Origin of the sequence: Bacteroides ihuae (assembly GCF_900104585.1) — a bacterium.
Lineage (GTDB): Bacteria > Bacteroidota > Bacteroidia > Bacteroidales > Bacteroidaceae > Bacteroides > Bacteroides ihuae.
The window spans coordinates 1095759-1153429 of record NZ_FNVX01000004.1 but is presented as its reverse complement, the minus strand read 5'-3'; the positions used below and the strand labels follow the sequence as shown (position 1 = coordinate 1153429).

Sequence of the window (57671 nt, the reverse complement as noted above, 5' to 3'; positions counted from 1 at the left end):
CCTAACGAAGACAAACAACCAGTGGTTGATTTTGATACAATGGAAGATTTCGAGTTTTTGTTCGACATTGCATTGGCACCGGAATTTAAAGCGGAACTATCTGCTAAAGATGAGGTTGATTACTACACTGTTGATGTGACTGCTGAAATGGTTGACAAACAACTGAAAGCATATACTCAACGTAGTGGTCGATATGATCAGGTTGATGTTTATCAAGAAAATGATATGTTGAAAGGGCTGATAGCTGAACTCGATGAGAATGGTAACACCAAAGAAGGTGGCATTCAGGTTGAAGGTGCTGTGTTGATGCCTTCTTACATTAAGAATGATGTTCAGAAAGCCATCTTTGCTGATGCAAAGGTAAATGACGTTTTGGTGTTTAACCCTAATACTGCTTACGACGGACATGATACAGAGATAGCTTCACTCTTGAAGATAGAAAAGGAAGCTGTTGCAAATGTGAAAGCTGATTTCAGCTTCCAAGTAGCAGAAATCACTCGCTTCGTAGAAGGAGAGTTGAATCAGGAGATATTCGATCAGGTCTTGGGTAAGGATGTTGTTACGACTGAAGAAGAATTCACTGCAAAAGTAAAAGAGAGCATTGCGGCTCAATTTATTGCTGATAGTGATTATAAATTCCTGATTGACGTTCGTAAAGGCTTACTAGACAAATTGGGTAAAATAGAATTTCCTACCGCTTTGCTTAAACGCATTATGTTGCTAAACAATGCTGATAAAGGAGAAGGCTTTGTGGATGAAAACTACGATACTAGCATAGAGGAGTTGACTTGGCATTTGGCAAAGGAACAGCTGGTGAAAGAATTTGATATTAAGGTAGAGCAAGCTGATGTTCTTCAAATGGCTAAAGATGCTACCAAGGCTCAGTTCGCTCAATATGGTATGCTTACCGTTCCTGATGATTTGCTTGATAATTATGCTCAAGAAATGTTGAAGAAGAAAGACAGTATTGATGGTTTAGTGAACCGTGTGGTAGACTCTAAACTTTCTGTTGCGTTGAAAAATAAAGTGACATTGAAAAACAAAGTCGTTTCTTTAGAAGAATTTAGCGGGCTATTTAAATAAATATTCCGAGATATCGGATATAAAGAATACAGAGATACAAGGTCACGGAGTTTTTTTATTAATTATAACTCTGTCCTTTTGTGTCTCTGTGTTCTTTTTTGTTTCTTTGTATTCACATTGTACTAACAATATAATACGGATAACTATGGATGATTTCAGAAAATATGCAACCAAGCACTTAGGAATAAATAGTTTGGTGTTAGATGACGTTATAAAATCGCAAGCAGGATACTTAAATCCTTATATTCTTGAAGAGAGACAATTGAATGTAACTCAACTGGATGTGTTCTCTCGTTTAATGATGGATCGTATCATTTTTCTCGGTACTCAAGTGGATGATTATACGGCTAACACGCTTCAAGCCCAGTTACTGTATCTGGATTCGGTAGATCCGGGGAAAGACATCTCTATTTATATAAATTCTCCTGGTGGTTCAGTGACTGCTGGTCTTGGAATTTATGATACCATGCAATTTATCACAAGCGATGTGGCCACAATCTGTACTGGCATGGCTGCCTCTATGGCTGCGGTTTTGTTAGTGGCTGGAGCAGACAAAAAACGTTCAGCACTTACACACTCTCGAGTGATGATTCACCAACCGATGGGAGGGGCGCAAGGACAGGCTTCAGACATCGAAATTACTGCTCGTGAAATAATGAAGTTGAAAAAGGAACTTTATACGATTATTGCGAATCATGCACATGTGGATTTTGATAAAGTATGGGCAGATTCAGATCGTGATTATTGGATGACAGCAGTTGAGGCCAAAGACTATGGTATGATAGACGAAGTGTTGGTTAGAAAACCTGTTATCGAATAAATATGGATGAATCAAAAATAACAAAAAACGGCAAGAAAAACAGATGTAGCTTTTGTGGGCGTTTGGAAAGTGAAGTAAACTTTCTTATTACGGGCATGAATGGATATATTTGCGATAGTTGTACCACTCAAGCTTATGAGATAACGAAGGAAGCGTTGGATGCTTCTACTTCGGTAGGTGGTAAAAAACTGAATATGAAGGAGCTGCCCAAACCTCTTGAAATAAAAGCTTTTCTTGATCAATATATTATTGGGCAAAATGATGCCAAGCGTTTTCTTTCTGTATCGGTGTACAACCATTATAAACGTTTGTTGCAGAAAGACAGCAAAGATGATGTGGAGATAGAAAAATCAAACATCATTATGGTAGGAAGCACCGGAACAGGAAAGACGTTGTTGGCCCGTACAATCGCTAAATTGCTACATGTACCTTTCACTATTGTTGATGCTACGGTACTGACCGAAGCCGGATATGTAGGTGAAGATATTGAGAGTATTCTTACCCGTCTGCTTCAAGTAGCCGACTACAATGTGGGTGAGGCTGAACAAGGGATTGTCTTTATTGACGAAATAGATAAAATAGCCCGTAAGGGAGATAATCCCTCTATTACTCGTGATGTAAGTGGCGAAGGTGTGCAACAGGGCTTACTGAAATTATTGGAAGGATCTGTCGTTAATGTGCCACCCCAAGGTGGGCGCAAGCATCCCGACCAAAAGATGATTGCCGTGAATACTAAGAATATTCTTTTTATTTGTGGTGGCGCATTTGATGGTATAGAGAAGAAAATAGCTCAGAGACTGAATACACACGTTGTTGGATACGGAGCCTCTCAAAAGAATGCTTCTATCAATAAGGGTAATATGATGCAATATATTGCGCCTCAAGATCTGAAATCATTTGGTTTAATTCCTGAGATTATAGGGCGTTTGCCTGTTCTTACTTATTTGGAACCTCTTGATCGGTCAGCACTTCGTGCTATCCTAACTGAACCGAAGAATTCTATTGTAAAGCAATATGTAAAGTTATTCGAGATGGATGGTGTGAATCTTACGTTTCAGACCGACGTTTTTGAATATATCGTAGATAAGGCTGTAGAATACAAACTTGGAGCCCGTGGATTGCGCTCTATTGTAGAGACAATTATGATGGATGTGATGTTTGAGATACCATCTCAGGACCAAAAGGAATATGAAGTAACGCTGAGCTATGCAAAAGCGCAACTTGATAAATCCAATATGGTAAGACTGCAAACCGCATAAAACAGGTCATGGCGCAAGAAGTGGATGGCTGTTTTGGTTTTCCCTTGAAAATATTAGCTTGGATTTACTTGATTTTTAATAAGTTGTTATAACTTTGTTTGTCACTCCTCAATAGGAGCGATAGTCTGAGTTTGGAATAAAAACAAAACAATCTAATGGAATGGCAGGGAAGATTAATTTAACGGACCAACTGAAGAAGTATTTTGGATTTGATAAATTCAAAGGAAATCAAGAAGCTATCATTCAGAATTTGCTTGATGGTAACGATACCTTTGTACTCATGCCCACCGGCGGAGGCAAATCACTATGCTATCAGTTACCTTCGCTAACAATGAAAGGTACTGCTATTGTCATTTCTCCATTGATTGCCTTAATGAAGAACCAAGTAGATGCAATGCGAAGTTTCAGCGAAGAAGACGGCATTGCTCATTTCATTAACTCTTCATTAAATAAATCGGCCATTGACCAGGTAAAGTCTGATATCCTCTCAGGAAAAACGAAATTGCTTTATGTTGCTCCCGAATCTTTAACCAAAGATGAAAATGTGGCATTTCTGCGTAAGGTGGAAATTTCTTTTTACGCGGTAGATGAAGCTCATTGTATTTCTGAATGGGGGCATGATTTTCGTCCGGAATATCGTCGTATTCGTCCTATTATTAATGAGATAGGGAAGGCGCCGGTTATTGCATTGACGGCAACTGCCACACCTAAAGTCTTGCATGATATTAAAAAAAACTTGGGGATGGTAGATGCGAAAGTCTTTAAATCTTCATTTAATCGCCCCAATTTATATTATGAAGTTCGTCCTAAAACTGTTAATATAGACAGGGAGATTATCAAATTCATCAAGAATAATAATGAGAAGTCGGGCATCATTTATTGCCTGAGTCGGAAAAAAGTGGAGGAGCTTGCTCAGATTCTTCAAGCAAATGGAATCAATGCAAGAGCTTATCATGCCGGAATGGACTCTGCAACAAGAACGCAGAACCAAGATGATTTTCTAATGGAGAAGATAGACGTAATAGTGGCTACTATTGCATTTGGAATGGGTATAGATAAGCCGGATGTGCGTTATGTTATTCATTACGATATACCTAAAAGCCTGGAAGGTTATTACCAAGAAACCGGACGTGCCGGCAGAGATGGTGGTGAGGGACAATGCATAACCTTTTATACGAATAAAGACTTGCAGAAGCTTGAAAAATTCATGCAAGGAAAACCTGTGGCAGAACAGGAAATAGGCAAGCAGCTTCTGCTGGAGACGGCTGCATATGCTGAATCTTCCGTATGCCGCCGTAAGTCGTTATTACACTACTTCGGCGAAGAATATATGGAAGAAAATTGTGGAAATTGTGACAACTGTTTAAACCCGAAAAAGCAAGTGGAGGCTCAAGATTCGTTATGTGCTGTGATTGAAGCGATTATCGCTGTTAAAGAAAACTTTAAAGCAGACTATATTATTGATATATTGCAAGGTAAAGAAACTTCTGAAGTGCAAGCGCATCTTCATGAAGACCTTGAGGTTTTTGGCTCAGGAATGGGCGAAGAAGATAAGACATGGAATGCTGTTATTAGGCAAGCGCTTATTGCCGGTTATCTGAGTAAAGATGTCGAAAACTACGGAACCTTAAAGGTTACCGAAGCTGGGCATAAGTTCCTAAAACATCCTAAGTCATTCAAAATTACTGAAGATAATGATTTTGATGAAATTGAAGAGGAAGCACCCACAAGAGGCGGAGGATCTTGTGCTGTCGATCCGGCGTTGTATTCAATGTTGAAAGACTTAAGGAAAAAAGTATCTAAAAGATTGGGCGTTCCGCCTTATGTTATTTTTCAAGACCCCTCTCTTGAAGCTATGGCTACTATTTATCCGGTTACGCAGGACGAATTGCAAAATATACCTGGTGTAGGTGCAGGAAAGGCCAAACGCTATGGCGAAGATTTCTGTGTATTGATAAAGAAGCACTGTGAAGAGAATGAAATAGAACGTCCAGAAGATCTTCGGGTGCGTACGGTTGCTAATAAATCAAAGCTGAAAGTTTCAATCATTCAGTCTATTGATCGCAAAGTGGCCTTGGATGATATTGCTCTCTCAAAAGGTATTGAGTTTAGCGATTTGCTAGATGAGGTGGAAGCAATTGTTTATTCGGGGACAAAGTTGAATATTGATTATTTCTTAGATGAAATCATGGATGAAGATCACATGCTTGATATTTATGACTATTTTAAAGAATCGACTACCGATAAAATAGAAGATGCTATTGGAGAACTTGGTGATGACTATACGGAAGAAGAGGTGCGCTTAGTACGGATTAAATTCTTTTCGGAAATGGCAAACTAAATAAAAAAAACAGAGGGAAGCCGGCGATTTGCAGAGAGATGTGGTAATATTCATGTCATTGCAAATGGTCGGCTTTTTCTTTTTTATGGCTCAGAGCGAAAAAACAAGTAGATTAAGATAATAGACTTGAATAAAAACCGTATATTTGCACGCAATAAATTTTAAACGCATAGCCCTATGTCATTTATTGCTGATAAGATTGTTATGGATGGATTGACTTATGATGATGTCTTGTTAATTCCATCTTATTCTGAAGTTTTACCTCGCACTGTCGATCTTTCGACAAAGTTCTCACGAAACATTGAGTTAAAAGTACCATTTGTTACGGCCGCTATGGATACCGTTACCGAAGCTAAAATGGCTATTTCGATAGCACGTGAAGGAGGTATCGGAGTTATTCATAAAAATATGTCCATCAAAGATCAAGCGAAACAAGTTGCTATTGTGAAGCGTGCTGAAAATGGAATGATTTATGACCCGGTAACTATCAAGCAAGGTTCTACGGTTTACGATGCTCTGGCCCTTATGGCGGAGTATAAAATTGGTGGTATCCCAGTGGTGGATGATGATCGCTTCCTAGTTGGTATTGTCACGAACAGAGATCTTCGATTCGAGAGAGATATGCACAAGCATATTGACGAAGTAATGACGAAGGAGAATTTGGTGACGACAAATCAGTCTACAGATCTTGAGTCTGCTGCACAGATTCTCCAGCGATATAAAATCGAAAAACTTCCTGTTGTTGATAAAGAAGGGCGATTGATAGGCCTAGTTACTTATAAGGATATCACCAAAGCAAAGGATAAGCCTATGGCTTGCAAAGATTCTAAAGGTCGATTGCGGGTTGCGGCAGGTGTTGGCGTCACTTCTGATACTTTTGAACGTATGCAAGCATTGGTAGATGCAGGAGCTGATGCTATTGTTATTGATACGGCTCATGGGCATTCGAAGGGCGTTGTTGATGTCTTGATTGAGTCTAAGAAACGCTTCCCAAATATTGATATTGTTGTAGGTAATATTGCAACTGGTGATGCTGCAAAGATGTTAGCTGAAGCAGGAGCTGATGGTGTGAAAGTAGGTATCGGACCGGGATCAATTTGTACGACTCGTGTTGTTGCAGGAGTGGGTGTTCCTCAGCTTTCTGCTGTTTATGAAGTAGCTAAAGCATTAAGGGGAACTGGAGTCCCTCTAATAGCTGATGGTGGACTGCGTTACTCTGGAGATGTGGTGAAAGCACTTGCTGCCGGAGGATGCTCTGTAATGATAGGCTCTTTGGTTGCTGGTACAGAAGAAAGCCCAGGAGAAACAATTATATTTAATGGAAGAAAGTTCAAATCTTATAGAGGAATGGGCTCGCTTGAAGCGATGGAGAATGGTTCTAAAGATCGTTACTTTCAGGGTGGAGAAACTGATGTGAAGAAGCTTGTTCCCGAAGGAATTGCTGCTCGTGTGCCCTACAAAGGCACCCTTTATGAAGTTATCTATCAACTTACAGGTGGCTTACGTGCTGGTATGGGGTATTGTGGTGCAGCAGATATAGATAAACTTCATGAAGCAAAATTCACTCGCATAACCAATGCCGGTGTCATGGAAAGTCATCCACACGATGTTACAATAACAAGTGAATCTCCCAATTATAGCCGTCCGGAATAAAGACAACATTAAATAATTTTTTAGAAGGTGCAGATGCATAAAGTTTATAGATAATAAAACTTTTTGTTTTTGTGCCTTCTTTTTATTTTTTGGTTTTATTCCTTTATCTTTGTTTCTTTACTCGTGCATAAATAAACCATTGTATGAAAATATTTTTCCTGTCATTTGCCTTAAGTGTCTTAAGCATGTATGTCATGGGCCAGCAAGATCCTGTGTTAATGCGGATTAATAATAAAGAAATCACTCGTTCTGAATTCGAGTATAGCTATAATAAAAATAGCGCTTTTAAAGGAAATGAACACAAAAAATTACAAGAATATGTAGACCTTTTTGTTGATTTTAAGCTAAAAGTAATTGCGGCCGAAACGGCAAAGATTGACACCACTCGTGCTTTTCGAGATGAATTAGCCAGTTATCGTCGTCAGTTGGCTAAATCCTATCTTACTGATGAAGTCGCGGAGGATGAATATGCGAATGAGGTTTACGAAAAGATGAAGAGAAACTCCCGTGCAGGACAGGTTTTGGTAGTGCAAATATTCAAATATCTTCCTCAAAACGCATCTGCTCAAGAACTTAGAGATGCACAACTTTTAATGGATTCTATCTATAATGTTTTGGCGAAAAATCCTCAGGACGATTTTGCAAAATATGTGAATCGATATTCTGATGAAAAGAAACGATTTTGGGTAGGATGGTTGCAAATGTCAGAGGAGTTTGAAAAAGTGGTTTTTTCTATGGAGAAGAATCAACTATCTAAACCTTTCTTTACTCCTAAAGGATTGCATATTGTTAAAGTGTTAGAGACGAGGGATATTCCACCTTTTAAAGACGTACGCAATGAAATACTCAGACGTCTTACTCGCCAATCTGGAGCAGATAAAGGAGCTGAGGCTTTAGTTGAAAAGTTAAAAACGGAATATAACTATGTCTCAAAAGATGAGAATGTTCAGGAATTATGCACTTATGGGAAAACGGATAAAGTTCTTTTTACTATTAATGGACGTGTTTATACGGGTGCTGATTTTGAACGCTTCTCTGAAGGACATCCTCAAGAAATAAGAAAGCAATTGAAGCGTTTTATGACTAAGTCCATGCTTGATTATGAAAATGAACGGTTAGAGATTAAGTATCCTGATTTTCGGTATTTGATGCAAGAATATAGAGATGGGATTTTACTATTTGAGATTAGCAATCGGGAGATATGGGAACCGGCTTCTAATGATGAACCGGGTTTAAAAGCCTTTTTTAAAACACATAAAGAAAACTATTTCTGGAAAAAGCCTCGTTATAGGGGAGTGGTAGTGCATTCGGTAAACAAGAAAATAGCTAAAAAAGCCAAGAAGCTAGTGAGAAAAATTCCTTATGAGCAGTGGCCCGATATAATTCTAAAAACTTTTAATAAAGAGTCAATACCTGAAGTGAAACTGGAACAAGGTCTTTTTGTTGAAGGAAGTAATAAATATGTCGATAAAATTATTTTTAAAAAAGGAGATTTTGTATCTTTGGAAGCTTTCCCGTATACTATCGTTATTGGGGAGAAAGTGAAAGGCCCAGATAGCTATAATGATGTTAGGGAGCTTTTGCAGATTGATTATCAAGAATACCTTGAATTTTTGTGGATGGAGCATTTGCGTGCGAAAAGTAAGGTTGAAATAAACCAAGAGGTTTTAAAAACAGTTAATAATCACTGAAACAAGCAATTATTGCATTATCTTCGTATATTAATATCAGCTTACGATGAGGGTTATTATCTCTTTACTAATCTTTGTTTCTCTCTTCGGATCTTGCGCACGTAAGAACGATCACATAGGGAAGACACCTTTGGTAGAGGTAGACGGCCACTTTTTATACAAAGAAGAATTACGCACAGCTGTCCCTGAGGGGTTGTCTAAAGATGATAGTCTACTCTTTGCCGAACATTATATTCGTAATTGGGCGGAGGATATTTTGTTGTATAATAAAGCAAAGAGCAATGTTCCAGATAATGGTGAGATTGATAAATTAGTGGAAAACTACCGAAAAGCATTGATAATGCATACCTATGAACAGGAACTCATTAATCAGAAACTAACGGAGGAACTTTCTGAACAAGAAATAACCGATTACTATGAGAAGAATCGGAATCTATTTGTTCTAGAACATCCGCTTATCAAGGGATTGTTCATAAAAGTACCATTAACGGCTCCGCGAGTGAATAAAGTGCGTAAGTGGTATAAGATGAAAACGAGTGAGGCTATAGATTATCTAGAAAAATATAGTTTGCAGAATGCTGTTAGCTATGAATATTTTTATGATAAATGGGTGTCGGTATCTGATATTTTGGATAAGATCCCACTTAAAGGTTTGACTCCGGAGAATTATTTGCAAATAAATCGTCAGGTTGAGTTGAAAGACACTGCGTATTATTATTTTCTAAACGTGAGCGAGTATCGTAAATCAGGAGAGCAGGAACCTTATGAACTCGCTAAGTTTGAAATAAAAGATATGCTCATTAATATGAAACGAGTTGAATTTATGAGAAATGTTAAAGACGATCTGTATCAACGAGCAATGAGTAATAAAAAAATTATAAATTATTAAATACAAAGAATGAAGAAGTTTGTGAACTTTCGGTTTGTTGTTTTATTCGCCTTGACGCTCGTTGCAGGTTCAACAGCGTATGGACAAGACAATGTGATTGACGAGGTCGTCTGGGTTGTAGGTGATGAGGCAATTCTCAAATCTGACGTAGAGGAGGCACGGATGAACGCTCAGTATGAGGGACGAAAATTTGATGGAGATCCTTATTGCGTCATTCCTGAGGAGCTAGCTATACAGAAACTCTATCTACATCAGGCAATACTTGATAGTATAGATGTCTCAGAGTCCGAAGTGATTCAGCGTGTTGAAATGATGACCAATCAATATATTCAAATGATGGGTTCAAAAGAGAAGATGGAAGAATATTTTAATAAAACGTCCACTCAAATACGCCAAACGATGCGTGAAAATGTGCGCGATGGGTTGACGGTGCAGAAAATGCAGCAGAAACTAGTTGGCGAAATCAAAGTGATTCCGGCGGAGGTTCGCCGCTATTTTAAAAATATTCCTCAAGATAGTATTCCTTACATACCAACTCAGGTAGAAGTGCAGATCATTACTTTGCAACCTAAGATTCCAATAACTGAAATTGAGGATGTGAAAAAGAGGTTGCGTGAATACACTGATCGCATAAATAAGGGCGAAATGGACTTTTCGACGTTAGCTTTACTCTATTCAGAGGATAAAGGTTCAGCTATGCGTGGTGGCGAAATTGGATTTAAGGGTCGTGGGGAGCTTGTTCCGGAATACGCAAATGTTGCTTTTAATCTTCAGGATACCAAGAAGGTTTCTAAAATAGTTGAGTCTGAATTTGGTTTTCATATTATTCAACTCATTGAAAAACGTGGCGATCGTATTAATACTCGCCATATTTTAATTAAGCCTAAAGTTGCTATAAAAGATCTCTCTTTCGCTACTCTAAAGTTAGATTCAATAGCAGATGACATACGTAAAGAAAAGTTTTCTTTTGATGAGGCTGCTTCTGTTATTTCACAGGATAAAGAGACTCGCAACAATCATGGTTTGATGCCTAATCCAAGTACTAATACTTCTAAGTTTGAAATGCAGCAATTGCCACAAGAAATTGCTAAAGTTGTAAATAAACTGAATGTAGGTGAGATCTCTAAAGCATTTACTCTGGTTAATGAGAAGGATGGGAAAGAGGTTTGTGCCATTGTGAGGTTAAAAACAAGAATCAATGGCCATAAGGCTACAATCACCGATGACTATCAGAGATTGAAGGATATAGTTATAGAAAATCGTAGGGAAGAAATGCTTCATAAGTGGATCTTGGAGAAACAAAAACATACCTATGTGAGGATTAACGATAGTTGGAAAAATTGTTCTTTTAAATATCCGGGTTGGATAAAAGACTGATTGCCAGATAATAGATTAATTTTGGTATGATGATAATGGATAAAAAATATCATTTCCATATCAGGCATAGATTTCTCCTTGCGGGTTTTCTGTGCCTGTTTGGCGTATGTCTCATAGCCCAAGTGAAGCCTGTCCATAAAAAGACAAAGGTGGTTTCGGAAGTAGGCAAAGCAGAAACAAATAGAGGCGCTGTTGGTGCAAAAAAGGATAAAAAACTTGAGAAAAATAAAACAAGGGTTGATCTTTTGCATGCAGATGAGGCACAAGCAGATAAAATGTTACGGCCTGATGTTCAAGTACTTATTGGTTCTGTAAAATTACGCCATGATAGTATGTATATGTATTGTGACAGTGCTCTAATTTATGAGAAAACAAATTCAGTAGAAGCTTTTAATAATGTGCGTATGGAACAAGGGGACACCTTGTTTATTTATGGCGATTATCTTTTTTATGATGGAGTTGCACAGTTGGCTATGCTCCGTAATAATGTGAAGATGATTAATCGTAAGACAACACTTACAACGGACAGCTTGAATTATGACCGCCTCTACAATCTGGGTTATTACTTTGAAGGTGGAACGCTTACTGATGAAGAGAATGTACTTACATCCGATTGGGGAGAATACAGTCCGGCTACCAAATTAGCTGTTTTTAATCATGAAGTAAAGCTAGCTAATCCTCGTTTCACTCTGACTTCGGATACGCTTAAATATAGTACTGAGTCAAAGATTGCAAGGATACTAGGCCCTTCAAACATTATTAATGAAAAAAACCATATTTATTCTGAGAGAGGAATCTATAATACATTAAAAGATCAGGCTGAATTATTAGATCGTTCTGTATTGACTAATGAAGGTAAAAAGTTGGTTGGTGATAGTCTGTTTTATGATCGAAAGGCTGGATATGGAGAAGCCTTTGATAATGTGGTAATGAATGATACCATAAACAAAAATATGTTGACCGGTGATTATTGTTTTTATGATGAACTGAAATCAAATGCTTGGGCTACTAAGAAGGCGGTTGCTATTGATTATTCGCAAGGAGATAGTCTTTTTATGCATGCTGATACATTGAGAATGAATACATATTATTTGAATACGGACTCGATGTATCGTGAGTTAAGAGCTTATCATAAGACACGTATATACCGTAGCGATGTACAGGGCGTTTGTGATTCATTGGTTTTCTCGTCTAAAGATTCTTGCTTGACAATGTATCATGATCCTATCTTATGGAATGAGAAACAACAGTTGTTGGGTGAAGAGATTAAGGTATACATGAATGACAGTACAATTGATTGGGCACATATTGTAAATCAGGCTTTAACTGTGGAAATGAAAGACTCACTTCACTATAATCAAGTGTCTGGTAAAGAGATTAAGGCTTATTTTCAGAAAGGAGAGATGCGCAAAATAGATGTAATAGGTAATGTTTTAGTGATTTTCTATCCTCAGGAAGAGGATAGCACCATGATTGGAATGAACACTTCTGAAACGAGCTTATTAAATCTTTATCTAAAAGAACGTAAAATGGATAAAATGGTGATGAGTCCCAAGTCGAACGGAACCCTTTATCCGATGGATCAAATTCCGGTTGATAAAATGAAGTTACCGACTTTTGTTTGGTTTGATTACATTAGGCCACGAAATAAGCAAGATATCTTTGAATGGCGAGGCAAAAAAACAGGAGAAACATTACGTAAAACTAGTCGAAAACCAGTAACTTCGCCAAAGCGAGAATTGTTTAAATCAAATTAAATATGGGAATGTTCGGTGTTAGGAAGCCTCGTCGCTTCAATCATCAGTATATTTATGCTGATGAACGAAAGGAAAAGCTTAGTAAAATGGAAGAGAATGCTAAGCGAGATCTGGGACTATTACCTAAAAAAGAATTCTCTCCCGAGGATATTAGAGGTAAGTTTTTTGAAGGAACGACGCACCTTAAACGACGTAAAGAGAGTGAACGAAAGCCTTTACATATAGGTGTTGTGCTTATTATAATAGCTTTATTGCTTTATATTTGGCATTATCTCCAGTCAGGCAGTTGGACATTCTGATAATTTATGTGTAAATAGAGAAGTTTTTGGTTTATTTAATAGATCTTTTCGCCTCTTTTCAGAAGGCGTACAGAGTGAAATTCAGGCTTTATGAGTGATATTATTCATCTTTTACCCGATTCGGTAGCTAATCAAATTGCTGCTGGTGAGGTAATACAGCGTCCTGCATCTGTAATTAAAGAGTTAGTTGAGAATGCTATTGATGCAGATGCTCGCAATATTCATGTTTTAGTAACTGACGCAGGTAAAACTTCGATTCAAGTTGTTGATGATGGTAAAGGCATGTCTGAGACGGACGCTCGCCTTTCATTTGAAAGGCATGCTACATCAAAAATACGTGAAGCTTCAGATTTGTTTGCTTTGCGGACAATGGGCTTTCGGGGTGAAGCTCTGGCATCTATTGCTGCAGTAGCTCAAGTAGAACTGAAGACACGTCGTGAATTTGATGATGTAGGAGTGAAGATAATGATAGCTGGCTCTAAAGTTGAGAGTCAGGAGGTTATATCTTGTCCTCAGGGTAGTAATTTCTCAATTAAGAATCTATTTTTTAATATCCCAGCCCGTCGAAAATTCTTAAAAGCCAATTCTACAGAACTTAGCAATATCTTAACTGAGTTTGAACGTATAGCGTTAGTACATGCTGATGTATCTTTTTCTTTACATAGCAATGACGCTGAACTGTTTAATCTTCAAGCAGCTCCTTTACGGCAACGTATTCTTGCTGTTTTTGGCAAAAAACTGAATCAGCAATTACTTACGGTTGAGGTTGGCACTACAATGGTCAAGATATCAGGCTTTGTTGCCAGACCTGAGACTGCAAGGAAGAAAGGAGCTCATCAGTATTTCTTTGTAAATGGTCGCTATATGCGGCATCCTTATTTTCATAAGGCTGTAACTGATGCTTACGAGCAATTGATTCCTGTGGGCGAACAAGTTTCGTATTTTCTGTATTTTGATGTTGATCCGGCTAATATAGATGTGAATATTCATCCAACAAAGACTGAGATTAAATTTGAAAATGAACAAGCCATTTGGCAAATATTGTCAGCTACTGTAAAGGAATCGCTTGGCAAATTTAATGCTGTACCTTCCATCGATTTTGATACGGAAGGAATGCCTGATATTCCTGTTTTTGAACAAAATCGGCCAATGGAGCCTCCTAAGGTTCATTATAATACGGACTTTAATCCTTTTAAGCCTTCTTCTGCGGGATACTCACGACCAAGTGTGAACTGGGAAGGGCTGTATGGAGGGCTTGAAAAAGCAAGCAAGGTAAATGACGTGGCTCCTGATTCGGAAGAGATTTCATCTGATTTTTCTACACTTAATAGGGATCAGGCAGGAAATGTTTCTCCGACATCTTTTTATGCAAACGAATTTATTCTAGAAAGAAGTGCGCACCATATGCAGTTCAAAGGGCGATTCATTCTGACTTCAGTAAAGTCTGGTTTGATGATCATAGATCAGCATCGAGCACATATACGAGTTTTATATGATAGGTATATTTCTCAGATAGTCCAAAGACAAGGTATGTCGCAAGGAGTCCTTTTTCCGGAAATATTACAAATACCTAGGTCTGAAGCGGCTGTTCTGGAAAGTATCATAGAAGATCTTTCTGCCGTAGGCTTCGATTTGAGTAATTTGGGAGGAGGTAGTTATGCCATTAATGGCGTTCCTTCAGGAATTGAAGGCTTGGATCCTGTTCAATTGGTGAAAAGTATGCTGCGTACGGCTATGGAAAAAGGTAATGATGTGAAAGAGGAGGTGCAAAATATACTTGCATTGACTTTGGCTCGCGCTGCTGCGATTGTTTATGGTCAAGTTTTGAATAATGAAGAAATGGTGAATCTTGTTGATAATCTTTTCGCTTGTTCAACTCCTAATTATACTCCTGATGGCTCTGTTATATTGAGTACTATAAAAGGAGAGGAAATCGAAAAACTATTTAAATAGCATCGTCTGTTTTTTTTCTTCTAGGCTGTGACTGAAAATAGAATGGTATAGAGGAGCATTCGATAACTCTTCATACTAAACCATAAATAAGAATGAATGCGGCATCGTTTATATCTCTTTAATTTTTTTTGCTTGTGTATGTTGCTTCTATTTGAAGTTTCTTGTGGAAACAAAGGCTCTTTACTCAATCAGGCCGAACTTCTTATTGAAGAACATCCAGATAGTGTTTTAAATATGTTGCGTCAAATTAAGAATCCTCATCAAAATTTGTCGAAGCGAAATTATGCTCTTTATTCTTTGCTTATGACGCAAGCGATGGATAAGTGCTATCTGGATTTGAGTGAAGATACTCTTATGGATATTGCTGTGCGCTATTTTACTGAAACGACTGATTCTATTCATGCTGCAAAAGCTTGTCTTTATGCCGGTAAGGTTTCACAGCAGCTTAGAAATCCGGAGCAGGCTATCGAACTCTATCTCGAGGCTAAAGACTATTTTGGTAATAGTGCTGATTATAAATACCAATTTATGGTACGTAATGGCCTGGGGACAGTATATTCCAATCAATGGCTTTATAAAGATCAACTAGAAGCTTATCGCGAGGCTTGCCATTATGCCTCTTTGAAAAATGATAGTCTCTATCTCTGTGTAGCATTCGAAAACATGGGCTTTGCTTTTTCGGGGCTTCAAAAGGAGGATAGTGCGATCTTTTATCAATATAAGGCTTTACAAATGGCTAAGGCTTGCTATCCGACAGGGGCTTCTGGCATTTACCATCATATTAGTAGCATCTATAAACGTAAACAGGCTTATTCTAAAGCAATTCAATATGCGGATAGTGCATTGTTATCTGCTGCCGATAGTTCAAGTCTATATTTTACTAAAGGGGATATCTATAATAAAATGCATCTGTATGATTCTGCTTTTTGCTATTTAAGTAAAAGTCTTCTAAGTGATAATATCTATACGAAGGCTAGCACTTGTGATGCATTGGCTGAGGTATATGAAGGTGTAAAAAAACCGGATTCTGCTTATTTGTATATGCGCTTATATAACGCCTATAGGGACAGCATTGAAAATCAAACACATACCACAGCGATAATGGAGCTGGAAAATCTCTATCATCATAGTAAATTGAAAGAAGAGAATTATTTGCTTAAAGAGAGTGCTATTAGTAAGAGCCGCTTTATTTATTTTATTTTATTTATAGTAAGCATCTTGCTTTTTTTTATAGGCATATTATATGTTTTTTTTTATAACCGTAAGCAGCGACAAATACATGGTGCCCAACAATTGGTGCGTCAAAAAGAGATAGAAAAATTACAAGCAGAAACAGAGTTTATTTCTTTAGAGAAGAAGCTTCTTGAGCTTCGTGAAGCTTTTTATCGACAAATGAATAGCATTGTTGTACCTAAGCTTCATTCTTTGATGTATCCTGATAAATCAGACCATAAATCTCGTATAAAAATTACTGAAGAAGAATGGGGCTTTCTCGTAGAAAATACGAATATTGCTTTCTCTGATTTTACTTTGCGCTTATTAAAAGTATATCCTTTGTTAGATATTGAAGATATAAGATTGTGTTGCCTCATAAAAATGCAGCTTAGATTATCTGATATTGCTGATATTTATTGTGTGGAGAAGGCAACTATAAACAAACGTCGTGAACGCATTCGAAAAAATAAAATGGACATTAATGATGGTCGAACGCTTAATGATATTTTGAGAAATTTCTAAATGTCCGTGATTCTTTCTTGTGGTAATCAGTTATAGCGTTTATAATCAGTTTGTTAAGTATGTGATTATTGTCCGTGATTAATTTTGCTTTATATCTTTCTATGCCTTACTTTTGTTCCCTGTAAACAATTTATTTGTTAAAATTCTATGCTGATGAAAAAGAATATCTTAATCTTACTTAGTATTATCTGTTTAAATGCTAATGCTGCTTCTATGCCGGAGACATCTAGAGACATAAAACTTCAAGTTGAGAGGTCAAATACTCCTATATTACGGAGTGGTATTTTATCTATTCCAGTTGAAGCATCTATTGACGGGACTATTGTCTCAGTATCTTTTCTGTCTGACTTGAACGCTACAGTTCGAATTACAAGTATTGAGACTGGGAAGATTGTATATGAATATGCATATTCTGCCATAGCTCTTTCTGTTCTTCCTATTTCTTTGGATTGTGAAGATTTAGGAGATTACAAGATTGAGATTTGTTATGAAGACACCGTCGTTTACGGTGAATTTGTTTTGTGTTAATTGGGTTTAACTGGTGGTAAAGGTCTTCGACGTGATGTCGAAGACCTTTTTGTGTAAGTAGTAGGTCAGTTAGGCTAGAAGCGAAAGCCAATTATCTCACGAACTTCTTTTAGAGTTTTAGTAGCACTTTCACGTGCTTTATCGGCACCTGATTTAGCTATCTTATCCAGTAAGTCGGTATTGGATGAATATTCTTTAATACGTTCCCGGATTGGCGCATTGAATGCTGCTATGTCTAAGGCTATTTGTTTTTTTAAATCTCCGTAGCGAATGGAGCAGTCATTCCATTTTTCATTAAAGTAGGCATAGGTATCTTTAGTTGAAACAAGATCAAGAAAGGTGAAGAGGTTCTTTATAACTTCAGGCTTTTCGCTGTTTGGAGCAATAGGGCCGGAGTCTGTTACGGCTTTCATCACTTTCTTTCGGATCGTTTCAGTATCATCCATGAGATAGATGCAATTACCTTCAGATTTTCCCATTTTTCCAGATCCGTCTAGTCCTGGAACTTTTAATGCTTTTGCAGCCAATGAAAAAGATGCCGGTTCTGGGAAAATCTCTGTTTCATAGACCGTATTAAAACGGCGAGCAAATTTGCGTGTCATTTCCATGTTTTGCTCTTGGTCTTTTCCTACAGGTACCTTTACTCCACGGTGAATTAAAATGTCGGCAGCCATTAATGTTGGATAGGTCAGCAGGCCTGCATTTACATTATCTGGCTGCTTGCGAGCCTTTTCTTTAAAGGTTGTGCAGCGTTCCATTTCTCCTAAATAGGCATTCATATTCAGGTAAAGATAGAGTTCAAGAACTTCTTTTACATCGCTTTGTATATAAATGGTTGCTTTTTCTGGATCGATGCCACATGCTAGATATTCTGCAAGAATTGTTTGCGTACTTTTTATAATATTTTCCGGTTTTGGGCGAGTCGTTAATGAATGCCAATCGGCTATAAAAAAGTAACAATTATATTCATTTTGCATTTGCAAAAAACTCTTTACTGCTCCAAAGTAGTTACCCAAATGCAGATTACCTGTTGGGCGAATTCCACTGACAACTGTTTCCATAAATTATAGTATATATTTTCCGTGCAAAATTACATAAAAAGATTGAGATGTATTTCTTAATAATATGAAATACTTTTATTTTTGCTAGGGTGGATTTGTTCTGTTGTTTAATTCTAGAAAGGTGATTTTGCGTCAATCAGTTCACTCATTTTGGACATTTTTGTCCGATAATGTTTTTTAGAAAGAATATAAGTGTATTTTTGTATAGCTAATAATGTAATATAGAGTAGAGTATGTTGATTCTTCTTTCTTGTGCTAAGACGATGAATAATTCTTCTAAGGTGTATGTTCCTTCCCGAACAGTTCCGTTATATCTAAAAGAAGCATCCGAGATTGCATTGCAAATGTGTCAGTTTTCAGTTGAAGACTTGGAACGCTTGTTGCATGTTAATGCGAGAATTGCAATAGAGAATTATAAACGTTACCAATCCTTCCATTCTCCGGAAATAACTGAATGTCCGGCTTTGTTGGCTTATACTGGCATTGTGTTTAAACGTTTAAATCCAAATGATTTTACTGATAGCGACTTTTTGTATGCGCAAGAGCATTTGCGTTTTACTTCATTTTGTTATGGTCTGCTTCGGCCATTAGATGTTATCCATTTGTATAGATTGGAAGGGGATGTTAAGTTGCCTAATTTTAGTAGACAAACTCTCTTTGCATATTGGAAACTTCGTTTGACGGACTTATTTATTAATGAAGTTAAAGCGAACGGAGGAATACTTGTTTATTTGGCTAGTGATGAAATGAAAGGGCTTTTCGATTGGCCTAGAGTTTTGAAAGAAGTTAAAGTCATTGTGCCCGAATTCCATCTGTGGAAGAACGGGAAACTATCGACCATCGTAGTTTATACAAAAATGGCTCGTGGAGAAATGGCACGTTTCATCTTGAAAAATAGGATAGATGTTCCTGAGAAGCTGAAATCTTTTGCTTGGGAAGGCTTTGAATATAGTGAGGATCTGTCTGACGATAGCCGATTTGTATATAGTCTGGGGTAGTGAAATCATTCTTGTTGATGCCTGTAGGCATAAGATGAGTGTTAATACTCTTTTTCATAAAGTATATGCATATTACTTTTTTTATATAGATCGCTAATAATTAAGGTTTTTTTGTGAGTCGATATTTAGAATAGAAAAATAATAAGAAATAGTTTTGGTGGTTTCGGGAAAAGCTGTATCTTTGCATCGCTTTTGAAACGGAAGTGCATCGGGCGTTTAGCTCAGCTGGTTCAGAGCATCTGCCTTACAAGCAGAGGGTCGGCGGTTCGAACCCGTCAACGCCCACAAAGAGGCCACTTTCGTTTATCCTAATAAATCGGGCGTTTAGCTCAGCTGGTTCAGAGCATCTGCCTTACAAGCAGAGGGTCGGCGGTTCGAACCCGTCAACGCCCACGTTATTAATTGGCCATATTAGGCTGATCTTCAGAGCTTTATAGGGACTTGAGTTTATGCAGTTTGCGTAGACTTAAGTTTTTTTTTGTTCTAAGTGGTCTTGTTTTAAGGCATATTTATGCGAATAAGGAATAGCCTCTTATAACTATCTTATAACTTTTCTCGATCAAGCTGCCCCTAACACTGAAGATCAGATTATGGCAACTTTTAAAGCAACAATTTTTACAGGTGGCAAGCATATTAAGCAAGATGGCACTACTAATATTAAAATCCGTATTTATCACAATGGAGTACCTCAGTATATAGCTACTCAATATTATATAAACCCTGAATACATGGGGAGTGACGGTACTATACTTCCGGTAACTGATAGCTGTGAAGAACTTAACTTTGAGCTAGGTAATCTTATACAGCGCTTTAGAGGCTCTTGTATCAAATTAGGAACTGATCGAACCCGTAAAATGAGCTGTAAGGAGTTAAAAGAGCAAATAGAAAAAACGGCAAACCCAGATTCAGAAGATATTGATTTTGTGGCGTTTGCGAGAGGAATTATTTCAAAAACGGTTAAAAGAAAGACGGCAAATTGGTATGAATCTTCTCTGAACGCTTTAATTAATTTTCTTGGAAAAGAGAAAATTGACGCAAGAGATATAAAAAATAAGACATTGGAGGGGATGATGGAGTATCTGTATGCCAAGAAGATAGGGAAGAATACGGATCGCACCACTGAACCTGGTACAATCAACAATTATCTGCGTGGTATTCGTTCCCTATATAACAAGGCAAAAAAGGAATATAATAATGAAGACTACGATATTATAAAGATGCCAAATGATCCATTCTCCAGAATAACCATCCCAGACTACACCCGTAAACGAAAGAATCTAAGCGTAGAGGATATAATTAAAATACGGGATTCCAACTTTGATCGCGAACGGACCAATATGTCGCGCGATGTCTTTATGATGTTGTTCTATCTGATGGGCATGAATATGAATGATTTCTTTTCCTTGGCCAAGGAATCATACGGAAGGGTTGTGTATGAGCGTAGCAAAGTTACGACCGTGGATAATAAGAGTCGGTTCCCTTTGTCTATAAGAATAGAGCCTGAACTAAGAAAGTTGGTTGATAAGTATAGCAATGGAACATTTCTCTCTTATTTCCGCATGAGATACTCTGATCCGAATAACTTTCTTAAGGCGGTGAATAGAGAATTGAAGGAAATATCCCAAGAGCTTAATCTTGGGGTTCCTCTATCTACTAACTGGGCACGGCATTCATGGGCGAGTATAGCACGTAACAAAGCCCGGATTGCAAAAGCTGACGTAGACTTCTGTCTTGGGCATGTGAACAATGATTATAAAATGGCGGATATTTATATTGATATTGATTATTCCGTCTGTGATCGTGCTAATAGGGCAACTTTAGACCTGCTGAAAAGCACATCAGAAAAAAAAGAAGAAAAAAAAGAGCTTTTTTGTTTGCAGGAATAAAAAGACTCTTTATATTTGCAGCCATAAGGGACTTGAGCTGACTTCGTAATGAAGCCAGCCTTTTTTATTTGTATACTACTTAATCGCATATTTCTATGCTATGTGCCTAACAAATTCGGTTATGGCACTACAATATTTAAAAAAAGTAAATGAGCAGCAAAGGCTTGAAAACCTGAGCTCCAAGCAAGCATACAAGGAGTTCTCCGGTATGTTTGAAAAGATGGCGTATCAATATAGCTCCTCCGAGGTCTTTCTTGATTTCATAAACTACGCCCTTCTTATGTTCAAATGGTGGGAGAAAGAGAAAGGTTTCTCAAACCTCGAAAAAAAGTATGGCGATAGATACGCCATGTTTCAAGAACTATTCACTCTTTATTCCATTGCCGCAGATAATGATGGCGTAGGAATGCATGATGCGCTTGGCGATCTCTTCATGGATTTGGTTAGTCATGGAAATAACGGTCAGTATTTCACTCCGGAAGAAATTTGTGATATGACAGCCGATATGATTATCCAAGATTCAAAGGCCAAAGGAAATATTTTGGATCCTGCGTGTGGCAGTGGCCGGCTACTTCTATCTGCCGCCAAAAAGAATAGAGAATTTCGTTTATACGGTTGCGATATTGATCAGACTTGCTGCAAGATGGCCGTTCTCAATCTTCTTTCTAATTCCCTACAAGGAGAGATAGCTTGTATGGACTCGTTAAGAATGGAATATAACTATTCTTGGAGAGTTGGGTATAAGCATATCGTTGGCCTTCCTTGCCCCCTCCCTATCTATGAACATATTACTGACAAAGAGAAATCTACTCTTTGGAAACTCCACATTAACTCATTTGCGCAGAATAATGCTGAACCGCCTAAAGCAGTTCCGGCAGAAATCGTTGTGTCTACTCCTCAGATAGCAATACCGGTACCAACTACAAGAAGCCGGGCTAGAAATAAATCAAACGAATTGCAATTAGAACTATTTTAAAATCAAAGTCATGAAAATTACAGTATCAAAATCAGAGCTTTTCACTAAGCTATCCGCAATTGGTAAAATTATCAATTCCAAAAATTTTCTTCCAGCTTATGATAATTTTATGTTCGTCGTTGACGAAGACGGAATTCTTAAAGTTACTGCCGGAGAAGAAGGCGGCCGATTATCTACAAACATTGAATGTGAAACTGACTGTGCGTGTCTATCCATGTTGATTGATGCAAAAACGATCTTGGAAGGCCTTAGGGAGATTCCGGAACAACCAATTTCAATCGAGATCGTTGCCATGGAAACAAATTACGCCATCAGCGTACATTATTCGAATGGACGCTTTGAACTGGTCGGAAAAAAAGCAGATGAATATCCGACAATGGAAGTTAAGAATCCCGAACCTTGTTTCTCTCTTGACGCAGAAAGCTTTTTAAATGGAATACGTCAGGTGCAAATCTGTTGTGCGAATGATGAGTTGCGCCCTATCATGAATGGAGTGTTCATCGAAAAAACTTCTGATAGAATCACTTATGTAGCGACTGATGGCCACAGTCTGGGAATGATTGATTCAGCGTACGATTCAAAAGAACGTTCATCCTTTATCTTGCATGCCCGTATGTCTAAGATTCTATCTAAGATAATACCAGCGACCGCGAGCTCGGTTATCATAACTGTAGGATCCGGTAGTGTAAATATTGAGTTTGGAGGTTATACTATGATTTGCCGGTTGGTAGAAGGACGTTTTCCTAATTACCGTGCCGTCATCCCTTCGGACAATGATAAGATAGCCCGGTTTGAAAAAAACGAAATGATTTCAGCTTTAAAGAGGGTATCTGTTTTTAGCAGCTTATGCACTTCTCTCATTGTTCTGAAATTCGATAAAGACAATGTTGTAACTATCACCGGACGTGATATCGATTTTTCCACGTCAGCAGAAGAAAAAGTATCTGTCTCCTATTCAGGATCTCCTATCGAAATCGGGTTTAAGAGTTCTATTCTAATTGATCTATTATCCAATATTCCATCCGATGAGGTGATAATGAGCATGAAACATCCGACAAAGGCTACTATCATTAATCGTACTGATAAAAATGATCTCACCTATCTAATCATGCCATTAGTCATCAATAATTAATATGCGGAGGAAAGTATATGAAAACAAGTGACGCATTTAAAAAGACAATCCGAGAATACTTGGAACAAAGAGCAAAGGAAGATGAACTGTTTGCCGTTTCCTATGCTAAGGAAAACAAGAGCGTTGACGAATGCTGCAACTTCATTCTGCAGCAGGTACAGAAAAGCGGCTGTAATGGGTTCAATGATGATGAAATATTCGGCATGGCCGTTCATTACTATGACGAGGACAGCATCAAGGATGTTAAGCCTATCAACTGTAATGTAGTGGTGAATCACTCCATAGAGCTAACGGAAGAAGAGAAGAAGGCAGCTCGCGAAGCTGCAATCAAGAAGCTGCAGGATGAACAATATTCTTCTCTCAAGAAGAAGCCGGCTAAGAAGAAAGAAGATAATAGTGTGCAACAAACAAGTTTATTCTGATTATGAAACCGAAAACTAAGTTACAGAAACAGGTAGCCGAGTTGAGTACTAAGCTACCTGCGCTTACAGATAAACAAAGAAAATGGGCGATTGAGCATTGCTTTGAAAAGGAAGGATACCTCCGCAAAAAATCTGTTTGGTGTACTGAATGCGGTCATACATGGGAACCATTTGGGGGGTCGCTATTATTGCAATTGACAGGCATTGTTTGTCCCCACTGTGGAAAACAACTTAAAATAGAAAGCGGGCTTAAACGAAAGAGTGATATAAACGAGTATTATACTATTATTACCTGTTTTAAAGGCTTCCAAGTACTCCGGCATTTTGTTGCTCGTAAGACATGCAGAGTTGGCTATCCAGCTAATTATGAGGTTAACGAGGCTGTACAGAATTGGATTACATCGGAAGGGAAAGAAACACTTATGTACCGTTCTACAAAAATGAGCTTCATGTACATTGATTTATGGGATTGGGGATCACCATTGGAAATCAGGACACGATCTGCGAATAGAATGAAGTATGACATCTTTGCGCAATACATATATCCAGTACGCCGATATATTCCTAGCTTGACGAGGAATGGATTCAAAGGACGCTTCCATGGTATTTCTCCATTAAGCTTGTTTAAAATGTTACTTTCAAATAGCAAGGCTGAAACTTTAATCAAGTCTAGACAATACTCGCTATTAAAGTACTTACGTAATCATGGAGATATTAACTGCTGGCCATCAGTGAGAATCTGTCTTCGCAACAACTACATTGTGAAAGATGCTTCAATGTGGATTGACTATATCCTAATGCTTACTAATCTAGGTAAGGATGTACGTAATGCTAAATACGCCTGCCCTAGTGATCTAAGAACTGCACACGATAAGGCCCTTAAAAAGGTTCAGGATATTAAAGCTTTGAGACAAATAGAAGAGAACCGAAAAGATGCTGCAAAATATGAGGATCAATATCGCAAAATGAAGGCTAAATTTTTAGACCTTGAATTTACTGATGGATTGATAAAAATTGCAGTATTACATAGTGTGCAAGAGTTCTTAGAAGAGGGAGCTACAATGCGCCATTGTGTATTCGGTGCCCAATATTACACCAAGGAAGAGGCTCTTATCCTTTCCGCTCGTATTGGTGACAAGCGTATAGAGACAGTAGAGGTCAATCTAAAAACTCTGGATGTGGTCCAGTCCCGTGGCGTTTGCAATAAGAGTACGGAATACCATGACCGGATAGTTGGGTTAGTAAAAAAGAACATAAATCTCATTCGTCAGAAAATGACAGCATAATATACGATGACCTATATAGATTACATGAACCAATTTTGGAAAACATCTCAGAGTGTAGAATTTTCCTCGAACGAAGCATATTTGTACTTTTTCCTTTTACAGGAGTGCAATATTCGGGGTTGGGAGAATCCGTTTGAATGTGCCAACCGTAAAATCATCCTCTCAATCGGTGTCTCAGAACCGACTATGATTGATTGCAGGAATCGATTACAGCAGAAAGGTTTATTGTTCTTTGAAAAGGGAAAACGTAATGCCAAATCGCCCACTTATTACTTAAATGATTTAAGTAAAACCTTAAGTAATCCCTTTAGTAAAACTTTAAGTAACAACTTAAGTAAAACCTTAAACATTAATAAGACTAAAGACAAGAAGACTCTCTCTCCCACGCGTGCGCGAGAGGGTCATGGCATTGGAGAGTTATTTCCTGATGAGAATGTATTTGAAAAATCGCTAGAGGAATGTTTCGATGAGCTAAGAGCAAATCAAAGCTGGAAAGAAACCTTTTGCATGAACATTCGGATACGAGATAAAACTTTTATGCCGGCTGATTTTGACCAGTACTTGCAGAGCTTCTTCCGTAAGCTTGCTAATGAGGGCGAGACTAAAAAAGCGCCCAAAGACGCTATGAGCCACTTTGCTCGATGGCTGGATATTGAACTTAAAAACAAAAAAGATGGAAAAACAAATCAAAAAGGATCCGATACAGCTAGTGGGGAACCTGTTAAAGTCCGCTCGATCAGCATCCCATGAGGAATACACTCCGGAGCAGCTGAAAAAGATACGCCAAGATCAGACGGATAAGTTCCTGTTGGCTTGTCAGAAGGAATGTCCCTCTTTCTCGGTCAGCGACATGAACCGGAACCTGATAAATGAAATATTCCTGTATGCCAACGGACGAAGTCAGGTTTTTGATTCCGCTAAAGGTCTTTGGCTGTACGGCCCTGTGGGTACCGGGAAATCAACGATTATTCAGATTCTGCGTACTTATGATTTCCTTTCAAAGCTAGACGATATCGGGTGGAAATCGTCCGGAGGTTTTGGGATTGTATCCGCTTCCATGGTGTCTAACCAATTCGCTCGTAAGGGGCTTGATGGCATTGATCGGTATGCCTACAACAATGGCAAACCTGAAACATGGGCTTTCGATGAAGTTGGCCGAGAACCAAGGCCAACGAAGTATTTCGGAACGGAAATGAACGTGATGCAGTTCGTCTTTCAGACTCGATATGAGTTCAGGTGCAAATGCTTGACGCATGTAACCACTAACATGTCTCCGGAAGATATTACGCCCAAATACGGTGATTATATCGCCGACAGGGTGAATGAGATGTTTAATGTTGTCGAGATAAAGGGAGAAAGCAGAAGATAAAACAAAGGCGGCCTGTACACCACTACAAACCGCCCGTTATAAGCCATAAAGCCTATTCAAACACACCACAAATATAAGAAAAACTTTATGACTTATGGTAAGTGCTGCAGTAAATAATTACATAGGGAAAAGATATGATCGATGGTTGGATTACGCATCGTACCATTGCGGAATCGTAGGTATTCCGGATGAGGCTAACGATGTGCTGAATGAGGTTTTGTACTCGCTCCTGCAGAAGAGTGACAAGCTGCTTGAACGATTGCTCTCAACGAAGAAGAACGGTTATACAGAGCTTGATTTCTTTGTGCTGAGAATGATTAAGCTTAATGCTACTTCGCCCACGTCTCCATATCAGAGCAAGTACAAGCGTATTCCTTCGGATGATAACGTGGACTATACAGCGATTGAGATTGAGGATGCTCAGGAAGATGATACTGATACTTCGGGAATAGTTTTGGAAAGGATGCATCAGCTTCGAGATGTATTTGAAAGCCTTGATCTATCCCCTCTTGCAAAGCGAGTGTTTGAATTCCATTTCTTTCAGGATAGTAACTTTTCCGACTGGGATGGTGAGGAAACTCAAAAACAATTGTATGAGATATACAATAAAGTGCAATCCTTGATCAAAAGAAAGTTATCAGGGGAGTTTATCTTTTGATAATGGTGTATATGGTGCAGCAGATAGTGCAATTAGTAGTATTTGTTGATGACTTGATTGTTAATATGAATATAGTATTTTTGATAAAAAAGTTAATGATACACTTATTTGATGTAAAAGAGATGCAAATAAGAACACTATATATAATTTATATGTTATATTTGCAACCCTTATTAGATATAAAAAGATTATGGCAAAAGTAATATCACGCGAAAGCATTAATAATGCAAATGGTAGAACCATAAGAGGTGAGTCCAGGAATGTAAATATGGATAGTAAAAATGTATCTATGAAATATCAAACATCATTTGGCTCTAAGAATATTGTAGTTTCCAAAGAACGTATAATGTCTGCTGCATCAGATGCTCTTAAAAGATCGTTAAAAAAATAACAACTTAGTTTTAGATGGAACGGAAATATAATTTCATATATGAGAAATTAGTCTATTCAGAAGATGATCTAGTTGGATTGATTGCATATGGAATTTATAAAAGACATAAGATTGAGTTTATAACTAGTATAAAAGAGCGTGAGCATCGTGATCCAAACGATGATGAATGCAACTCTTTTTTTGTAGCGTCCACGACCGAAAGCCAATTGAAGAAATATCGAAATGATGCTGAAGCAGTTCTTTCTGATATAGTAATGAATGCAGCAGGAGAAGAATTAGAACAGTATGAACAAGAAATGCTTAAGGACTATCAAGCTAATATTAAGGCTGCTCTTCCTTCAAATACAAAGACAATAATATTAAGTGTAGTCTCTTCTTTGCTCTTCTCTTTTATTCTTGCAATCTTCTTTGTTTTAGGACAAACTTCTGAAAAATCTACAAATGATTCAGTTGAGAAGATGATTCAAAAAATTAGATATGAAGATAGAGACAGTACTAATACATGCAATTTTAAAGATAGTATTAAATAGTCGTTTAAATTCATTTTGAAGACAGCTGATGAATCTCTCTTTGCTGTATAGAACTCTTTCTTGCCTTTTATATTTTAAGATAAAAAGGCATGGAAGATATAAAGCTAGATCCAAAGAACTTTCGCATTCATAACGACCGGAACAAAAATATTATTCGTAAGAGTCTAGAAGATTGTGGTGCCGGTCGTTCTGTACTGATAGATAAAGAAAATTACCTGATAGCCGGCAACGGCGTCTACGAAGAAGCAAAGTCATTAGGTATACCGGTACGTGTTATTGAAACTAACGGAAAAGAGCTGGTTGTTGTAAAACGTACAGACCTCTCCCTTGACGATAATCGGCGTAAACTCCTTGCACTAGCCGATAATCATGCTTCTGATACTTCCCAATTCGATATGGATTTGGTTATAGAGAATTTCTCTGAAGACATATTAAAAGATTGGGAGTTCTCTTTAGATGATATTGACTTTGGAGATGAATTACCCGCTTCTACATCAAAACCGAATAATCTTGCTGATAGATTTATCATCCCTCCGTTTTCCATCTTGGATACTAAATTAGGAAGATGGCAAGACCGTAAACGAGATTGGTTATCTTTAGGAATCAAAAGTGAAGAAGGACGCGATAAAGAGATTACCTATTCACATTCTGCCCAGAATCCTGCTATTTATGAAGTACGCAACAGAATGCGTGAAAAGCTTGGTTATGATCCATCTTGGGATGAAATAACAGCGTATTGCCAAAAGCATAATATCTCCATGCTGGATGGCACGTCTATCTTTGATCCTGTTCTTTGCGAGCTTGCCTACCGTTGGTTTAATATTCCTGAAGGTATTATTCTTGATCCTTTTGCCGGTGGTTCCGTGCGTGGTATCGTTGCCTCTAAATTGGGATATTGCTATAGAGGCGTTGATCTTCGTGCAGAGCAGGTTGAAGCGAACTATAAAAATGCCGAGGAAGTTTTGCAACATAAATTAGGCAATTCTCCGATAGATCCAGTATGGAGATGTGGTGACAGTTGCGATGTGGATAAACACTTTGAAGGGTTAAAAACTGATTTGATCTTTAGTTGCCCGCCTTATGCTGACCTCGAGGTTTATTCGGATGATCCGAAAGATTTGTCGAATATGAACTATGGAGACTTCTTGATTGCGTATCGGACAATAATTCAAAAAAGCTGTGCTATGCTTCGTGATAATCGTTTCGCCGTATTTGTAGTTGGTGAAGTACGAGCAAAGAATGGAGCATATTACAATTTCGTCGGTGACACCGTAAGCGCTTTCATAGAAGCGGGGTTACATTATTACGATGAAATGATACTAGCTACTCAGATAGGATCTTTAGCCATGCGTGCAGGCAATCAGTTCAACCATTCCCGAAAGATAGGAAAGACGCACCAGAATGTTCTTGTATTCTTCAAAGGAGATATGAAACAGATTCCTTCATTATACCCGGAACTTGATTTACGTGAAGAAGATTTGATAGGAGAAGATATTTAGCGCAAACTTGTGTGAGATGGAACCCTGAAAGAATATGAAGGGCAATCGCGATGCTTGGATGTTTTTCTTCGAAGTACAAGAAGATAGGGGTTCCTTGGATTTAATTATTAACTTTGTCGGTAACAAATAATGTTCCGACATGCAAACAACAGCATTCATGATTTGCAGATAAGTACTCGAAAAAAGACTGATTCGCAAGAAAGAGCAGCTGGCCAATTTGGAAGGAATGATGAACAGCGGGACCGAGGTTACCGGGGTTGATAAGCACAAATACATTGAACTAAAGGCTGTAGTCAATGAATTAGAGAATTGTGTTGATATTGCGGAATCAATGATTAAGCTAGAGAGTTAATCCAGTAAGGGTGTGCCAAAAGTCGACACACCCTTACTGGATTTTGTTATTCATACAATTTCAAAGCCCCAGCCATAAATCGGTCTGATTTTTTTTCATTTATAACAAACCATGTGCATAGAACTTTTGCATCTTTTTCTCCATAACGCATGTCTATGCTTTCGACTGTCATTTTTGGGCCACCCGATTTTAAAATTACAATGTCTCCTGTTTTAAACTCATTTTCCATAATATAAAAATTTTAATTAATAGATCTCTCAAATCTAATAAAATTATTATTATTATTTATATTTTAAAATAAAATATTCATGGCAAAGTATAATAAAAAAATAGTTGAGGATATCTGTTCGCTCATCCGTACCGACAGTTATACTATTGCCGAAATATGCGAGAAGGTAGGAATAGTAAAAGACACATATTACAGTTGGCTTAAAACAAAATCGGACTTTTCGGACGCTATAAAAAAGGCTGAAGATGAATTTAATGACTTAATAATTGCTGAGGCTAAGAAATCCCTTGTGAAGATGATCCGAGGTTATACAGTCCAGGAAAAGCGGACTGTGACAGCTGATACCGGAAAGAAAGATGATAATGGGAAACCCATTGTCAGAGTAAAGGAACATGTTGTTACTGATAAACACTACCAGCCGGTTCCGGCAGCCGTAATCTTTGCTCTTACCAATCGTGACCCTGATAACTGGAAGAATAGACAGGAGAATAAAGTATCTGGTGAAGTAGGTATTAAGAGTAGTTTAGAGAGTCTCTCTGATGAAGAACTTCAAAAGATTGTGGATGGAGACGCCGACTGATAGGGAGATATTAATTCGTAAAGCAGAAGCTGCAATCATTCTGCGCAAGCGAGAGGCCCGGAATAATTTCTGGGCTTATTGCTTATATATGGATCCGAAGTTCTTTACTAAGCGTCCATTTTTAAGACTGGTGGCTGATGCGTTTATGCGGGTTTTTCTTGCTTATTCTAACAATGTGATTTATCGACTTGCTGTAAGCATGCCACCTCGAGCTGGAAAATCTTACATAACGTCACTTTTCATTAGTTGGATGTTTGGACACTTCCCGGAAGAGTCGGTTATGCGTAATACTTGTGCTGATCCGCTGTACAATAAACTGTCTTATGATACACGTGATATCGTTCGTTCGAGAAAATTCAAAGAGATTTTTCCTGAAATCAAACTAAAGAATGATAAACAGAACGTCCACGGCTGGAGTATCGAAGGTGCTCGCCAAGTTTCGTATTTCGGTGCGGGTGTTGGTGGAACTGTTATCGGTTTTGGTGCATCCATGTTGGCTGTAACCGATGACTTGTATAAATCATTAGAAGACGCTCTCTCTGACAACAACAACGAGAAGACTTGGAGTTGGAAACAGGGTACCCATGATTCACGTATTGAAGGAAACTGTTGTTCTATCGACATCGGTACCCGTTGGTCCGCGACGGATGTGTTAGGCCGTTTGGAAGAATCTAGGAATGGAAAGTATTACGATGAGATTATTCGTATTGCAGCTTTGGATGAGAATGATAAGTCTTTCTGTGAAGATGTGCACACAACTGAATATTATCACGATCTTCGTTCAGAGACGGAAGATAGTATTTGGATGGCTGAATATATGCAGGAACCGTATGAAGCTAAAGGTTTGCTATTTCCGAAATCAGCTCTTAAACGCTTTAAGTTGGCCGATGTTAAAGGGCGGCAACCAGATGGTAGAATTGGAGCAACAGATGTTGCCGATGAAGGGGATGACTATTTCAGCTCACCGTTTGTTGACGTTTTTGGTACGGAACTTTATATCACTGACGTTGTATTCACGAAAGACGCTGTTGAAATTACTATGCCACGCTTAGCGCAGATGATCTTAGATACTGCATGTGACCAGATGCGTATTGAATCAAATAACGGTGGGCGTATCTTCTCCATCGGTGTCCGTAAAGAAGTACAGGCAAAGGATGGTAAGTGCATCATTCAAGCTCGACCAACAACCAAGAACAAGGAAACTCGTATATTGATGAAGTCGGGCTGGGTAAAAGCGCATATTCATTTCCTTGATGAATCGGAATATGCCAAGGGTTCCGACTATTGGTGGTTCATGAAATACCTCGCATCTTACAAAAAAGAGGGCGACAATAGTCATGATGATGCACCTGATAGCGTAACAATCCTCGCAGAGTTCTTTGAATCACTTGCAGGAAATATTAAGGGTGAGCAGAAAAGAAAAGTTGCTAGAGGGACGGGAGTGAGATAAAAGTTATATATTTGTTATCAACAAAATAAATAAAAGCATTATGGAAAAAATTGAACGCTTGTTAGATTCAGTAGGAAAGAACACTTTCTTGCTGTTTTATCCAATTTTAAAAAACAATGAAAATATAACTGTCGAGGAAATGAAAAATAAAATTGACCAGAAGTATCAAGAGCGTTGGAATACTGATTCGTGGAATACAAAATTATCAAAAGCGAGAACAATTTTTAGAAACAACTTGACTAGTGATGCGTTATATTTATGTGCTGTATCAGCAAAAAGATGGAGCTATTTAGATGATGAATAATATAATTATAATACACTCTTCAAGCCGAGCAGAAATGTTCGGCTTTTTTGTTTTTAGTTTATATATTAGAGCAAATGGATAGTTGTCAGAGCGGTTTAATGAGCCAGTTTGCTAAACAGGTAAACTAAAAGGTTTCGGAGGTTCGAATCCTTCACTATCCGCAAAATTTTGATGGAAAGGGACATGAAAGTAAAAGCGTTCAGGTCGCGAACTGGCTCGCCTTTATTTTGTAGTTGCAAATACAATAGTGTCCCCAAGGAAACGCAATCATGCCTCGGAGAATATGCTTCGAGGTATCTGCTATAAACCTAAAGAGTCCTTCAATATAGATAGAACAAACTTTATAACCGATTCTGCTGTTTCAGTTCGCAGGAAAGCTTCCATTATTAGTCCACCTATTATTAGTCTTAACACTCCTACTATACTTCTCAATATACCCCCAATTGCAACTTTGGCATTCTTACAGTTTTTGCTTTTCTTTTTAGCGGCTCGATTTCTTTTTTTCTTTGACATAATTCTATGAATTAAAAATTAGAAAAATTGAAATCGACAAAGCCCTGCCTCGCCCTGCGAAAATGCGAAAAGTATTCCTTATAAAATAGGACAAGTTTTTAGTGTAAATAGAGTCACACAATAAGCATTTCTTATAATAGACCGTTGCATTTTGACTCTTTATCCTTTGGCTGTAGTTTAAAATTTGAAGCAATGCCCTATTTAAAGCATTTGAACATTAATGAACAGTTGTTCTGGAGTTGGGAAATTGTCCCATCTTGAGACAATTTCACCATAAATAAATTACGAATCTTATATTTTAAGAGAAAAGAATATGCCGGATATTTATTCTATTCTCTTAAAAAACAAAGACAACTTCGGGCATGCCGTTAGTGAGCTGTCTGTAGATACGATTGAGAACCGCACACCAGTAGAGTACAAAGAAGAGTATAACGGTGATCGTAGGCGTCGTAAATCATCTGTTGGTTGGCGTGAGCCTAAAAGATTGGAAGTTTATTCCGATACAATTGTAGATGCGAAAGGTGATCCAATTCGCCTTGATGATAAGATCGTAGATGTTGCCCGTATTGTGACTAACTTCCCAAAGAAAACAGTTCGTACGGCAGCCGCCTTTATGATGGGTGGTAAAATGAACATCACAGGTGATAATCAGGATGATGGTTTCAATGAGTTTAAAAACGTCTGGACTAAGAAACTCAAAATGCAATCAGTCCTGAAACGCTTTGCCCGTAAGGTGATGTCGGAGACTAAAGCCGCCATTATCTTTTACCCTGCAATCTCCGTACATTGGAGTGGTGCCCAAAGCACAACACTTAAATGCAAGATACTTTGTCTCCCCGATAAGGATAACGTGCTATATGAATTTTACCCGCATTTCAATGATGACGATGATATGGACGGGTTCATACATCGTTACCAAGTATTGTCTGATGATAATATGGTCCGTGAACGGGCTGTCATATGGACAAGAGAGAAGATCATAACCGGCATTCAGACATGGGGTGGTTGGGATGTGCAAGAAGTCGTAAATCCTTTTGGCCTTATCCCTGTAGTTTACGCAGAAATAAACTCTCCGGTGTGGGATGAAGTTGCCCCCATGATGGATGCTCGTGAGATGAGGCTATCTCGTATGGCAGATACGAATGACTACTTTTCAGAACCTATTCTGAAAACCTTTGGCGAAACAGAACTACCGGGAAAAAACACCGTTGGAAAAGAGCTTTCATTCCCGGTAAAGATTGATCCGGATACCGGTAAAGAATACCATGGTGATGCTGATTATCTGGCGTGGCAACAATCTATTGAATCTGTAAAGGAAGAGCTTAGCGAGGCACGCAACGAGCAATTCAGCGGTACATCACAACCTGATCTCTCATTCGATAACTTAAAAGGCATCGGGAATATATCAGGCGTTGCAAGACGGTTCATGATGATAGATGCAGAGATCATGGCCAGCGAGAATATGGAGATATTTGGCCCGGCAATTCAACGGTGTGTATCTGTCATATCAGCGGGCATAGCTAATATCACCAACATCAAGTACCGCCAGCAGCTTATTGATAATTGGATTACTGTGTCCTTTGAATCTATCCTTCCCAAAGATCCGGCGGAAGATGCAAATGTATTGAGTATTGCGAATGGTGGCAAAGCGTTCAACTCACAACAGACGGTTGTTTCTAAGTCTCCTCTTACACCTCCGGGTGATGTTGAGGGAGAACTTAAACGTATGGAAGAGGACGAAAAGAAAGAAGCCGATAGAAGCAATATGGTTGGACTTACAATGGGAGGTAATTACTAATGGCTCAACCATTATCATTCTATGACAGGCAACATGTGCAGAAGCTTTTGAAGCAACAGAGTGATGTTTCTAAGATCTTTAATCGCTTCTGCATGTCAGTATCACCGGACCTTAAACATTGGAGCGATACGGGAAACAAAAGCGTATGGGTTCGTAATAGTGCTGTTGAGCAAGCTATCGACCGGGAACTTATAAAGCTGCAATCCGATCTAACGACTATCGTTAGATCAGATCAGAATGATGCCTTTAATAGATCAAATCAGAAGAATGATGATCTCATCGATTTGTATATTCAAGGCATGGCATTGAACCAGATGCTGAAACAGGGAATGTTTGCCCGCAACATGGATGCTCTCGTAAGCTTGCAACAGCGTGTTGACAATGGGATGAATCTCAGCGATAGAGTTTGGAACGTCGCCGATCAAACGAAGACACAGCTTGAATTCTATCTAAAAAGTGGATTGGGTGCAGGTCGCAGCGCATCGCTTATAAGTCAGGACGTACGACAGTTGCTGAACGAACCGGATAAAAGGTTTCATCGTATCAGAAATGAGAAAGGTGAGCTGGTGCCATCCCGACCGATGAAAGACTACCATCCGGGACGGGGACAATACAGATCATCAAAACAGAATGCTATGCGTCTGGCCGCTACCGAGACGAATATCGCTTATAGGCGTACGGATCATGAACGATGGATTAATCTTGGCTTTATCTTGGGCATAGATATACAACGTTCTCCATCTGCTAAAGAGCCGTGCAAGATATGTGATCCATTAGCCGGGCAATATCCAAAGAGTTTCTTGTTTACGGGTTGGCATCCTTTCTGTATTTGCTTCGCCACTCCTGTACTTATGAATCCGGAGGAATTTGCCGATTATCTATTGACCAGGCAGTTGCCAGAGAATAAAATCATTCGTGATATACCTCAGAGCGCAAAGAATTACATAGAAGATAACTTTGATTCTATCAATGCTTCACAGCCTTATTGGTTACAAGATAACTTCGGAGGTGATGCTTCAAAAGCTTTAATATAAGCCCGTTAAGTCTTGGATAAGTAACCTTATCTCCGCAATATTGCATAACCAAAAATGAAAAAAGTTATGCAAAATGAAGACTTATTAGAAGCCGCTTTCTGTTCGGGATATGAGCCGGAAGATGACATTACTTGGGAACAATTACTGTATGAGGCAAGGCAATGGATAACAGACCTTACAAAGTAAATCAGAGCAGCTGTAACAGGCTGCTTTTTTTTGTTGAATGTGCTTACTATCCTTTCTTCATTACTATCAAAATAACCTATTTTTAATATATCTCATTTTTTTTCTTACTTTTGTATAAAAATTAATTACGATGAGAAAGAAAGATAAATTAACCCCCAAAGACATCTATAAAAATTATTGGCATTGCAGAGATTTTGAACTAACTAATTTATGGCAAAGATCTGTTTTTCTTGCTGCATTTCTTCTATTGATTTATACTGGATATGGAGCCTTATTGAGAGAAATAGCGAACTGTTTAGATATTAGAAATACCTGTCCCGACAAATATGAATTTTTAAATCTTTGTGGCGTAGGCCTCTCTATTTTAGGCATGATCTTTTCGGTTTTATGGATTATGATGTCTAAGGGATCTAAGGCTTGGTATGAAAGGTATGAAAGGGCTATTGAGATAATGGAGGAAGATAAAGGTTTCCGAGATAAATTGCCTGAAAAAATGTATTCTTTTGGCTATATAGATGAAGAGAAAGAGAAAAGGCCTGAAATTAATAATTCCTTAATCTCTGGCAAAGGTGGGCGCTACTCTCCATCAAAAATTAATATTGCAATAGGACAGATTTCTTTTATTATATGGATTATATTGACCATCGTACATTCCGTTTTGATTATTATAAGTTCTGACTATTGTTCTCATTGGATATGTGCATTAATTGTACTTATCATACTATTTTTGGTCTTTCTTAAAGATGCATTATCCCCCAATTGGTTAAAAAGTTCCTCTATAGAAGAAAATAGATAATTTATTGTAATACACTCATAATTTAGGAAAGCGACCTTTTAAGGCCGCTTTTTTTTGTGCGAAAAAGTTTCCCTGTCTTTATATTTTAAAGGAAAAAGTATCAATCAAAAAACATTGTTATGACAATCCTGGAATTAATACAAGCTGAATGCCGAGCTAAAGGCATAAACGAAAAGTATGCTGAGAAAATTCAGAAGATCTTTAAAATCGAAAAGGAAGATGGTATCGGAACGTATGTCTCCATGTTCAAAGATAATCTGCTTTCTGATATTGAGACTGCTGAAAAGACAAAGGCCGATGCTGAAAAAGCCGCAAGGGAAGCTGCTATTGCTGAGTATGAAAAGGCTCACAATCTCAAAGATGGCAAACCTATCGAAGAAGGGGACGCTCCTGAAGATAAGTTTAAAGGGTTGGACCCGGCAATCAGACAATTGATCGAGAATCAGAATAAGCAGCTCGATGATATGAAGAAGCTTATTGAGGGCAATCAAAAGACTATTGCAACGACAGAGAAAGCAACAAAAGCTAAGTCTCTTGTCTCTGACGCAAAACTTCCTGAATCATGGTTGGATCGTGTAAATCTTGATTCTGAGATCTCTCTCGAAGATCAAGTGAAAGCACTAGGCGATGAATATATTAAGATCCAGCAAACGGCCATTGATGAAAAGGTAGCCAATGGTGAATATCATGTTGGCAGCTTCCAACCTAAGGACAGATCAGAAGCCGACTGGGCAAAACTGATGGATAGTGATGTAACACCCAATAATCCGGGAACGGTAGACTTGGGACTTAAATAATTAACTCCTAAATATTTTATTCTATGTATTTAAAAAGAGAAAGAGAATTCCAGTACCATCCCGGAATTGAGAAAATCATCGAGGATGTGATCGGCGGCGGAACAATTGCCAGAGCTGATCTTGTGACTGCTATCTTTAGTGGTAGACCGTTGGACGAACTGCCCCCGCTGGTCATCGTTGTAAGAGATGAGACTACAGGTGTTTATCATGTGCTTAAAACTGCGAGTGTACAGGCCGTGGCTGCTGCAGATGCTGTCGCTTATCAAGTAAAAAAGAACCATTTGTTTGCCGTAGGCGACGCAGTTACCATTGGTGGCGATTACACGAAAGCGGCTAATGTTATCTCAGCAATTGATAAAACAGACAATGCTTTTGATACTATTACACTAGCGGGAACTATCGGTGCTGCCGCTATTGGTGCAGTGCTTGTGCAGGCAAAAGAAAAAGCGGCTGCCGGTGCTGCTGTTCCTCTGCATGGAAGTACTTCTTCCGAGCTGCCAATCACGATGAACAAGGTCAACTTAACCATTGCCAATCAATCATCGGGATTGCTGGTAAGAGGTACCGTAAACGGTTCTGTCATGCCATTCCCGATTGACACAGCCTTGAAAGCTCGCCTGACAGCACAGGGAATTCGTATTGTATAATCTGTAAATATTCAATAGATGGAAAGATCATTAATTAAACAAGTTAACCAAAAGAACATGTCGGCTCGTCTGAACACCAGACATGTAAAGCCAATGTATTTCCCGAACTTCTTCGGGGTGAAACAGAAATCATCTCTTAAATGGGAAACCCTCGTAGGAGAAAAAGGCGCTCCGGTCATCGCCGATATCGTGAGCTTTGATTCTTCCGCTCCTCAGAAGACGCGTGAAGTAGTAAGCAAGCTTTCGGGCGATATCCCAAAGACTTCTGTAAAGCGTGGTATGAATGAAAGCGACTACAACGAATACATGCAGTTGCAACGTGATGCGCAGGGCGATGCTCAGCAAATGGAAGTGTTGAATCTGGCCTTCAAGGATGAAGATTTCGTTTACAATTCCGTTCGTGGACGTTTCGAATGGTGGTGTATGCAGCTGATGTCAAAAGCCGGTTTCCATTTGACAGCTCAGAATAACAATGGTATCGTGACTGCTGAATTTGTTGGATGCGGTATGCCTTCTGCAAACAAGAAAGTATCCACAGCCGATTGGGCGACCGTATCTACTGCAGATGGTTTGCAGGATATTGATGATGTGATCACAGCAGCTTCTGCCGATGGTATTACAATCAAGTATGTTGTGATGCATACAGCTGATTTCGCATTGTTGAAAAAACAAAAGGCTACGATTGACAAGATTAAGGCTTGGGTAAACCAGACTTCAAAGATCATTATCACAAAGAAAGTTATTAACGAGTATTTGTCTGAACAGGAAATTCCGGTACAAATCTTGACTGTATCTCCTGCGGTACGTATTGAAGATAAGAGCCACAAGCGTAAAACGATCAACCCATGGGAACGCAAACGCGTCTGTTTCTTGGAAGATCTGAATGTAGGTGATATCCAACACGGACCGATTGCGGCAGAAGCTTCCGAGTCTATCAAGAAAAAGTCTATCATGGTGAAGAAAGACTTCGTCCTAGTATCCAAGTTTTCTACGGAAGAGCCATTCAAAGAATGGACGAAGGCGGAAGCAAACGCTTTCCCGGTAGTGAATGATCCTGATGCAATGTATATCATGAAAGCTGACGGTACAGCATGGGCAACAAATGAAGATACAGAAGGTACCGACAATGTGCCCGCTTCATTCCTTGGTGAAGATGTTGAGCCTGAATCTAACAAGGTAGAAGAGTAATGAAAACAATCCGGGATACTGTACTTGGCTTTCCAGGCGTAGCTGACGCAGAGGAATTCTTGGACACTGTATTAGTTGACCGCTCCTTAGATGGGGCGGCCAATTATATCGCTTCCAATAAATCTGTTGTTCGTCTTGCTGCTGCTGATGTATATTCGATGATTGGCGGGCTTCCTGACTTTAGCGAAAATAAGCTATCAATGACTTATCCTCGTTCATGGTATACTCAGAAAGCAAAGGAACTCTATGTCGAGAATGGAGAACCTGAAAAAGCGGCTAAGCTCGGAAAGAATATTAAAGTACCCAGAGGTAAAGCATCAAGATCATGGTAAAGCGCAACGCACATACGGCAATAGTAACTATTCCGGGTTCCGGTGGTATGGTCAATGGTGAATGGGTGGATAGTGGACAGCCTACTGAAATCGAAATCAAAGGACACTATGATCCTGTAAATAACGCTCGTGTAGTTATCAAAAATAACTCTCTAGGCAATGAAAAAGAGGTTCATGGTGAATTTTACACGCATTCAAAGGCCGATAAGACAGCGAGTCATTTGGTTGTTGCTGATATAGGCGTAGACGTTGACATAATTTCTTGGGAACAGTATCAATCACATTCAGTAATATACGTATGAGTAATAGTAGCGGTTTAACGCCCATGTTTTCCAATGATGATCTCGACCAATGGTTTGGAATCTTCCAAGAGAAAGCGGAAGAAAGTATTATCCTTCTCCTTAAGGCTACCGGTGAGAAGTTTGTCAAGTATGCACGTGAGCTGCACACTTACGAAGATCAAACCGGAAATCTTCGTTCTTCAATCGGATATATAATCGTTCATGATGGAGAAATGCTCTTAGAGGATTTTAAAGAATCTGATAAGGGCACTGAAAAGGCTAAAGGAGTATCGACGGCTAGGCAATTGGTTGAAAATATTGCATTAACATATTCTCAGGGAATGATACTGATTGGAGTGGCCGGAATGCAATATGCGGCTGCCGTTGAGGCTAAAGGTTATGATGTTGTAACAGGAGCTTGCAGTCAAGCGGAAGCACACATGCGTAAGGCAATACAGGAAACCATTAAAAAAGCTTCATAATGGCTGATGAATTTGACATAGTAGACTATGTGTATGAGGCTGTCGATGGGGCCAATACAGGAATGACTATCTACAAGGATAATTCCATTACAGGCGAGGTGAATAATCATATTGTGATCAATCATCTGAACATAAACAGTAATGATGACGAGGAAATAGATTTCATTGCCGTATTGCCTGTCAATGTGAATGTCTTCGTGAAGCTGAACCCTAACGGCATGGTAAACCGTACTGCCATGAAAGCGGCAGTACGTGCTATTCGTGCTTCTCTCAAAAACATATCCACTACCGACGGACAATACCGCCATGCTCATATCGCTTGGGAAGGGCGTATTGAATCGGCTAAAGATGGATTTGATTGTATGAATATTAGATTAGATTTTGAAACAGATAAATAATTAAGATTATGGCAGTAACAAATGCAAGGCCCATCGCAATGGGCGTTTCTAGGATTGCTTATGGAACCGTTGGGGACGGTGTTCCGGCTACAGAATTTACCCCACTTCCACTTCCTACTAAAAGTTCAGTGGCGTTTAATTTCCAAGATCCTAAGGAAGTGAAGATTGAGACAGAGGGATCAATAGATCCGTTCTATGTTGTCTTGACTAAGGATTCAACGGATTACATCGAGTTTTCCATTCCAACGCCATCGAATGATATTCTTTTGGCCATGATGGGAGGAACACTTGACGGAACGGCGGATAAATGGTCTGAGCCTACTGAACTGGCTGATATAAACAAGTCTTTTCAGATGGATACGCAGGTTCGCAACGGGAAGAAAGTACAGTACACTATCGTTAACGGCAAGATTGCCGCTAAGTTGTCTCAAGCTCCCGGAGCTGAACAGCCGGAGTTGCTTTTGATCCGTGTATATAAGCAGGCAGCTATCACGGCGGACGGAGTAAAAAAGGCGGCATTCACTCGTGAGGTGTTGTAGATCGTTGTATTAATTAGGTTAGGTTTAAGGGCCGGGTTGTTTTATCCGGCCTTTTTATTAAAAGAATATTATGATTAGATACTTAGCACAAATAGAATCAGAGACAATCACCGAACAGGCGATTAAGATTGATTTCGATTTCAATAATAGAGAATCAATACCGGATGGAGAAGATCCCGGTGATTGCATCATTATTAATCCTATTACTTGCCGGACATGGTTCAGGATAAGACCTCTTCTTTTGCAAATTGACGAAGAAGATCTGGGGAGGATGATTGAAAAGCAGGGCGTGATAAACGAAAATCTTCCAGAGATAATGGACAAATATGGAGAGCTTCTTATTGACATCGTTTGTCTTGGTATTCACAACAAGAAGAGTGAACCGCCCGCATGGTTCAGGGACGTTCTTATTGATAACAGCACTTGGGAGGATATACGCATCCTGCTTAATGCAATTATCTACAGGATAGGATACTTCCCTTTTTGCAACTCTATCACGACGCTAGCGAACGTGAGCCCGTTAAGGACGGAAGCGGAGATAATAGCCGCTCAAAAGAATTTAATGAGTTGGCAGGACTCAGCCAAGCAAGATTCTTAGTCAATGCGCATGAAGCTTTAGGGCTGACATATAATGAGACGCTGGAAAGCAGCTATGCCCTTATAGAGGCTATGTTACAGGAATACATCTACATACAACGCGAGAAAGAACGATCAATGAATAGCGGGAGTGATGATAATGGAGACTATGAATGGGTTGAATTGCCATCCTTTGATGATCCCGGCAAAACGATCAGATACAAGAAATATTATGATGTTGGAGGAGCGATTAAGTCCGATGAATAGAAAAAGTGAAATTGGATTATATATTACTAGTGAATTTGATAGGTTGTTTACGTAATATTTGATTTTAGATTAGTATGCCCTGCCCTTCGTGAGAATCGCAGGGTTTATTATTATTTGCATTTAAGAATTTCAAGCTTTCTGGTAAGCCCTTCATTCTCTTTCTGCATGTTTTCAATGAGATGCTTTTGATAAGCAATCATTCCTTCAATGCGGCCGATCTCCCGGCCTTTCTCAAAATCACTTTTTGTTTTGTCACAAGCAACGCCTGCATTTTCATCTTCCCTGGCCATTGTACTAATGAATTAATGAATAGATAAAAGAAAGGCTATCTCCTCCCTATTCCGACCAAGGAAACATAACATACTTAACTTTGAGAGGTTATGCAGTAAAGGGACTTGATAGCCTATATTGTATGTACAACATGAGCGTAACAACTCCTCTCAAAAGTAAATATGTATTGTTTCCCTTGGTCTTGGAATACTGCAAAGGTATGCATTCTATAATAAAAATAAAACTCCACCCGATTTATATTTTACTATAAATGATATAACTATGGGTATACAGAATCAAAACAATGCATTGGTTTTCGCTTCCGGAATAGATAATTCGGGGTTGAAGTCAGATGCCGAAGAGGGCAAGAGTATAGTAAAGGGTATGACAGATTCTGTTGTTTCAGAAGGCAACAAAATGAAAAATTCACTTACTAATGTAGGAACTTCCGCTCCTGCTGTAAAGAAAGTAAGGGACACTGTTACAGACCTAGGTGTAGGACTGAAACAAACTGCAGTTGAAGGTCAAAAGATGCAAGACATTCTAAAGAAGACAGGCTCTATTAAGGTCGTTACAACTGCTAAAGAGAAAATTGCAGAAACCAGATTATCTATTAAACAGGTAGAGTCCGATATAAAATCCTTGCAGGCCACATTTGAAAAAGCAGCTCCGGGTAAAACAAAGATGTTTGCTCTTCAAGAGCTTAATGCAGCGAAGAAAGTCCTAATAGAAACTAAGGATAATCTAGCGTTGTATGAATCTCAAATGGGGAAAACATCCACAACAGCCGGGCGTCTCACTTCACAGATTCGAGTTCTAAAAGATGAAATGTCTAAAATGGCTATGGCCGGAGGACGTGAGTCACAAGCCTACGAAGATTTACGGCAAAAAGCTTTGTTGCTGCAAAAGCAATTAAATGTTACCAACAAACAAATGAAAATACTCACTAGCCCAATGGCTAACTTTCAAGGCGTTATTTCAGGAGTTACAGGCCTTACGGGTGCTTTGTCTGCCGGAATGGGCGTAATGGGCTTATTCTCTGATGAAAATGGTGATCTGGCCAAGATACAGACTAAACTTCAATCTGTCATGGCAATCACCATAGGACTTCAACAGGTTGCTACGACGCTTAACAAGAACTCCGCCTTCCAACTTGTATTTATGACCAAGGCACATAATATGCTAACTGCCGCCAATACTCGTTTGGCGGTTGCTCTTGGCATATCCAATGTGGCTGCTAAAGCTCTCATGGCCACTCTTACGCTTGGTGCCACTGTTGTTATTACCGGGCTAATAGTCGCATGGAATAAATATAGCTCCCATCAAGAGCAGATGGCCGAAAAACAAAAAGAGATAGAAAAAGAAGTTTCAGACGCTACTAATGGTGCCTCCTCAACGATGGCCGAGCAGATGGTTACCCTATACAAGTTGATAGGCCGTTGGGACTCTCTTGGAGGTAATCTAAAAAAGCAAAAGAAGTTTATTACCGAGAATAAAGACGAATTCCATAAGTTGGGTATATCAGTTAACACCGTGACTGAAGCGGAAAACGTATTGGACCATAGAACAGAGGCTGTTGTAAATGCTATGATGAAACGAGCGCGAGCGGCCATTTATGCTAAAATGGCTATGGATGAATACGAGAAGATGGCACGTGGCGAATTGCAAGCGCAACTTATTATGGACACCGCACCAACTGAAGATGATTACAAGAAAACGCGCACATTTAAAGCAGGCTCTAGCGATGCCGGGGCGTCTGATACAACAGAAACTTACATTGATAAGTCTGACACAAAGAATGCGGAAGCCAACCGCAAGAAGCGTGCAGATAAAGTGCGCATAGGCGCACAAGTCCATCTTATCTGGGGTAATAAGGTCATAGATTCAGCCGCCAAATTAGAGAAGACAATAAATGCTGATTTGGAGAAAGCCAAAATCACCCCATTCAATGGTGATGATAGTTATAAGAAAGATGCGGACGTAGCAAAGAAAGCGGCCGAAAAGGCAAATAAGGAAAAAGTTGAAGCTGCCGAACGTATCAGCCAGATAAAGGAGAATGACCAAAAGATTAAGGAAATATATGCCCAAGGCGAACTTGATGCTCAACAGTCCAGAATCAATGCTATGGAAGATGGCTACACCAAACAACAGGCACAAATAGACCTTGACCATAAAAAGAGAATAACTGATACGGATAAAAAGGCCCAAGAACTTATCAAGATTGCACAGGAGAACGAAGAAAAGTTGTGGCTCAACAAACATCCGGATCATGAGGCGAAAGGTGAAGTATTCACCCCTACCATAAAGACTGTCGCTCAATTGCCTAAGGAGCAACAGGAGATCATTTCTACCGATAAAAGTAACGCCGATAGAGATAAGATCAAGTCTGAAAAAGATTTATTGAAGTCCTTAAAGGACCAATATCAATCCTATACAGATGAACGTCTCGCTATAGAGAAGAAGTACAATGATGATATAGAAGCCTTAAAGAAAGAGCGAGAAAAAGCACAGGCACAAGGAGACACGGCGCAGGTCGATGTAATAGACAGAAGTATAGGGAAAGCCGATACAGATAAAGGTAAATCTTTAGCATCGGTTGATTTTAAGCAACTCAAAGAGTCTCCGGACTATGTGAGAGCCTTTGAGAACTTAAAGCAATCTTCTACAGAAACGCTTAATTCCCTGCTTTCTCAATTCGAGAACGCAAAACAAGTAGCCGCTGAGACGCTAGATCCTGAACAGCTCCGCGAGTATACGAAAACGATTTCTGATATTATGGACGAGCTCGAGAATCGTAATCCGTTCGAAATGCTTGCTCAGCGTAAGTCGGAACTTGCGGAAGCCGAAAAAGCACTCGCGGAGGCTCAAAAAAACATGGATGACGTTAAAGGTGGCAAGAAGGTAGTTGCTAGTACCAGCTATAACCAAAAGACGGGTAAGATAGACAAAACTTATTTGACGGAGGAGAAAGCATTATCCAAACTTAACAAAGCGAAAGATGAAGTAATACAGAAAGATGCCAAGGTAACCAAGGCGGAGAAGAAAGTAACAGAACAAATAAGCGATCTCTCAACCTCCTTAACTGATGTAGGTTCTGCCATTGGAGGAACTGCGGGTGAAATAATCTCATTGGTTGGAAACATAGGCAGTTTCGCAATGTCTGCTATGGATGGTATCAAGACCGTTTCAAATACCACCGCACAGTCTGTCAGTACCATAGAAAAGGCATCTGTTATTCTTGCTATTATCAGTACCGCCATTCAACTTGCTACTAAGGTGGCCGAATTAATATCCGGCAAAAGCAAAGAACAAGCCGACACAGAGAAGCTGCAAGGTGTGACGGAAAAGATATCTCAGATACAGGACACAATCAACTCTCTTATTGAAAAGCGTATAGACCTTATCAATGCGGCTACGAATGCGGAGAAAGGTTACTTGGCTTCTTTGACACAAACCTCCATTGATGTTCAGAAGAGGTATTATGAACAGCAGTTTGAAAGTTTGTTAGGAAATGACTTCTTAGCAAAGAAAGGTAAGAATAACAACCTTTCATTATCCGAACTAGGTATAAGCTCCATTGAAGAACTGAAAGAATTCATGTCAAGTAATGATCTTCTTGACTATTTGAACAATGGCTTCGGCATTCGTAACCTAGATGATTGGCAAGAACTGATTGACGCATGGGATGATTTAGCAGATAAAGAAGAAGAGGTTTCCAATGCCTTGTCGGAATCTCTAACCGGTCTATCCTTCGATGATGCGAAGGATGCTTTGGATGATTTCCTTTTAAGCGCTGATACTACCGAGCAGACTATAGCTGATAACTTTGAGGACTATATGAAGACTGCGATCCTCAATATTGTGAAGACTACTTATATGACTGACGCTTTAAAAGGATGGTATGATAACTTCACCAAAGATATGAGCGATGGCGTTTTGTCTGATGATGAAGTGAAAAAGCTACGAGAAGAATACTCTACCATTTATGACACTGCGCAATCACAAATTAACGGCCTTCTTGATACTGTCGGTATAGATAATTCTTCCAGTGAGGATGGAGTAAGTGGCAAATTACAGGATGCTCTTACCGAGGGTACGGCCAGCGAAGTACTTGGAGCTATCAATATGGGCACTCTCGACATTCGTGCGATAAAAGAGTTACTGCCTTCTCATTTTGCCAATTATGCAACAACAATGAATAACGTGTCATCTATACTGGATGAAACCCGCCAGATCAATGCAAATACACTTAGAACAGCTAACAATACGGACGGGCTACGTGATAGTATATCAAATGTGAATGACAGTTTAAAAGAGATGAAAGGTGATTTGGAAGATATAAGCAAGAACACTAAAGACACATCAGGGAGGTAACAGTATGACATACAAGATAGACGGGGTTGATTTGAGCACATTCGGTGCAATACCATCAAAAGTATCCGGGGAGGTTATATCCCTTTCCGGATTATTCAGCCTACCAAAGCGGACCGATACAACGGAATATGATTGGGGCACATCGATTGAACCTTTCGTTGATGCAGATGATATAGAACTCGACGGACGAACTCTCACATTAAACGTCGCGATAAAAGGCGCATCTTTATCTGACCTACATACGAAGCTAGCAACATTTAAAGCGGCCTGTATTGCCTGCACGAAGCTATACACTGAATTTGATGAATTTGATGTGATACAGAAAGGGGCTATTTCAGTGGATGAATACTTCTATGTAAATATGGCCACTGTAGAGGTTCCATTTTGGCAGCAAGACTATACCCCGGTGGCAATGTCAATTGAAGGATCTGGGAGCGGCAGTTACAGGCTTGACACGTACGATCTGATTAAAGACTTTGGGATATATCTTTCTTCATGGAGAGATATTAATAACACTGCCGCACGCATTGATATAAGCACTACGTTGCCTTACACTAACACATCTTACCGATCCGCATTAGACCTTTCTATATCGTGTAAGATGAAAGGTTTTTCATTGTCCGACTTATATATAAAAATGTCTCAATTCAATGCGTTGTGTGTGAGTCCGGGAACACATACTTTGAAAATAGCGGGTAATGCCGATAAGACGGTATATTTTAAAGATGGAATAACAACGAAAGCTGTTGCCGAAAAGGTGCTTAGCTTCGACTTAAAATGTAGGGTTATCTCATGACGAAATTGATTGATGTATATAGGCTTGTAAGTGGTGTTGAAACGGTAGTATATCGGATTTCAAAAGAGAAAGCGACGTTCTACCAAACGATCATGGACAAGGATAAGGTGACTGTTGAGGTAGTCACCGAGGAGCCTATTTCTTTGCAAGAAGGAGATTATGTACTCGTTGATGGAATCAAGTATAAGATAAACCGTGATCCGGAGGAAAAACAATCGTCCGAGAAGAAGCATTCATATACAAGCTCTTTTGAGGCTCCTATTTATACGCTGATCGATAAGCTATTTTGTAGCAAGATCACCGGTTGTACTACATTTACTCTTACAGGTAAGTTGAGAGACTTCCTCGAGCTGCTTATATGGAATGTGAATTATGATGCAACCGATAATCCTAAAGGTGTTGATACGGGTTGGAGCATAGGTCTTTGTCCGGACACCGACTACGTGAATATCACGTTTGCAGGGGTTACGTGTCGCGATGCCCTCAATACCTTTGCATCCAAATTCGGTGTTGAATACTATGCCGAAAATAAAACCCTCAACTTTGTATCTCACATAGAGAAAGAGACTGGGCTTATATTTACGCAGGGCAAGGGTGAAGGCTTGTACGAGGTAGATAAAAAGAATGTGGATGATGGCGATCTCGTTACCCGTGTGTATGCAAAGGGAGGAACAGAGAACGTTATTCCCGGAGAAGGTGATTATGACGGTCGGCTTATTCTTCCGGAAGGATATATTGAAAACTTCTCTGATAGCAACAGAGTAGTTGAGGCCGTTGTTGAATTTGATGATATACATCCGACATTCGAGGGTGCTGTCGGGGTTATCAGTGGAGATAATAATCGCGAGTTCATTTGTGCGGCTATCGACTTTGATTTGGCCGATGTCGCCGTGTCTGATGAAGCACGTGTAAACTTTCTCACAGGTGATTTGATGGGTAAATCCTTTGAGTTCAAATGGAATAATTCCCTAAAGAAGATTACTCTTATCTATCAGGAAGATGAATTGGCGGCCATTGATGCAACGACAGGTGTTCGTCCCAACATACCCAGTGCTTCCAAACATCTTAGAGGTGGGGAGCTGTTCAATTTTACGGGTATCAAACTTAGTGGCACCTACAAAACAAATGCGATCACTAAACTACGTTCCAAGGCTACAGAATGGCTGTCTTATTATTGCCGAAAGAGAGTTAAGTTCGAACTCAATGTCGATTATCGGTATCTACGTGAAAAGAACATAACTTTGCATTGTGGCGATCTAATAACCATAAATGTTCCTCTCCATAATATTAGCAAGCTTATTCGTATAACTTCCATTGAAAGGAATTTGTACACGGGCAAACTGACTTGCGTCGTGTCTAACTATCTTGATGAGAAATGGAAAGATAAGATTGAAACGGAAGTCGCTAATATAAAATCTTCAACTACAACGGTGAATGGCGGCTATGGAGCTTCAAGCGTATCAATATTAGAGACAATTGATGAACGTGAGGCCTCTGATAGCAATGTGCTCTCTTCCTTGCGTGCATTGAAAGAGATTGCAGAGAGAGCATTGTCAAGGACGAGTGTTGATACGGCAGCCGAAGCAATTACATTCATCAAAGGTTTGGTTTCCAAAAAGGTTATTACTGCAGAAGATGGCCTTTTACTAGGAAAATACGTAACTGGAATTTCAGGAGGCAAGATAGATTCTAACGGTGATGCCGAAGTACGCAATCTCGTAGCACGTATTAAGGCCACAGTTGCGGCATTGGAAGCAAAGACAGTAACTGTATCGGATAAAGTCACTACGCTGAATTTGCTTGTTCAAAAGCTGGCAGAGACATACGATCTGAACGTATCCAATGTAGCGACCTTGTTTCAAACGATAGTGAAGGATTATGTAAGCTCCGAATCTTTTGTTCCCGGCATAACGGGCGAAGGGATGAAGCTTTATAAGTCACTTTCGGGTGATTGGAATCTTGAAGTGGATAACGTTGTTATCCGCAAAGCCATGACCATTTTTGAACTCATCATTTCAAAAGTCAGGGCGGTCAATGGCGGTTTGGTTGTCTCTCCGGCAAACGGACGTATAAAGTCTGTAACAGAAACAACAGGTTCACCAACTTACTACGTGTTAGGTATTGAAGGCGATATGACTTTTGCCGCCGATGACTTGGTACGTTGCCAAGTGTTTAGCAGTACAGGGGCAAAATACTACTGGGTACCGATTGATTCCGTGAGCGGTGAAGCAATCCTTATTCTTAAATCAAACTTTCCTGATGGAGTTGTTCCGGCCGTTGGCGATGATCTTGTTCAGATGGGTAACAAAACGAACACGGCCCGACAAGGTATATTGTATCTCACCGCATCCGAAGACGGTAAACCCCGCTTCTCCGTATTGGATGGTATTAACTCTACTGATCTTACAGGTAAATCCAGAGTGATATTAGGTTGCTTGGACGGTATTACCGATTCCGATTTCCCCTCTAATGCACAGCCTCACGGTTACGGTCTTTGGGCGGGTAATGTATTCTTGAAAGGGTTATTTATCCTTCGCAATGGCAAGTCTATTGAGGATGAACTAAACGATCAGATAACAGCAGTTCAAACAGCCTTTGAGGTTCGGGAAGGACAGATAAGCATCAAGGTTACGCAAGCAACAACGGCCGCACAAACGGCAACGAGCAAAGCGGGTGAGGCGGCCACTTCTGCCGGAACAGCAAGTACTAAAGCGGGTGAAGCGGCAGGCTCGGCAACAACAGCCGGGCAAAAAGCAACTGATGCAACCAAAGCTGCTTTCGACGCAGCAACTACTTTGCAAGCTGTAACTCAGAAGGAGACAAGCATAAACCAGACGGCCGATGCAATTGAACTTAAAGCCACTCGTGCAGAAAGTGCTGCTGGACGTGCAGAGTCCGCCGAAGCTTCAATCAATATAAAAGCTGACGGAATAGTTTTGCAGGCAAGCAATAAAGCGGCGCAAACGGCTGTGGATGGGGTGCAAATTGGTGGACGAAACTTATTTAGAAATTCAAAAGCAGTAGTTAATAATGCAGTGCCATATATCATAAGTAATGGAGCAGCATTGACTGTTGATACAACAAATACATACTTAGGAGAATCAACTTTAAAGGTTGAAGGAGCTTCTGGCTTTTATTGGACTTATAATCCAATATTAGAACCTAATATTGAATATACATTAAGCATGATGGTGAAAGGTAACAATGCATTAGCTGGTAACCTCGAGACTCCACTGCATATTCAAATACCAGTAGGCACTCATACTTATGAAAATATATATGGGGGTGATCCTAATATATCTACTAGTTGGAAAACCATAACTAAGATATTCAAAAATACATCTACAGTTAATCAATCATTGCGTGTATATCTATATAGTATAGGTAGTGTTATTGTTAATGTTGCATGGGTTAAGCTTGAGAAAGGCAACAAAGCAACCGATTGGAGCCCTGCCCCTGAAGATGTGGATGCGAACATTTCCAATGTACAAACGCAAGTCACCAATACCGTATCCCGTCTAACAATCGCCGAGACAAGTATAAGTACACTCGTATCTCAGACAACCACAATCGGTAATACGGTTAGTTCCCATTCAACGAGTATCAACCAACTGAATAATCAGATTGCATTAAAAGCCGATTCAACGACAGTTACGGGCATTAATACCAGATTAACATCTGCCGAAGCGAAGATCACTTCCGATGCTATCAATTTGACGGTTAAAAGTCAGATTACAACGGCCGTTAATGATGTGCAGGTTGGTGGAAGAAATTTATTGCTAAATAGCGCTATAGAAAGATCTGGCTCCAGGGAATATGTTTCAATAGAAATCACAGATATAGCTATTGCTAATTTGAGTAAGCAAGTTATCTTCTCTTTTGATATTTGCGCTGATGTATCGGGTAATATTAGCTTTTATAGCTTAGGGGGATACGGAATAAATATAAATAATACTTTCTCTGTAACCACAGAATGGAAAAGATTTTATTCTACTGTAGGATCATTTAGTTATCATCAAAATGACGCTAATGGAGATCGATGTATGTTGTCGTGGTATGGCATTTATGGAACAGGAGTTAAACCTCATGTTCGCAACGTTAAAGTCGAATTAGGCAACAAAACAACCGACTGGAGCCCCGCTCCCGAAGATGTTACGGCCGATGCACAAGTAAAGGCAACAGCGGCTTTAGCTACCGCAAAGGACTATGCAAATACAAACTTTACAACAAAATCTACTTATAATGCAGGAATAGAAGTTTTAAGTAATCAGATCAGCAGTAAAGTGTCTCAGACCGCTTTCGATTCATTGAGCGGGACGGTAAACACGCATGGAACGGCTATCACTCAGCTTCCCAATACGATAGATGCTAGAATCACGACGCAAACCCAAGCCGGAGGAATAATAAAGACACAGGTGGAAAGCTGGTTTACAATGTCTGGGAATACGCTGTCGTTAGGTGCCAAGTCTGTCAACATAACGGGCGCAACCGTATTTAGCTCATTAGCCACAAACGACTCTGTAGCTAATGCGGTTAATGCTTTGGAGATTGGAGGTAGAAATCTAGTACTTGGTAGTAAGGTCGAAGAAACATCTAACCTGTATGGATTCGCTGGTAGATCGGTTTATCTAATAGCTGGGCAGGCATATACTTTCTCCTTTAACGGGCACATAGATCAACAGGCATTATCTGATTCAAAAGATCTGAGAGTCTTTTTTTATATTCCAGATTGGAGTTGGCAATTTAATATGGCCGCTAACACACTAGTAGACAGTACACATTTTAGTACTTTTACCGCTCCAATCACGGGATATTATAGCATATCCTCTTATCTTTTCCCATCCGAAGGCAGTAGATTAGGGTTAGCCACTGTCAACTGGTATAAAGTTGAAAAAGGTTCTAAAGCGACTGATTGGTCGCCCGCTCCCGAAGATGTGAACACGGCCATCACCACTGCTCAAACTGCAGCCGTCACAACCTCACGGAACAATCTGGCAACAAGTCTAGGTTATGCGGACTACTCGGCAATGGAAGCGCAGGCAATTGCGGGCAATACTATCATTAACGGAGGAATGATTCGCACATCTTTGATTAATGCGGACGCTATAATAACTACGTCGCTTTTAGCCAGTAAGATAGCCGCCACGGATATAACAACGGGCCGATTGACTGTTACAGACGGAGCTAAGGTAGGACCGTTTATCGTAAGTTCAAGTATGGGTAGTTTAACTGCTACATCCGGTTCAGATTCAATGTTGTTAAGTGCGGCTCTAATTCGTTTCATTGGTAGCAATTCGGTGGTTCGTATCGGTGCTGATACATTTCCCGGCACAATGGGCGGAGCGTTGTTATGTCCGCAACAGAATGTAGTAACACGTAGTATTACCGGTTTTGGTTATGGAAATGTAGGGCATTATTTAAGTGTGGAAGGAGCTTCGTCTTATGATGATACGGATGCTCAATATACGGGCAATCATGCATTATACATTCCCAAAGGGGATATCTGTGGCTTTAGGCTTCGCATACGTACAATCTCATCATCTCAGACATTGTCTGTGTTTGATAGCATTATTATATCCGTATCAGATAGTGAAATAACTCTAACTCTCCCGGCATCTCCTGAAAAAGGTCAAATGTATTTTATAAGAAAAAATGGAGGCGGCAGAATATGGGTAAATGGCAGTTATATAATCAATGATGGAGACTGGTACCGTGAAAGGTCTACAAGCGTACAACTAAATAAGGGCTGTTTTGCAATATTCATGTATAATGGCACTTATTGGACATACAATACTTTTAATGGTTAATAGATTAAATGAGAATGAAGAAGATTGATTTTAGAAAGATTGAAGTAAAGAATATCGAGGGAAAGAAAAGTACCCTTGATTTGAGTAAAGAACTAGGCAATGCGATCTATCAAAAGACGGCCGATTTGGGAGAGTTAGAACTGGCCCGCAGTATCTATAAAGACGGTGAGATAGAAGTCGATGCGGGACAGGCGGCTATCCTTAACAGATACATCCGTGAGGGCTTTCTTGCTTTCGTGCAGGAATCGGTATGCCCGGTACTAGATGAAATTATTAATCCTAAAAAATAAAGATCATGTTTACAGAAGAATCAAGAACAACAACCGTAGCGGGTTCAGCCGAAAGCGGAGATTACAAGTACAAAGTAGATTATAATGTCGATAACGGAAATCTCATCAAAATGCATTGCAATGTATATAAGAAGACAAGTGAAGAAGTAACGACCTCTACCGGTAAGCAGACAGTGGAGAGAGAGGAATATGCAGGCCTCATGTTCCAAGAATCAGGGAACAAACAGTTCTCTTTCCCACAGGATACGGATATTACCCCGCATGTTACTGTGTTTGAAGCTGTGCTTAAAGAGATCAAAGCGGATTTGGCAAATGAGGGTGAAGCGTGAGAAAATGTGAGTTTTTTGTCTCTAATTAATTCCCTGTTGATTTTTTACTTTATATTTGTGGGATAAATTTAAAGCCTATGTTATCAAAAAAAAGTGTTTTATTAATTAGTTCTTTAGTAAGAGAGTGGAACTCTACAGAAATATCATCATTATTGACCTATGTTGATATTTCTGTAGATAATACTTTGAGTAGAGCCGCTAAATCTAATATTCTTTATTCTGCCATACTTCAGAATGAATCAAAACAGAGAGATGCAATTGACTTCCTTATAACTAGAGTAGCTGAAGGTGGTACTCCTGATTACTCTGATCCTCTCTCCCTAGGACTGTTAGTAGAATTGTCTATCGATGATAAGTTTTGTAAAAAATATCCTAGTTTGGCTAATTCAATAAAAAGAGACGGATATACTATCAGAGATGGTGTACTAACCTCTCTTCTTCCAAGTGAACTTATAGAAATGGATACTGAAAATGAATTGTTTCGGCTTTTAGATCATTACGAATTTAGCACAACTAAAGGACATTTGGAACAGGCTATTCAAAATCATTCAACAGGAAATTGGGCTGGTGCAAATTCTCAATTTCGGCCTTTTATGGAGTCGCTTTTAATGGAAATTTCGAGAAAATTATTGCCAGAAATGACCTGTAATAATTATGGAGAAGCGGTAATTCTATTGTCTGCCCCTAACCTATTAAATCCCGTTTTCCTTTCACCGGATTTAAACGAAGTTCCTTCTCCAGGTAGTAAGGGTGATAAAACGTTCGTTTCTGGATTATGGAAAAGACTTCATCCTCAGGGAAGTCACCCTGGACTCTCTGATGAGGAAGACTCAACTTTTAGATATCATACCTTGATTGTTTTTGCGAGATATTTATTGAAGCGCCTTGAGGATAGGTAAAGCTTAACTTAGATACTAAAAGGTAGTTCGTTTGGAACTACCTTTTAGTATGATATAATTACTCTAGTTTGATGCCTAGCTTGTCTAATCTAAATTGAAGAATATACCCGCAATTCATACAGTGAACGCAAAGGCAATGTATGTATGATACCTTGGAAAAATCAACTTCTTTTCCTGTAGAGGAAAAACTTATTATTTGAGTAGGTACTTCGCTTATAAAAAACTCTTCTTTAGAATTACACATAGGGCAATGTAAATCCATTTTCGATGAAAGATTTTTGTTTATAGTCTCTTTCTGTTTGTCTGATAAAATCATATTTTTTTTATTAATTAGTAATAAATCTATTTTGATGCTATAATGAAGCTATATAGCTTGGATTAGACATAGTAGTTTTAGTTTTCCTTGGTATATTTCCCATCTATCCGCTACAACTCCATTCATTGTTGTCGGAACTGTTCCGTCATTATATAGCCATACCTCTGTGATTTTACCGTTTTCATCTCGTTTTATATTTTCTCCTTCACCTAATTTGTCAAGGAGTTTTTCTGTAACTCCTTTGTACGCAAAGTAGAACTTCTTTTCATTTCCTCTGAAAGAATCTTCTTCCTTTCTAGTCATTCCTAATGGCAGATAATCCCTATTAAAAATCATCCATTTATTCTCATCGTTCTTCTTGATGCCATATGGCAAGTTTGTTCTCAAAAAATCACTCATGATATTTGGTTTTAAAGTTTATAAATATATTGTTAATAACACATCTTACAGGCTCTTCTCCCCATCTCTTTAGCATCTGCTAAGCTGATAGCTTTAATTTCTCCGCTACAGCGATTTAATCCTCTGCACTTATTGCTTGAATGATAAACGGTAGCTTTGGACCCAGTACAAATATAGACGGAAGATGACTCTTCAACTCCTGTGGTCATACTGAGTAATGGTAAGCAGAGGACCATTAGTAATAATAGTTTTTTCATAGAGATTTTATTTATAAGATTGTATCAGCAAAAATATACATTGTTTTGATATGTTGTCCTTTTTTGATTCCATTTTTTTAGATGTTTTTTTCAGATAACTCATAACATGTCTTTTAATCGCACGTCTTGCAACCACTTTCCATCTTCTTAACTCCTCTCTTCTTCCCCGATATAGGTAAGTTTGCCTATCAAATTATATTTTAAACAAAAAGTGGATGAAGATACTAAGGCAATTTGTTGTAAGGCGTTGTATCAGTTGTTTTTGCTAAAATGACAACTCTTTGTATTAAAACGACAACAGGCAACAATTCCCTAGCTTCTAAATTTGCCTACATAATTAATTAGTATTTAAAATGGAAGAGAGTAATGTAATTAAAGGCACATCGGTTGTTATCTTTGGAGGTGAGATGTTAAGCCTGTTTTGGGATTTGAGATGGATGATAATGTTGGCGGTTATCTTGGTGGCCGTTGACTTTAGATTCGGAGTTAAAGCGGCACAGGCAAGGGGAGAAAAGATTCGTAACAGTAAAGCCGGACGGAGAACAGCAAACAAGCTGATCGACTATATCTGTTACCTTGTTCTTGGTGGGTTGATCGGTAAAGCCATCGGTGAACCTTTGGGAATTAACCCTACGCTTGTAGCGGCTGTTTGCATGGGCGTTGCTTGCTTGTTTGAAGTGGATAGCATTCTTCAAAACATCTGTGAGTATAAAGGCGTGAAGTATTCCTTTAGTCTTTGGAAAGTTATTATTGCCTTGGTGAAGTCTAAGCGGAAAGATATCGGTGATGCTATTGAAGAAGGAGTAGGAAAGGAGGAAACGAAATGATTAAGCTGTTATTAAAACGAATAGCCCGGAAGTCTGGCTATACTATCGGAAAGTTGTTTGTTGATGGTGAGTATTTTTGTGATACATTGGAAGATACCGACCGATTGGATGAAGGGATGAGCCTAGATGAAATTAAGAAGCTGAAACAACCGGGACAAACAGCTATCCCTGAAGGTTCGTACAAAGTAATTGTGAACGTGTCTCCTAAATTCAAGCGGTTGTTGCCCCGTTTACAGAATGTGCCGGGATTTGAAGGTGTATTGATTCATCGTGGTAACACGGCCAAAGATACTGCTGGCTGCATTCTCGTTGGTGAGAACAAGAGAGTCGGGATGGTGCTGAATTCTACCTATTACGAAGAAAGGCTTGTTGAGCTGCTCAAGCATGATGATAACATTTCAATTGAGATCGTATGAGAAGCTCTATAAAAAGACAGTACGTTAGTGTGATGTTTGGCATCATACTAACGCTTGCTGCTCTGTGTTCCTGCAGAACAGCCAAGCAAGCATCAACCAATTCAGAGACTAAGTACGATTCTATTGTGGTTGAGAAGCTGGTTCCTTATGCTTTGCCCGAAGATAGTGCTAAGATCAGGGCATTGCTTGAGTGTGATAAGAACGATAAAGTTGTGCTCAAATGGTTTGATGAAGAGCACTCTAAGCGTATGAGATTACAATTCTCGTTAGATAGTCTGGGCAATCTACTGACTACTGCTAAGACTGAGCCTGATACAGTGTATTTGCCACAAACGACTGTCAATGTT

The 57671-nt window shown here is 39.2% G+C and carries 55 protein-coding genes and 3 tRNA genes (2 of these 58 cut by a window edge); 54 read left to right on the top strand and 4 right to left on the bottom strand.

The features are described 5' to 3' along the window. From tig to BQ5338_RS05620, 13 genes are all read left to right on the top strand, one after another. A protein-coding gene (gene tig / locus BQ5338_RS05680; RefSeq protein WP_071145791.1) for a trigger factor crosses the window boundary here: on the top strand, positions 1-1083 show its 3' portion. 273 nt of this gene lie to the left of the window's left edge; only the last 1083 of its 1356 coding nucleotides appear in the window; the start codon falls outside the window, past its left edge; it ends in the stop codon at positions 1081-1083. A 145-nt stretch (positions 1084-1228) separates the two neighbouring features. Then, positions 1229-1903: an ATP-dependent Clp endopeptidase proteolytic subunit ClpP gene (gene clpP, locus BQ5338_RS05675; RefSeq protein WP_071145790.1), complete on the top strand. Its 675-nt coding sequence runs from the start codon at positions 1229-1231 to the stop codon at positions 1901-1903. Between the two features lie 2 nt (positions 1904-1905). Continuing rightward, positions 1906-3162: an ATP-dependent Clp protease ATP-binding subunit ClpX gene (clpX, locus tag BQ5338_RS05670; protein ID WP_071145789.1), complete on the top strand. Its 1257-nt coding sequence runs from the start codon at positions 1906-1908 to the stop codon at positions 3160-3162. 160 nt (positions 3163-3322) lie between these two features. Then, positions 3323-5503 (top strand): DNA helicase RecQ, encoded by a 2181-nt coding sequence (recQ, locus tag BQ5338_RS05665; RefSeq protein ID WP_071145788.1) that lies wholly within the window; start codon positions 3323-3325, stop codon positions 5501-5503. A 177-nt stretch (positions 5504-5680) separates the two neighbouring features. Continuing rightward, positions 5681-7156, top strand: a complete 1476-nt coding sequence (gene guaB / locus BQ5338_RS05660) for an IMP dehydrogenase (protein WP_071145787.1) — start codon at positions 5681-5683, stop codon at positions 7154-7156. A 143-nt stretch (positions 7157-7299) separates the two neighbouring features. Further along, the gene (locus BQ5338_RS05655) at positions 7300-8847 is read left to right on the top strand and encodes a peptidylprolyl isomerase (protein WP_071145786.1); all 1548 of its coding nucleotides are present in this window, start codon (positions 7300-7302) and stop codon (positions 8845-8847) included. A 46-nt stretch (positions 8848-8893) separates the two neighbouring features. After that, positions 8894-9736, top strand: a complete 843-nt coding sequence (locus BQ5338_RS05650) for a hypothetical protein (RefSeq protein ID WP_071145785.1) — start codon at positions 8894-8896, stop codon at positions 9734-9736. Between the two features lie 9 nt (positions 9737-9745). Then, positions 9746-11113: a peptidylprolyl isomerase gene (locus tag BQ5338_RS05645; RefSeq protein ID WP_071145784.1), complete on the top strand. Its 1368-nt coding sequence runs from the start codon at positions 9746-9748 to the stop codon at positions 11111-11113. Between the two features lie 26 nt (positions 11114-11139). Beyond that, complete coding sequence (locus tag BQ5338_RS05640; RefSeq protein ID WP_071145783.1) at positions 11140-12870, top strand: OstA-like protein; 1731 nt, start codon at positions 11140-11142, stop codon at positions 12868-12870. Positions 12871-12872: 2 nt separating this feature from the next. After that, entirely contained in the window at positions 12873-13169 is a 297-nt protein-coding gene (locus BQ5338_RS05635) for a hypothetical protein (protein WP_071145782.1), read from the top strand. 90 nt (positions 13170-13259) lie between these two features. Further along, positions 13260-15122 carry a DNA mismatch repair endonuclease MutL gene (mutL, locus tag BQ5338_RS05630; RefSeq protein ID WP_071145781.1) on the top strand — a complete coding sequence of 621 codons (1863 nt, stop codon included), beginning with the start codon at positions 13260-13262 and terminating at the stop codon, positions 15120-15122. A 138-nt stretch (positions 15123-15260) separates the two neighbouring features. Next, positions 15261-16859, top strand: a complete 1599-nt coding sequence (locus BQ5338_RS05625; RefSeq protein ID WP_071145780.1) for a tetratricopeptide repeat protein — start codon at positions 15261-15263, stop codon at positions 16857-16859. 153 nt (positions 16860-17012) lie between these two features. Further along, positions 17013-17387, top strand: coding sequence for a DUF3244 domain-containing protein (locus BQ5338_RS05620; protein ID WP_159431311.1), 375 nt, complete (start codon positions 17013-17015; stop codon positions 17385-17387). A gap of 74 nt (positions 17388-17461) precedes the next feature. Here the strand turns inward: BQ5338_RS05620 and trpS are convergent, their stop codons facing one another. Further along, complete coding sequence (trpS, locus tag BQ5338_RS05615) at positions 17462-18448, bottom strand: tryptophan--tRNA ligase (protein WP_071145778.1); 987 nt, start codon at positions 18446-18448, stop codon at positions 17462-17464. A 233-nt stretch (positions 18449-18681) separates the two neighbouring features. On the opposite strand from trpS, the gene yaaA reads away from it, so the two are divergent. The 15 genes from yaaA to BQ5338_RS17115 all read left to right on the top strand — a co-directional run bounded on the left by yaaA (position 18682) and on the right by BQ5338_RS17115 (position 29947). After that, positions 18682-19446, top strand: a complete 765-nt coding sequence (gene yaaA / locus BQ5338_RS05610; RefSeq protein ID WP_071145777.1) for a peroxide stress protein YaaA — start codon at positions 18682-18684, stop codon at positions 19444-19446. 210 nt (positions 19447-19656) lie between these two features. Beyond that, positions 19657-19731, top strand: a tRNA-Val gene (locus tag BQ5338_RS05605). Positions 19732-19764: 33 nt separating this feature from the next. Next, positions 19765-19839: transfer RNA gene (locus BQ5338_RS05600), tRNA-Val, on the top strand. A gap of 197 nt (positions 19840-20036) precedes the next feature. Continuing rightward, positions 20037-21332: a tyrosine-type recombinase/integrase gene (locus BQ5338_RS05595; RefSeq protein ID WP_071145776.1), complete on the top strand. Its 1296-nt coding sequence runs from the start codon at positions 20037-20039 to the stop codon at positions 21330-21332. Between the two features lie 121 nt (positions 21333-21453). Next, the gene (locus BQ5338_RS05590; protein WP_159431310.1) at positions 21454-22308 is read left to right on the top strand and encodes an N-6 DNA methylase; all 855 of its coding nucleotides are present in this window, start codon (positions 21454-21456) and stop codon (positions 22306-22308) included. A gap of 10 nt (positions 22309-22318) precedes the next feature. After that, on the top strand, positions 22319-23440 hold the full coding sequence (dnaN, locus tag BQ5338_RS05585) for a DNA polymerase III subunit beta (protein ID WP_071145774.1): 1122 nt from the start codon (positions 22319-22321) through the stop codon (positions 23438-23440). A gap of 17 nt (positions 23441-23457) precedes the next feature. Further along, positions 23458-23862, top strand: coding sequence for a PcfK-like family protein (locus tag BQ5338_RS05580; RefSeq protein WP_071145773.1), 405 nt, complete (start codon positions 23458-23460; stop codon positions 23860-23862). 2 nt (positions 23863-23864) lie between these two features. After that, positions 23865-25148: a PcfJ domain-containing protein gene (locus BQ5338_RS05575; protein WP_071145772.1), complete on the top strand. Its 1284-nt coding sequence runs from the start codon at positions 23865-23867 to the stop codon at positions 25146-25148. 24 nt (positions 25149-25172) lie between these two features. Next, positions 25173-25898, top strand: a complete 726-nt coding sequence (locus tag BQ5338_RS05570) for a DUF7833 domain-containing protein (protein WP_071145907.1) — start codon at positions 25173-25175, stop codon at positions 25896-25898. Next, positions 25822-26517 (top strand): P-loop NTPase family protein, encoded by a 696-nt coding sequence (locus BQ5338_RS05565; RefSeq protein WP_235816373.1) that lies wholly within the window; start codon positions 25822-25824, stop codon positions 26515-26517. Before BQ5338_RS05570 ends, BQ5338_RS05565 begins: the two co-directional genes overlap by 77 nt. 94 nt (positions 26518-26611) lie before the next feature. Beyond that, positions 26612-27175: a hypothetical protein gene (locus BQ5338_RS05560; protein ID WP_071145771.1), complete on the top strand. Its 564-nt coding sequence runs from the start codon at positions 26612-26614 to the stop codon at positions 27173-27175. Between the two features lie 190 nt (positions 27176-27365). After that, entirely contained in the window at positions 27366-27566 is a 201-nt protein-coding gene (locus tag BQ5338_RS05550; RefSeq protein WP_071145769.1) for a hypothetical protein, read from the top strand. 14 nt (positions 27567-27580) lie between these two features. Then, positions 27581-28096, top strand: a complete 516-nt coding sequence (locus tag BQ5338_RS05545; RefSeq protein WP_071145768.1) for a hypothetical protein — start codon at positions 27581-27583, stop codon at positions 28094-28096. Between the two features lie 89 nt (positions 28097-28185). Beyond that, positions 28186-29595 (top strand): hypothetical protein, encoded by a 1410-nt coding sequence (locus BQ5338_RS05540; RefSeq protein ID WP_071145767.1) that lies wholly within the window; start codon positions 28186-28188, stop codon positions 29593-29595. A 226-nt stretch (positions 29596-29821) separates the two neighbouring features. After that, on the top strand, positions 29822-29947 hold the full coding sequence (locus tag BQ5338_RS17115) for a hypothetical protein (protein WP_262483072.1): 126 nt from the start codon (positions 29822-29824) through the stop codon (positions 29945-29947). A gap of 46 nt (positions 29948-29993) precedes the next feature. Here BQ5338_RS17115 and BQ5338_RS05535 read toward each other — a convergent pair whose 3' ends face one another. After that, on the bottom strand, positions 29994-30176 hold the full coding sequence (locus BQ5338_RS05535; protein ID WP_071145766.1) for a YodC family protein: 183 nt from the start codon (positions 30174-30176) through the stop codon (positions 29994-29996). 79 nt (positions 30177-30255) lie between these two features. On the opposite strand from BQ5338_RS05535, the gene BQ5338_RS05530 reads away from it, so the two are divergent. From BQ5338_RS05530 to BQ5338_RS05445, 17 genes are all read left to right on the top strand, one after another. After that, a complete protein-coding gene (locus tag BQ5338_RS05530) occupies positions 30256-30756 on the top strand; it encodes a terminase small subunit-like protein (RefSeq protein WP_071145765.1) in 501 nt (166 codons plus the stop codon). Beyond that, entirely contained in the window at positions 30716-32206 is a 1491-nt protein-coding gene (gene terL / locus BQ5338_RS05525) for a phage terminase large subunit (protein ID WP_235816372.1), read from the top strand. Before BQ5338_RS05530 ends, terL begins: the two co-directional genes overlap by 41 nt. A 40-nt stretch (positions 32207-32246) precedes the next feature. After that, positions 32247-32510, top strand: a complete 264-nt coding sequence (locus BQ5338_RS05520) for a hypothetical protein (protein WP_071145763.1) — start codon at positions 32247-32249, stop codon at positions 32508-32510. 76 nt (positions 32511-32586) lie between these two features. Further along, positions 32587-32671, top strand: a tRNA-Ser gene (locus BQ5338_RS05515). Between the two features lie 665 nt (positions 32672-33336). Then, positions 33337-34821 (top strand): phage portal protein, encoded by a 1485-nt coding sequence (locus BQ5338_RS05505; RefSeq protein WP_071145761.1) that lies wholly within the window; start codon positions 33337-33339, stop codon positions 34819-34821. Further along, positions 34821-35855, top strand: coding sequence for a hypothetical protein (locus BQ5338_RS05500; RefSeq protein ID WP_071145760.1), 1035 nt, complete (start codon positions 34821-34823; stop codon positions 35853-35855). Before BQ5338_RS05505 ends, BQ5338_RS05500 begins: the two co-directional genes overlap by 1 nt. A 316-nt stretch (positions 35856-36171) precedes the next feature. Next, entirely contained in the window at positions 36172-36837 is a 666-nt protein-coding gene (locus BQ5338_RS05495; protein WP_071145759.1) for a RipA family octameric membrane protein, read from the top strand. Positions 36838-36956: 119 nt separating this feature from the next. Next, a complete protein-coding gene (locus tag BQ5338_RS05490) occupies positions 36957-37634 on the top strand; it encodes a hypothetical protein (protein WP_071145758.1) in 678 nt (225 codons plus the stop codon). Between the two features lie 23 nt (positions 37635-37657). Further along, positions 37658-38281, top strand: coding sequence for a hypothetical protein (locus BQ5338_RS05485; protein ID WP_071145757.1), 624 nt, complete (start codon positions 37658-37660; stop codon positions 38279-38281). An 18-nt stretch (positions 38282-38299) separates the two neighbouring features. Further along, positions 38300-39469, top strand: coding sequence for a major capsid protein (locus BQ5338_RS05480; RefSeq protein ID WP_071145756.1), 1170 nt, complete (start codon positions 38300-38302; stop codon positions 39467-39469). Further along, a complete protein-coding gene (locus BQ5338_RS05475) occupies positions 39469-39801 on the top strand; it encodes a hypothetical protein (protein ID WP_071145755.1) in 333 nt (110 codons plus the stop codon). The genes BQ5338_RS05480 and BQ5338_RS05475 overlap by 1 nt, the downstream gene beginning before the upstream one ends. Further along, positions 39795-40103, top strand: coding sequence for a hypothetical protein (locus BQ5338_RS05470; RefSeq protein WP_071145754.1), 309 nt, complete (start codon positions 39795-39797; stop codon positions 40101-40103). Before BQ5338_RS05475 ends, BQ5338_RS05470 begins: the two co-directional genes overlap by 7 nt. Continuing rightward, a complete protein-coding gene (locus tag BQ5338_RS05465; RefSeq protein ID WP_078063400.1) occupies positions 40100-40564 on the top strand; it encodes a hypothetical protein in 465 nt (154 codons plus the stop codon). Before BQ5338_RS05470 ends, BQ5338_RS05465 begins: the two co-directional genes overlap by 4 nt. After that, positions 40564-40962, top strand: coding sequence for a hypothetical protein (locus BQ5338_RS05460; protein ID WP_071145753.1), 399 nt, complete (start codon positions 40564-40566; stop codon positions 40960-40962). The genes BQ5338_RS05465 and BQ5338_RS05460 overlap by 1 nt, the downstream gene beginning before the upstream one ends. 8 nt (positions 40963-40970) lie before the next feature. After that, positions 40971-41501 (top strand): hypothetical protein, encoded by a 531-nt coding sequence (locus BQ5338_RS05455; RefSeq protein ID WP_071145752.1) that lies wholly within the window; start codon positions 40971-40973, stop codon positions 41499-41501. A 70-nt stretch (positions 41502-41571) separates the two neighbouring features. After that, positions 41572-42099 carry a hypothetical protein gene (locus BQ5338_RS05450; protein ID WP_394331124.1) on the top strand — a complete coding sequence of 176 codons (528 nt, stop codon included), beginning with the start codon at positions 41572-41574 and terminating at the stop codon, positions 42097-42099. Then, the gene (locus BQ5338_RS05445; RefSeq protein ID WP_235816371.1) at positions 42069-42344 is read left to right on the top strand and encodes a hypothetical protein; all 276 of its coding nucleotides are present in this window, start codon (positions 42069-42071) and stop codon (positions 42342-42344) included. Before BQ5338_RS05450 ends, BQ5338_RS05445 begins: the two co-directional genes overlap by 31 nt. 110 nt (positions 42345-42454) lie before the next feature. Here BQ5338_RS05445 and BQ5338_RS05440 read toward each other — a convergent pair whose 3' ends face one another. Further along, positions 42455-42634 (bottom strand): hypothetical protein, encoded by a 180-nt coding sequence (locus BQ5338_RS05440; protein WP_071145750.1) that lies wholly within the window; start codon positions 42632-42634, stop codon positions 42455-42457. Between the two features lie 262 nt (positions 42635-42896). On the opposite strand from BQ5338_RS05440, the gene BQ5338_RS05435 reads away from it, so the two are divergent. From BQ5338_RS05435 to BQ5338_RS05410, 6 genes are all read left to right on the top strand, one after another. After that, a complete protein-coding gene (locus BQ5338_RS05435; protein WP_071145749.1) occupies positions 42897-46988 on the top strand; it encodes a hypothetical protein in 4092 nt (1363 codons plus the stop codon). Between the two features lie 4 nt (positions 46989-46992). Next, complete coding sequence (locus tag BQ5338_RS05430; protein WP_071145748.1) at positions 46993-47784, top strand: hypothetical protein; 792 nt, start codon at positions 46993-46995, stop codon at positions 47782-47784. Then, on the top strand, positions 47781-53591 hold the full coding sequence (locus BQ5338_RS05425; RefSeq protein ID WP_071145747.1) for a hypothetical protein: 5811 nt from the start codon (positions 47781-47783) through the stop codon (positions 53589-53591). The genes BQ5338_RS05430 and BQ5338_RS05425 overlap by 4 nt, the downstream gene beginning before the upstream one ends. A 14-nt stretch (positions 53592-53605) precedes the next feature. Further along, positions 53606-53881, top strand: coding sequence for a hypothetical protein (locus BQ5338_RS05420; RefSeq protein ID WP_071145746.1), 276 nt, complete (start codon positions 53606-53608; stop codon positions 53879-53881). Between the two features lie 5 nt (positions 53882-53886). Beyond that, positions 53887-54210: a hypothetical protein gene (locus BQ5338_RS05415; protein WP_071145745.1), complete on the top strand. Its 324-nt coding sequence runs from the start codon at positions 53887-53889 to the stop codon at positions 54208-54210. 77 nt (positions 54211-54287) lie between these two features. After that, the gene (locus BQ5338_RS05410) at positions 54288-55109 is read left to right on the top strand and encodes a hypothetical protein (RefSeq protein ID WP_071145744.1); all 822 of its coding nucleotides are present in this window, start codon (positions 54288-54290) and stop codon (positions 55107-55109) included. A gap of 364 nt (positions 55110-55473) precedes the next feature. On the opposite strand, the gene BQ5338_RS05405 is transcribed toward BQ5338_RS05410, so the two are convergent. Next, positions 55474-55824: a hypothetical protein gene (locus tag BQ5338_RS05405; RefSeq protein WP_071145743.1), complete on the bottom strand. Its 351-nt coding sequence runs from the start codon at positions 55822-55824 to the stop codon at positions 55474-55476. A gap of 610 nt (positions 55825-56434) precedes the next feature. Between BQ5338_RS05405 and BQ5338_RS05400 the strand changes: the two genes are divergently transcribed. The 3 genes in view from BQ5338_RS05400 to BQ5338_RS05390 are tightly spaced (each overlapping or abutting the next) and all read left to right on the top strand, a layout consistent with a single transcriptional unit that may run on beyond the window. Further along, positions 56435-56908 (top strand): phage holin family protein, encoded by a 474-nt coding sequence (locus BQ5338_RS05400; RefSeq protein WP_071145742.1) that lies wholly within the window; start codon positions 56435-56437, stop codon positions 56906-56908. Next, positions 56908-57324: a DUF5675 family protein gene (locus BQ5338_RS05395; RefSeq protein WP_071145903.1), complete on the top strand. Its 417-nt coding sequence runs from the start codon at positions 56908-56910 to the stop codon at positions 57322-57324. Before BQ5338_RS05400 ends, BQ5338_RS05395 begins: the two co-directional genes overlap by 1 nt. Then, positions 57321-57671 carry the 5' portion of a hypothetical protein gene (locus BQ5338_RS05390; protein ID WP_139265183.1) on the top strand. Its footprint extends 189 nt past the window's final position, so only the first 351 of its 540 coding nucleotides appear in the window; it begins with the start codon at positions 57321-57323; its stop codon lies off the right edge, out of view. Before BQ5338_RS05395 ends, BQ5338_RS05390 begins: the two co-directional genes overlap by 4 nt.

What these genes read in the sequence shown, in the direction of transcription:
- clpP (WP_071145790.1), top strand. Translation starts at nt 1,229, where the DNA reads ATGGATGATTTCAGAAAATATGCAACCAAGCACTTAGGAATAAATAGT.
- clpX (WP_071145789.1), top strand. Translation starts at nt 1,906, where the DNA reads ATGGATGAATCAAAAATAACAAAAAACGGCAAGAAAAACAGATGTAGC.
- recQ (WP_071145788.1), top strand. Translation starts at nt 3,323, where the DNA reads ATGGCAGGGAAGATTAATTTAACGGACCAACTGAAGAAGTATTTTGGA.
- guaB (WP_071145787.1), top strand. Translation starts at nt 5,681, where the DNA reads ATGTCATTTATTGCTGATAAGATTGTTATGGATGGATTGACTTATGAT.
- BQ5338_RS05655 (WP_071145786.1), top strand. Translation starts at nt 7,300, where the DNA reads ATGAAAATATTTTTCCTGTCATTTGCCTTAAGTGTCTTAAGCATGTAT.
- BQ5338_RS05650 (WP_071145785.1), top strand. Translation starts at nt 8,894, where the DNA reads ATGAGGGTTATTATCTCTTTACTAATCTTTGTTTCTCTCTTCGGATCT.
- BQ5338_RS05645 (WP_071145784.1), top strand. Translation starts at nt 9,746, where the DNA reads ATGAAGAAGTTTGTGAACTTTCGGTTTGTTGTTTTATTCGCCTTGACG.
- BQ5338_RS05640 (WP_071145783.1), top strand. Translation starts at nt 11,140, where the DNA reads ATGATGATAATGGATAAAAAATATCATTTCCATATCAGGCATAGATTT.
- BQ5338_RS05635 (WP_071145782.1), top strand. Translation starts at nt 12,873, where the DNA reads ATGGGAATGTTCGGTGTTAGGAAGCCTCGTCGCTTCAATCATCAGTAT.
- mutL (WP_071145781.1), top strand. Translation starts at nt 13,260, where the DNA reads ATGAGTGATATTATTCATCTTTTACCCGATTCGGTAGCTAATCAAATT.
- BQ5338_RS05625 (WP_071145780.1), top strand. Translation starts at nt 15,261, where the DNA reads ATGTTGCTTCTATTTGAAGTTTCTTGTGGAAACAAAGGCTCTTTACTC.
- BQ5338_RS05620 (WP_159431311.1), top strand. Translation starts at nt 17,013, where the DNA reads ATGAAAAAGAATATCTTAATCTTACTTAGTATTATCTGTTTAAATGCT.
- trpS (WP_071145778.1), bottom strand. Translation starts at nt 18,448, where the DNA reads ATGGAAACAGTTGTCAGTGGAATTCGCCCAACAGGTAATCTGCATTTG.
- yaaA (WP_071145777.1), top strand. Translation starts at nt 18,682, where the DNA reads ATGTTGATTCTTCTTTCTTGTGCTAAGACGATGAATAATTCTTCTAAG.
- BQ5338_RS05595 (WP_071145776.1), top strand. Translation starts at nt 20,037, where the DNA reads ATGGCAACTTTTAAAGCAACAATTTTTACAGGTGGCAAGCATATTAAG.
- BQ5338_RS05590 (WP_159431310.1), top strand. Translation starts at nt 21,454, where the DNA reads ATGGCACTACAATATTTAAAAAAAGTAAATGAGCAGCAAAGGCTTGAA.
- dnaN (WP_071145774.1), top strand. Translation starts at nt 22,319, where the DNA reads ATGAAAATTACAGTATCAAAATCAGAGCTTTTCACTAAGCTATCCGCA.
- BQ5338_RS05580 (WP_071145773.1), top strand. Translation starts at nt 23,458, where the DNA reads ATGAAAACAAGTGACGCATTTAAAAAGACAATCCGAGAATACTTGGAA.
- BQ5338_RS05575 (WP_071145772.1), top strand. Translation starts at nt 23,865, where the DNA reads ATGAAACCGAAAACTAAGTTACAGAAACAGGTAGCCGAGTTGAGTACT.
- BQ5338_RS05570 (WP_071145907.1), top strand. Translation starts at nt 25,173, where the DNA reads ATGAACCAATTTTGGAAAACATCTCAGAGTGTAGAATTTTCCTCGAAC.
- BQ5338_RS05565 (WP_235816373.1), top strand. Translation starts at nt 25,822, where the DNA reads ATGGAAAAACAAATCAAAAAGGATCCGATACAGCTAGTGGGGAACCTG.
- BQ5338_RS05560 (WP_071145771.1), top strand. Translation starts at nt 26,612, where the DNA reads ATGGTAAGTGCTGCAGTAAATAATTACATAGGGAAAAGATATGATCGA.
- BQ5338_RS05550 (WP_071145769.1), top strand. Translation starts at nt 27,366, where the DNA reads ATGGCAAAAGTAATATCACGCGAAAGCATTAATAATGCAAATGGTAGA.
- BQ5338_RS05545 (WP_071145768.1), top strand. Translation starts at nt 27,581, where the DNA reads ATGGAACGGAAATATAATTTCATATATGAGAAATTAGTCTATTCAGAA.
- BQ5338_RS05540 (WP_071145767.1), top strand. Translation starts at nt 28,186, where the DNA reads ATGGAAGATATAAAGCTAGATCCAAAGAACTTTCGCATTCATAACGAC.
- BQ5338_RS17115 (WP_262483072.1), top strand. Translation starts at nt 29,822, where the DNA reads ATGATGAACAGCGGGACCGAGGTTACCGGGGTTGATAAGCACAAATAC.
- BQ5338_RS05535 (WP_071145766.1), bottom strand. Translation starts at nt 30,176, where the DNA reads ATGGAAAATGAGTTTAAAACAGGAGACATTGTAATTTTAAAATCGGGT.
- BQ5338_RS05530 (WP_071145765.1), top strand. Translation starts at nt 30,256, where the DNA reads ATGGCAAAGTATAATAAAAAAATAGTTGAGGATATCTGTTCGCTCATC.
- terL (WP_235816372.1), top strand. Translation starts at nt 30,716, where the DNA reads ATGAAGAACTTCAAAAGATTGTGGATGGAGACGCCGACTGATAGGGAG.
- BQ5338_RS05520 (WP_071145763.1), top strand. Translation starts at nt 32,247, where the DNA reads ATGGAAAAAATTGAACGCTTGTTAGATTCAGTAGGAAAGAACACTTTC.
- BQ5338_RS05505 (WP_071145761.1), top strand. Translation starts at nt 33,337, where the DNA reads ATGCCGGATATTTATTCTATTCTCTTAAAAAACAAAGACAACTTCGGG.
- BQ5338_RS05500 (WP_071145760.1), top strand. Translation starts at nt 34,821, where the DNA reads ATGGCTCAACCATTATCATTCTATGACAGGCAACATGTGCAGAAGCTT.
- BQ5338_RS05495 (WP_071145759.1), top strand. Translation starts at nt 36,172, where the DNA reads ATGAGAAAGAAAGATAAATTAACCCCCAAAGACATCTATAAAAATTAT.
- BQ5338_RS05490 (WP_071145758.1), top strand. Translation starts at nt 36,957, where the DNA reads ATGACAATCCTGGAATTAATACAAGCTGAATGCCGAGCTAAAGGCATA.
- BQ5338_RS05485 (WP_071145757.1), top strand. Translation starts at nt 37,658, where the DNA reads ATGTATTTAAAAAGAGAAAGAGAATTCCAGTACCATCCCGGAATTGAG.
- BQ5338_RS05480 (WP_071145756.1), top strand. Translation starts at nt 38,300, where the DNA reads ATGGAAAGATCATTAATTAAACAAGTTAACCAAAAGAACATGTCGGCT.
- BQ5338_RS05475 (WP_071145755.1), top strand. Translation starts at nt 39,469, where the DNA reads ATGAAAACAATCCGGGATACTGTACTTGGCTTTCCAGGCGTAGCTGAC.
- BQ5338_RS05470 (WP_071145754.1), top strand. Translation starts at nt 39,795, where the DNA reads ATGGTAAAGCGCAACGCACATACGGCAATAGTAACTATTCCGGGTTCC.
- BQ5338_RS05465 (WP_078063400.1), top strand. Translation starts at nt 40,100, where the DNA reads ATGAGTAATAGTAGCGGTTTAACGCCCATGTTTTCCAATGATGATCTC.
- BQ5338_RS05460 (WP_071145753.1), top strand. Translation starts at nt 40,564, where the DNA reads ATGGCTGATGAATTTGACATAGTAGACTATGTGTATGAGGCTGTCGAT.
- BQ5338_RS05455 (WP_071145752.1), top strand. Translation starts at nt 40,971, where the DNA reads ATGGCAGTAACAAATGCAAGGCCCATCGCAATGGGCGTTTCTAGGATT.
- BQ5338_RS05450 (WP_394331124.1), top strand. Translation starts at nt 41,572, where the DNA reads ATGATTAGATACTTAGCACAAATAGAATCAGAGACAATCACCGAACAG.
- BQ5338_RS05440 (WP_071145750.1), bottom strand. Translation starts at nt 42,634, where the DNA reads ATGGCCAGGGAAGATGAAAATGCAGGCGTTGCTTGTGACAAAACAAAA.
- BQ5338_RS05435 (WP_071145749.1), top strand. Translation starts at nt 42,897, where the DNA reads ATGGGTATACAGAATCAAAACAATGCATTGGTTTTCGCTTCCGGAATA.
- BQ5338_RS05430 (WP_071145748.1), top strand. Translation starts at nt 46,993, where the DNA reads ATGACATACAAGATAGACGGGGTTGATTTGAGCACATTCGGTGCAATA.
- BQ5338_RS05425 (WP_071145747.1), top strand. Translation starts at nt 47,781, where the DNA reads ATGACGAAATTGATTGATGTATATAGGCTTGTAAGTGGTGTTGAAACG.
- BQ5338_RS05420 (WP_071145746.1), top strand. Translation starts at nt 53,606, where the DNA reads ATGAAGAAGATTGATTTTAGAAAGATTGAAGTAAAGAATATCGAGGGA.
- BQ5338_RS05415 (WP_071145745.1), top strand. Translation starts at nt 53,887, where the DNA reads ATGTTTACAGAAGAATCAAGAACAACAACCGTAGCGGGTTCAGCCGAA.
- BQ5338_RS05410 (WP_071145744.1), top strand. Translation starts at nt 54,288, where the DNA reads ATGTTATCAAAAAAAAGTGTTTTATTAATTAGTTCTTTAGTAAGAGAG.
- BQ5338_RS05405 (WP_071145743.1), bottom strand. Translation starts at nt 55,824, where the DNA reads ATGAGTGATTTTTTGAGAACAAACTTGCCATATGGCATCAAGAAGAAC.
- BQ5338_RS05400 (WP_071145742.1), top strand. Translation starts at nt 56,435, where the DNA reads ATGGAAGAGAGTAATGTAATTAAAGGCACATCGGTTGTTATCTTTGGA.